Origin of the sequence: Iningainema tapete BLCC-T55 (assembly GCF_014698965.1) — a bacterium.
Classification (GTDB): Bacteria; Cyanobacteriota; Cyanobacteriia; order Cyanobacteriales; family Nostocaceae; genus Iningainema; species Iningainema tapete.
Window position 1 is genome coordinate 115,344 of record NZ_JACXAE010000036.1, and the last position, 57,671, is coordinate 173,014.

Annotated in this window: 55 protein-coding genes and 2 pseudogenes (2 of these 57 cut by a window edge); 25 read left to right on the forward strand and 32 right to left on the reverse strand. The window is 40.7% G+C overall.

Annotated features, from left to right (window positions below; genetic code table 11):
• The 3 genes from ICL16_RS09255 to ICL16_RS09265 all read left to right on the forward strand — a co-directional run.
• Nucleotides 1–360, forward strand: the 3' portion of a protein-coding gene (locus ICL16_RS09255) for a PIN domain-containing protein (RefSeq protein ID WP_190826595.1). It extends 30 nt beyond the left edge of the window; the window shows 360 of its 390 coding nt (coding positions 31–390); its start codon lies off the left edge, out of view; the stop codon is at nt 358–360.
• A 228-nt stretch (nt 361–588) separates the two neighbouring features.
• A complete protein-coding gene (locus tag ICL16_RS09260) occupies nt 589–957 on the forward strand; it encodes a hypothetical protein (RefSeq protein ID WP_238360682.1) in 369 nt (122 codons plus the stop codon).
• A gap of 37 nt (nt 958–994) precedes the next feature.
• Nucleotides 995–4,261 carry a helicase-related protein gene (locus ICL16_RS09265; RefSeq protein WP_190826598.1) on the forward strand — a complete coding sequence of 1,089 codons (3,267 nt, stop codon included), beginning with the start codon at nt 995–997 and terminating at the stop codon, nt 4,259–4,261.
• A gap of 105 nt (nt 4,262–4,366) precedes the next feature.
• Here ICL16_RS09265 and ICL16_RS09270 read toward each other — a convergent pair whose 3' ends face one another.
• Nucleotides 4,367–5,152: a YdcF family protein gene (locus tag ICL16_RS09270; protein ID WP_190826600.1), complete on the reverse strand. Its 786-nt coding sequence runs from the start codon at nt 5,150–5,152 to the stop codon at nt 4,367–4,369.
• 174 nt (nt 5,153–5,326) lie between these two features.
• On the opposite strand from ICL16_RS09270, the gene ICL16_RS09275 reads away from it, so the two are divergent.
• Nucleotides 5,327–5,953 carry a hypothetical protein gene (locus ICL16_RS09275; protein ID WP_190826602.1) on the forward strand — a complete coding sequence of 209 codons (627 nt, stop codon included), beginning with the start codon at nt 5,327–5,329 and terminating at the stop codon, nt 5,951–5,953.
• A 55-nt stretch (nt 5,954–6,008) separates the two neighbouring features.
• Here the strand turns inward: ICL16_RS09275 and ICL16_RS09280 are convergent, their stop codons facing one another.
• The 7 genes from ICL16_RS09280 to ICL16_RS09310 form a co-directional block, all read right to left on the reverse strand.
• A complete protein-coding gene (locus ICL16_RS09280) occupies nt 6,009–8,285 on the reverse strand; it encodes a glycoside hydrolase family 65 protein (protein WP_190826604.1) in 2,277 nt (758 codons plus the stop codon).
• A gap of 507 nt (nt 8,286–8,792) precedes the next feature.
• Nucleotides 8,793–10,175 carry an oxygen-independent coproporphyrinogen III oxidase gene (gene hemN / locus ICL16_RS09285; protein ID WP_190826606.1) on the reverse strand — a complete coding sequence of 461 codons (1,383 nt, stop codon included), beginning with the start codon at nt 10,173–10,175 and terminating at the stop codon, nt 8,793–8,795.
• Between the two features lie 347 nt (nt 10,176–10,522).
• Complete coding sequence (gene pstB / locus ICL16_RS09290) at nt 10,523–11,302, reverse strand: phosphate ABC transporter ATP-binding protein PstB (protein WP_202895463.1); 780 nt, start codon at nt 11,300–11,302, stop codon at nt 10,523–10,525.
• Between the two features lie 55 nt (nt 11,303–11,357).
• Complete coding sequence (gene pstA, locus ICL16_RS09295; protein WP_190826608.1) at nt 11,358–12,233, reverse strand: phosphate ABC transporter permease PstA; 876 nt, start codon at nt 12,231–12,233, stop codon at nt 11,358–11,360.
• Between the two features lie 64 nt (nt 12,234–12,297).
• Complete coding sequence (pstC, locus tag ICL16_RS09300) at nt 12,298–13,290, reverse strand: phosphate ABC transporter permease subunit PstC (protein WP_420485263.1); 993 nt, start codon at nt 13,288–13,290, stop codon at nt 12,298–12,300.
• An 85-nt stretch (nt 13,291–13,375) separates the two neighbouring features.
• Entirely contained in the window at nt 13,376–14,416 is a 1,041-nt protein-coding gene (gene pstS / locus ICL16_RS09305) for a phosphate ABC transporter substrate-binding protein PstS (RefSeq protein ID WP_190826612.1), read from the reverse strand.
• 298 nt (nt 14,417–14,714) lie between these two features.
• Nucleotides 14,715–15,404 carry a MotA/TolQ/ExbB proton channel family protein gene (locus tag ICL16_RS09310; protein ID WP_190826614.1) on the reverse strand — a complete coding sequence of 230 codons (690 nt, stop codon included), beginning with the start codon at nt 15,402–15,404 and terminating at the stop codon, nt 14,715–14,717.
• Between the two features lie 133 nt (nt 15,405–15,537).
• Between ICL16_RS09310 and ICL16_RS09315 the strand changes: the two genes are divergently transcribed.
• Nucleotides 15,538–17,046: a UbiD family decarboxylase gene (locus ICL16_RS09315; protein ID WP_190826616.1), complete on the forward strand. Its 1,509-nt coding sequence runs from the start codon at nt 15,538–15,540 to the stop codon at nt 17,044–17,046.
• A 120-nt stretch (nt 17,047–17,166) separates the two neighbouring features.
• A complete protein-coding gene (locus tag ICL16_RS09320) occupies nt 17,167–17,952 on the forward strand; it encodes a DUF4058 family protein (protein ID WP_190826618.1) in 786 nt (261 codons plus the stop codon).
• On the opposite strand, the gene ICL16_RS09325 is transcribed toward ICL16_RS09320, so the two are convergent.
• The 3 genes from ICL16_RS09325 to ICL16_RS09335 form a co-directional block, all read right to left on the reverse strand.
• Complete coding sequence (locus tag ICL16_RS09325; RefSeq protein ID WP_190826620.1) at nt 17,868–18,212, reverse strand: tetratricopeptide repeat protein; 345 nt, start codon at nt 18,210–18,212, stop codon at nt 17,868–17,870. The two genes, ICL16_RS09320 and ICL16_RS09325, sit on opposite strands and share 85 nt — an antisense overlap.
• A gap of 470 nt (nt 18,213–18,682) precedes the next feature.
• Nucleotides 18,683–19,060, reverse strand: a complete 378-nt coding sequence (locus tag ICL16_RS09330; protein WP_238360683.1) for a hypothetical protein — start codon at nt 19,058–19,060, stop codon at nt 18,683–18,685.
• A gap of 10 nt (nt 19,061–19,070) precedes the next feature.
• Nucleotides 19,071–19,757, reverse strand: coding sequence for a hypothetical protein (locus tag ICL16_RS09335; RefSeq protein WP_190826622.1), 687 nt, complete (start codon nt 19,755–19,757; stop codon nt 19,071–19,073).
• A 279-nt stretch (nt 19,758–20,036) separates the two neighbouring features.
• On the opposite strand from ICL16_RS09335, the gene ICL16_RS09340 reads away from it, so the two are divergent.
• The 3 genes and pseudogenes from ICL16_RS09340 to ICL16_RS09355 all read left to right on the forward strand — a co-directional run bounded on the left by ICL16_RS09340 (nt 20,037) and on the right by ICL16_RS09355 (nt 21,665).
• Nucleotides 20,037–20,282, forward strand: coding sequence for a hypothetical protein (locus ICL16_RS09340; RefSeq protein WP_190826624.1), 246 nt, complete (start codon nt 20,037–20,039; stop codon nt 20,280–20,282).
• Nucleotides 20,282–20,542 (forward strand): type II toxin-antitoxin system RelE family toxin, encoded by a 261-nt coding sequence (locus ICL16_RS09345; protein WP_190826626.1) that lies wholly within the window; start codon nt 20,282–20,284, stop codon nt 20,540–20,542. Before ICL16_RS09340 ends, ICL16_RS09345 begins: the two co-directional genes overlap by 1 nt.
• 130 nt (nt 20,543–20,672) lie before the next feature.
• Nucleotides 20,673–21,665: pseudogene (locus tag ICL16_RS09355) on the forward strand (DUF1186 domain-containing protein).
• 106 nt (nt 21,666–21,771) lie between these two features.
• Here the strand turns inward: ICL16_RS09355 and ICL16_RS09360 are convergent.
• Nucleotides 21,772–26,571 carry a tetratricopeptide repeat protein gene (locus tag ICL16_RS09360; protein ID WP_190826630.1) on the reverse strand — a complete coding sequence of 1,600 codons (4,800 nt, stop codon included), beginning with the start codon at nt 26,569–26,571 and terminating at the stop codon, nt 21,772–21,774.
• 282 nt (nt 26,572–26,853) lie between these two features.
• Between ICL16_RS09360 and ICL16_RS09365 the strand changes: the two genes are divergently transcribed.
• From ICL16_RS09365 to ICL16_RS09375, 3 genes are all read left to right on the forward strand, one after another.
• On the forward strand, nt 26,854–27,123 hold the full coding sequence (locus ICL16_RS09365) for a DUF2281 domain-containing protein (protein ID WP_190826632.1): 270 nt from the start codon (nt 26,854–26,856) through the stop codon (nt 27,121–27,123).
• A complete protein-coding gene (locus ICL16_RS09370; RefSeq protein ID WP_337906958.1) occupies nt 27,120–27,494 on the forward strand; it encodes a nucleic acid-binding protein in 375 nt (124 codons plus the stop codon). Before ICL16_RS09365 ends, ICL16_RS09370 begins: the two co-directional genes overlap by 4 nt.
• 328 nt (nt 27,495–27,822) lie before the next feature.
• Nucleotides 27,823–28,173 (forward strand): ATPase, encoded by a 351-nt coding sequence (locus ICL16_RS09375; protein ID WP_190826634.1) that lies wholly within the window; start codon nt 27,823–27,825, stop codon nt 28,171–28,173.
• 22 nt (nt 28,174–28,195) lie between these two features.
• Here ICL16_RS09375 and ICL16_RS46710 read toward each other — a convergent pair whose 3' ends face one another.
• Both ICL16_RS46710 and ICL16_RS09380 read right to left on the reverse strand, forming a co-directional pair.
• Entirely contained in the window at nt 28,196–28,318 is a 123-nt protein-coding gene (locus ICL16_RS46710; RefSeq protein WP_273038624.1) for a hypothetical protein, read from the reverse strand.
• A gap of 53 nt (nt 28,319–28,371) precedes the next feature.
• Nucleotides 28,372–28,878 (reverse strand): MarR family winged helix-turn-helix transcriptional regulator, encoded by a 507-nt coding sequence (locus ICL16_RS09380; RefSeq protein WP_190826636.1) that lies wholly within the window; start codon nt 28,876–28,878, stop codon nt 28,372–28,374.
• A 267-nt stretch (nt 28,879–29,145) separates the two neighbouring features.
• On the opposite strand from ICL16_RS09380, the gene ICL16_RS09385 reads away from it, so the two are divergent.
• On the forward strand, nt 29,146–29,547 hold the full coding sequence (locus ICL16_RS09385; protein ID WP_202895464.1) for a VOC family protein: 402 nt from the start codon (nt 29,146–29,148) through the stop codon (nt 29,545–29,547).
• A 79-nt stretch (nt 29,548–29,626) separates the two neighbouring features.
• Nucleotides 29,627–30,460: an alpha/beta fold hydrolase gene (locus ICL16_RS09390; RefSeq protein ID WP_190826640.1), complete on the forward strand. Its 834-nt coding sequence runs from the start codon at nt 29,627–29,629 to the stop codon at nt 30,458–30,460.
• Nucleotides 30,461–30,483: 23 nt separating this feature from the next.
• On the opposite strand, the gene ICL16_RS09395 is transcribed toward ICL16_RS09390, so the two are convergent.
• From ICL16_RS09395 to ICL16_RS09405, 3 genes are all read right to left on the reverse strand, one after another.
• Nucleotides 30,484–30,870, reverse strand: a complete 387-nt coding sequence (locus tag ICL16_RS09395; RefSeq protein ID WP_190826642.1) for a macro domain-containing protein — start codon at nt 30,868–30,870, stop codon at nt 30,484–30,486.
• Between the two features lie 21 nt (nt 30,871–30,891).
• Nucleotides 30,892–31,620: a gamma-glutamyl-gamma-aminobutyrate hydrolase family protein gene (locus ICL16_RS09400; RefSeq protein WP_190826644.1), complete on the reverse strand. Its 729-nt coding sequence runs from the start codon at nt 31,618–31,620 to the stop codon at nt 30,892–30,894.
• Nucleotides 31,621–31,884: 264 nt separating this feature from the next.
• Entirely contained in the window at nt 31,885–33,528 is a 1,644-nt protein-coding gene (locus ICL16_RS09405) for a sensor histidine kinase (protein ID WP_190826718.1), read from the reverse strand.
• Between the two features lie 528 nt (nt 33,529–34,056).
• On the opposite strand from ICL16_RS09405, the pseudogene ICL16_RS09410 reads away from it, so the two are divergent.
• Nucleotides 34,057–34,433: pseudogene (locus tag ICL16_RS09410) on the forward strand (AAA family ATPase); the annotation flags it as partial.
• Nucleotides 34,434–34,511: 78 nt separating this feature from the next.
• Here the strand turns inward: ICL16_RS09410 and ICL16_RS09415 are convergent.
• A complete protein-coding gene (locus ICL16_RS09415; protein WP_190826646.1) occupies nt 34,512–35,009 on the reverse strand; it encodes a MarR family winged helix-turn-helix transcriptional regulator in 498 nt (165 codons plus the stop codon).
• A gap of 228 nt (nt 35,010–35,237) precedes the next feature.
• Between ICL16_RS09415 and ICL16_RS09420 the strand changes: the two genes are divergently transcribed.
• The 5 genes from ICL16_RS09420 (at nt 35,238) to ICL16_RS09440 (ending at nt 38,955) form a co-directional block, all read left to right on the forward strand.
• Entirely contained in the window at nt 35,238–35,678 is a 441-nt protein-coding gene (locus ICL16_RS09420; protein WP_190826648.1) for a VOC family protein, read from the forward strand.
• 49 nt (nt 35,679–35,727) lie between these two features.
• On the forward strand, nt 35,728–36,072 hold the full coding sequence (locus ICL16_RS09425) for a hypothetical protein (RefSeq protein WP_190826650.1): 345 nt from the start codon (nt 35,728–35,730) through the stop codon (nt 36,070–36,072).
• A 43-nt stretch (nt 36,073–36,115) separates the two neighbouring features.
• A complete protein-coding gene (locus tag ICL16_RS09430; RefSeq protein WP_190826652.1) occupies nt 36,116–37,264 on the forward strand; it encodes an AAA family ATPase in 1,149 nt (382 codons plus the stop codon).
• Nucleotides 37,261–37,869, forward strand: coding sequence for a DUF4276 family protein (locus ICL16_RS09435; protein WP_190826654.1), 609 nt, complete (start codon nt 37,261–37,263; stop codon nt 37,867–37,869). Before ICL16_RS09430 ends, ICL16_RS09435 begins: the two co-directional genes overlap by 4 nt.
• A 351-nt stretch (nt 37,870–38,220) precedes the next feature.
• Nucleotides 38,221–38,955, forward strand: a complete 735-nt coding sequence (locus ICL16_RS09440; protein ID WP_190826657.1) for a class I SAM-dependent methyltransferase — start codon at nt 38,221–38,223, stop codon at nt 38,953–38,955.
• 68 nt (nt 38,956–39,023) lie between these two features.
• On the opposite strand, the gene ICL16_RS09445 is transcribed toward ICL16_RS09440, so the two are convergent.
• Nucleotides 39,024–39,599: a Uma2 family endonuclease gene (locus ICL16_RS09445; RefSeq protein WP_190826659.1), complete on the reverse strand. Its 576-nt coding sequence runs from the start codon at nt 39,597–39,599 to the stop codon at nt 39,024–39,026.
• A 149-nt stretch (nt 39,600–39,748) separates the two neighbouring features.
• On the opposite strand from ICL16_RS09445, the gene ICL16_RS09450 reads away from it, so the two are divergent.
• A complete protein-coding gene (locus ICL16_RS09450; protein ID WP_238360684.1) occupies nt 39,749–39,970 on the forward strand; it encodes a hypothetical protein in 222 nt (73 codons plus the stop codon).
• Nucleotides 39,971–40,103: 133 nt separating this feature from the next.
• Nucleotides 40,104–40,298 (forward strand): hypothetical protein, encoded by a 195-nt coding sequence (locus ICL16_RS09455; protein WP_190826660.1) that lies wholly within the window; start codon nt 40,104–40,106, stop codon nt 40,296–40,298.
• A gap of 136 nt (nt 40,299–40,434) precedes the next feature.
• Here the strand turns inward: ICL16_RS09455 and ICL16_RS09460 are convergent, their stop codons facing one another.
• From ICL16_RS09460 to ICL16_RS09490, 7 genes are all read right to left on the reverse strand, one after another.
• Nucleotides 40,435–40,653, reverse strand: coding sequence for a hypothetical protein (locus ICL16_RS09460; protein WP_190826663.1), 219 nt, complete (start codon nt 40,651–40,653; stop codon nt 40,435–40,437).
• Between the two features lie 170 nt (nt 40,654–40,823).
• Complete coding sequence (locus tag ICL16_RS09465; RefSeq protein ID WP_190826665.1) at nt 40,824–43,322, reverse strand: AAA-like domain-containing protein; 2,499 nt, start codon at nt 43,320–43,322, stop codon at nt 40,824–40,826.
• Nucleotides 43,323–43,325: 3 nt separating this feature from the next.
• Nucleotides 43,326–44,330, reverse strand: coding sequence for an AAA-like domain-containing protein (locus ICL16_RS09470; RefSeq protein WP_190826667.1), 1,005 nt, complete (start codon nt 44,328–44,330; stop codon nt 43,326–43,328).
• On the reverse strand, nt 44,249–44,953 hold the full coding sequence (locus tag ICL16_RS09475) for a CHAT domain-containing protein (protein ID WP_190826669.1): 705 nt from the start codon (nt 44,951–44,953) through the stop codon (nt 44,249–44,251). Before ICL16_RS09475 ends, ICL16_RS09470 begins: the two co-directional genes overlap by 82 nt.
• A gap of 99 nt (nt 44,954–45,052) precedes the next feature.
• A complete protein-coding gene (locus ICL16_RS09480) occupies nt 45,053–47,011 on the reverse strand; it encodes an Hsp70 family protein (RefSeq protein WP_190826671.1) in 1,959 nt (652 codons plus the stop codon).
• A 12-nt stretch (nt 47,012–47,023) separates the two neighbouring features.
• Complete coding sequence (locus ICL16_RS09485; RefSeq protein ID WP_190826673.1) at nt 47,024–48,025, reverse strand: hypothetical protein; 1,002 nt, start codon at nt 48,023–48,025, stop codon at nt 47,024–47,026.
• 124 nt (nt 48,026–48,149) lie between these two features.
• On the reverse strand, nt 48,150–48,752 hold the full coding sequence (locus ICL16_RS09490) for a hypothetical protein (RefSeq protein ID WP_190826675.1): 603 nt from the start codon (nt 48,750–48,752) through the stop codon (nt 48,150–48,152).
• Between the two features lie 281 nt (nt 48,753–49,033).
• On the opposite strand from ICL16_RS09490, the gene ICL16_RS47180 reads away from it, so the two are divergent.
• The gene (locus ICL16_RS47180; protein ID WP_190826677.1) at nt 49,034–49,834 is read left to right on the forward strand and encodes a GNAT family N-acetyltransferase; all 801 of its coding nucleotides are present in this window, start codon (nt 49,034–49,036) and stop codon (nt 49,832–49,834) included.
• Nucleotides 49,835–50,056: 222 nt separating this feature from the next.
• Here ICL16_RS47180 and ICL16_RS46715 read toward each other — a convergent pair whose 3' ends face one another.
• The 6 genes from ICL16_RS46715 to ICL16_RS09520 all read right to left on the reverse strand — a co-directional run bounded on the left by ICL16_RS46715 (nt 50,057) and on the right by ICL16_RS09520 (nt 55,001).
• The gene (locus ICL16_RS46715) at nt 50,057–50,179 is read right to left on the reverse strand and encodes a hypothetical protein (RefSeq protein WP_273038625.1); all 123 of its coding nucleotides are present in this window, start codon (nt 50,177–50,179) and stop codon (nt 50,057–50,059) included.
• Nucleotides 50,176–50,472 (reverse strand): hypothetical protein, encoded by a 297-nt coding sequence (locus ICL16_RS09500; RefSeq protein WP_202895465.1) that lies wholly within the window; start codon nt 50,470–50,472, stop codon nt 50,176–50,178. The genes ICL16_RS46715 and ICL16_RS09500 overlap by 4 nt, the downstream gene beginning before the upstream one ends.
• Before the next feature lie 143 nt (nt 50,473–50,615).
• On the reverse strand, nt 50,616–51,011 hold the full coding sequence (locus ICL16_RS09505; protein ID WP_190826679.1) for a hypothetical protein: 396 nt from the start codon (nt 51,009–51,011) through the stop codon (nt 50,616–50,618).
• Nucleotides 51,008–51,388 carry a hypothetical protein gene (locus ICL16_RS09510; RefSeq protein ID WP_190826681.1) on the reverse strand — a complete coding sequence of 127 codons (381 nt, stop codon included), beginning with the start codon at nt 51,386–51,388 and terminating at the stop codon, nt 51,008–51,010. The genes ICL16_RS09505 and ICL16_RS09510 overlap by 4 nt, the downstream gene beginning before the upstream one ends.
• 9 nt (nt 51,389–51,397) lie before the next feature.
• Nucleotides 51,398–53,251 (reverse strand): tetratricopeptide repeat protein, encoded by a 1,854-nt coding sequence (locus tag ICL16_RS09515; RefSeq protein ID WP_202895466.1) that lies wholly within the window; start codon nt 53,249–53,251, stop codon nt 51,398–51,400.
• A gap of 94 nt (nt 53,252–53,345) precedes the next feature.
• Complete coding sequence (locus ICL16_RS09520; protein WP_190826683.1) at nt 53,346–55,001, reverse strand: ATP-binding protein; 1,656 nt, start codon at nt 54,999–55,001, stop codon at nt 53,346–53,348.
• Between the two features lie 310 nt (nt 55,002–55,311).
• On the opposite strand from ICL16_RS09520, the gene ICL16_RS09525 reads away from it, so the two are divergent.
• Nucleotides 55,312–56,910, forward strand: coding sequence for a DEAD/DEAH box helicase family protein (locus ICL16_RS09525; protein WP_190826685.1), 1,599 nt, complete (start codon nt 55,312–55,314; stop codon nt 56,908–56,910).
• Nucleotides 56,840–57,671, forward strand: the 5' portion of a protein-coding gene (locus tag ICL16_RS09530) for a DUF790 family protein (RefSeq protein WP_190826688.1). Its footprint extends 383 nt past the window's final position; 832 of the gene's 1,215 nt are visible here — the first part of the coding sequence; its start codon is at nt 56,840–56,842; its stop codon lies off the right edge, out of view. Before ICL16_RS09525 ends, ICL16_RS09530 begins: the two co-directional genes overlap by 71 nt.

The window sequence follows — 57,671 nt, forward strand, 5'->3', positions numbered from 1 at the left end:
GCCTTGAACAACCGAAACCCTCAAGCACTCGCAGAATTTTATCTAAAATCAAGCGAGTGCTATATCTCAACAATTGTACTAGCAGAACTTTATAAGGGGGCATATTGTTCTCAAAAAATTGAACAGAATATCAAAAGGATAAACGAATTTACTAGCAGAATAATTGTTTTTGACTTCGATAAAAATGCTGCTATAGAGTTTGGTAAAATTCAAGCCGAACTAAGACGAATGGGCAAACCAACAGGTGAAATTGATGCATTTATTGCTGCTGTTGCTCGTTCTCGTCAAGATATTCTTGTCACCAACAATATCCGAGACTTTGAAAATATCCCCAATTTACAATTAGAAAATTGGCTATAACTTTGAAAAAACTGCGTGATTACCTTTAGAAAATTACTCCCTTTGCGTTGTAAGATTACCTAATTTGTAGTATTGCTTACCGTGGAGAAACCCAACTCTATGCTGGGTTTTGTTCCTCAACCCAGCCTACTGTAAGTACATTTGAGGAATTACAGCGTTTTAGTTAAAATTAAATATGGTGGTGAAAAGTGTTGTATTTATAGTAAAATATACAAAAGTTAAAAGCTTATGACAGCAAGTAATGTTAGACAGCAAATATTGGAGCATCTTGAGATATTACCCTCAGAGCAGGTGAAAACCCTCCTTTTAACCTGGCTGACTTCTACATCCGAAGACTTAGAAGATTTTGAGCGGTTATTGATAAATCCATCTGTCCAAACGACAGAAGAATCATTTGAGTTCGGTGAGGTAGACACAGCGCTAAATTTTCAACCTCTTACTGAAGTTGAAATGGTGGAGCAGAGCAAATCTGCACTTGAAGCCTACCGTTGCAAAGGTTCTGGAGTGCCGCAGGGTAATGTTATACCATTTCTTTATGAAGATGCGCCCCCAAAGCCTGCTAAGCTACGGCTTTGTTTGTGTAGTCCCAGGCTTTAGCCTGTGGATGAATAAAGAAGACAGAAAACAATATGATATGCCTAAAATATTACGCGAACATCCCTGGAAAATTAGCTATTCTAGTAACACGCACAACACCATTGCCGACTTCTACATTCCAGCATTAGAATGTGCCGTTCAATATGACCGTAAAGCAGGCTTTTTTAGCAGTGCTATTCTTAGTAAAGTAGCCCGTGGTTTGGGTGCAATGCTGCATTCAGGAGGGCGGATGCGACTAATTATGGGCTGTCAATTTAGCCCACAAGATTTACAAGCGATTCAACAGGGATATGAGCTACGTGATGCACTGTTAAGTCGTCTTGATGCTGAATTAAAACCACCAGAGAACTTTGCCCAACTCAAACACTTTGAAATTCTGAGTTGGTTAATTCAAAATAACTATTTAGATATTAAAATTGCTATTCCTATTAAAGAAAATGGTATTCCAGAAAGTAGCGACAAACAACTAGACCCACAACATATTTTTCATGAAAAAGTAGGAATTTTCACTGATAGCAATAACGACAGATTAGCCTTTAATGGTTCCAATAATGAATCTATAGGTGGTTGGGAACTAAATGTAGAATCTTTTCACGTTTACTGTTCTTGGGAAGGCGGACGAGAACTTGATAGAGTTGAAGAAGAAATTTCTAGATTTGAGCAACTTTGGTACGATATAGCACCTAACGTGCGGGTTTTTGAAGTTCCCGAAGCAGTACAAAAAAAATTGTTACGTTACGCACCCATTAACAAACCTGCCTGGAACCCTCAAATAGAATTTGATACTCAACCAATTGATAATGTTGACGGTTCACAGTTAACTGTTCACAGTCAACAGTCATTACTCAACAGTCATCACTCAACAGTCATCACTCAACAGTCATCACTCAACAGTCATCACTCAACAGTCATCACTCAACAGTCAGCAGTCATCAGTGAACAAGAACGCTTTGCCTTTTTGCAACTCGCCAATATTAGTGAACATCCCGGTTGCTTGGACTTTTGTTTAAAATCAATTGCCATCAAACCCTGGCCCCATCAAATTAAAATTCTCCGTCGCGTTGCTGAAACATTCCCGCAAAGTTTTCTTATTGCTGACGAAGTTGGTTTAGGAAAGACTATTGAAACAGGTTTAATTCTGCGTTATTTACTTTTAGCTAAAAAAGTCAAGCGCGTACTCATTCTCGCACCAGCAAGCGTCCAACCTCAATGGCTTGAAGAACTGCGGGAAAAATTCAACCTGTTTTTTTGGAGTTACACGCAAAATTCTTTCACTGTTCACTGTTCGCTGTTAAGTGAAAAATACCGTCAACAATCAACAATCAACAATCAACAATCAACAAATCCTTGGAATACCTGTGATTTAATCCTCGCATCTTCCCATTTGGTACGGAGAACCGAGAGAATGCACCAATTGCTGGAAGCAGAGCCTTGGGATTTAGTGATATTGGACGAAGCACATCACGCACGCCGTAAAAGTCCACAAGATAGGAAGGAAACACCCAACCGCTTGTTAGAGTTAATGGGACAGTTGAAGGAAAAAACTAAATCCCTGATTCTCTTGTCTGCAACTCCCATGCAAATCGATGCGATCGAAGTTTTTGATTTATTGCACCTGTTGGGATTACAAGGACATTGGAGTTATGGCGACAATTTCTGCAATTATTTCGCCTCGCTGCAAGGAAACGTAAAACGCGAGACACTTGACTTTTGGCAAATTATGTGCAGCGATTACTTTGGACGTGGCGGACAACCTTGCTCTAGATTACAGCAGTATTTGCAAAAAGACCGTATTCTCGCCTACAAGTTACAAGACATTTGGCAGCGAGGAAAGAAAATCAGCAACCACAAGCAGTTACTAGCCGATCGCGCATTTATCGATACCTCCCGCCAGTACTTAACAGCGAACACTCCTCTAAAAGACTTGATGTTTCGCCACACCCGCGACACCCTCAAACAGTACTTTCGCATTGGACTGCTGGAACGAGATATTCCCAATCGGGTAGTGCAGGATAATGCTATTACTTTGGAACCGCACAGGGAAGTACCACTTTATCAAGCAGTCAGCGACTACGTGCGTCATTTTTACCGACTAGCGCAAAAAGACCAACGTTCCTGCTTAGGGTTTTTGATGACGCTGTATCGCAAGCGCTTAACAAGTTCATTTTACGCGATCAAATCATCTTTGCAACGCCGTTTGGATTTCTTATTAACCCAACAGGAAAGCGTTTTAAGTAACGATGATTTAGCAGATTTGGATGATGCAGATGATGCTGTCATCACTGGGCTGGAATCCTTTTTTGAACCCGTAGATCCGCAAGAGATCCAATATCTTGAAGATTTGTTGCGACAGTTTGACAATACAGGGGAAGATACCAAACTTTCTCAGTTTATTAAGATTTTGCGCCAAGAATTGATTGAACGCGAAAGTGCGATCGCCTTCACCCAGTACACCGATACAATGGACTATCTGCGCTCAACATTACAACTATTGTACGGTAGCCAAGTTGCTTGTTACTCAGGTCGTGGTGGTGAACTTTACCAGAATGGAGAGTGGTGCATAGTTCCCAAAGAAGAAATTAAGCGGCGATTTCGTCAAGATGAAATTAAAATTCTCCTGTGTACCGAATCTGCATCAGAAGGTTTAAACTTGCAAAATTGTGGCGTGTTAATTAATTACGATATGCCTTGGAACCCCATGCGAGTCGAACAGCGCATCGGCAGAATCGACAGGATTGGACAAAGGTATTCTACCGTGCGGATTCACAATTTTTATTACGACGGCACCGTTGAAGCAAAAGTTTATCGAAAATTACGCTTACGCATTAATGCCTTTGCCACAGTTGTTGGTAATCTACAGCCAATTTTAGCCTCTGTCCCCACCTTCATCGAACAGGCAGCGATGAGTGCCGACCCAGAAGAGGAAGACGTTTTAATGTCTGAATTTGACTCGGTAATTGATGCGCCACCATTGCGTCTAGCGATAGAAGAAATAATTTCAATGGATTTGGACGCAGATTTAGCAGAAATTCAAAAACTGATTCATCCTACACCCTTCACACCAGAAGATATCGAGCGATTATTTACTACCTCAGCTATTTTAAAAACTTGTGGTGTGAAGTTTGATAAAAGAAGCGATAGCTTCACTGCAGTCCAGAGCGCAGATCGCGTTTGGGAGCTTGCACACAAAGGTCAGAAATGCAGCATTACTTTTTACCCAGACGTGTTTGACGAAATGCCGTCGCTGCGACTAATGACTTTCGGTGACCCCTTGTTTGAGGAATTGTTGCATATTGCGGGATAAAAAAACATTTCTTGTGGGATGAGCATCTTGCCCGTCCCTTACAATTAAGGGTAGGCAGTATGCCTGCTCCACAAGAATTATCCTCAGAGTAAGCAACGCCAAATTCTATTTTGGTGATGTAGCCGAATGTTCGATTTTAGCGATGGGTGGCTTTTTTAGTCTGGCTATATCTTGGGAGAAAAATTTTCCTCCTACACCATAGCTAAATAAGCCCATATACTCGTAAAATACCAACATCGCTTTCTTTGTCTGAGTTAAATTATTTGGTACTGGGCTTGTATGAGGAATAGCTTCAAAACCTAAACTACGAAAAGTGAGAAGCGATCGCATCATATGAGGAGGATCTGTTACCAACAGAATTTGTTTAACTCCTCTTGGTTGTAGTACTGAGGCGGTAAACAAGGCGTTTTCTTCGGTAGTTCGCGAACAGTGTTCTTCTTCTAATGCTTGATGAGGAATGCCTTGAGCTTTAAGTTGCTCAACTATTTCTGAACCATCTCCTGAACCACTAGCAAAAATTAGGGGTGCGCGGTGAGATTGCCAAAGTTCTGCCGCAACTTTAACTCTGGAATTGCGAAATTCTCCTCCGCGCCCCAACACGACAATTGCATCTACAGTTTTACCTGAATCCTTGGGGATAAATGCTACCAATCCTTGTTTTGCTACAGCCACCGTTAATGGAAAAGCTGCACTAAAGTAAATCACCAATAACACAATTCCCAAACTACTCCACCAACGCCTCCACCGTAGACGTGGAAACATCCAAGGTATGAAGACTAATGCCAACAGTGGTAATATAATTAACGGCGGTGTTGTCAGCCATTGAGAAAGTGTTGACTTCAAAACCAGCCACTGACTTACAGGGCGATCGCACAAAGCTGGATCTAGCATTCAAGTTATCTCGTTTGACTGTTTTCTCTGCCATGTTAACCAAACAGAAGTGCAGATGCAGTCTCATATAATAACTAAACCGTGTGATTTTCCTTCTATATTATTAATCAACATTCTAAAAGTTGTACAATCCCCGTGTCAGACTTTGATTACTGACTACGAGGAGTGACAAAAATGAATATTATACAGGGTAAAAAATTTACTCGCGTCTTGACTGTGGTGGCGATCGCGATTATTGCCATTACCACTTTCGCTTTTAGTCTACCAGCCTACGCGCAAAACTCGCTCTGCCGAGCAACCAAAGTAGACACTCCCATCTTTCAAGTTGCCTCGACAACTTCTAACGCTATTCGGATTATCCCCAAAGATGCGCGGGTTACACTAGCTTACATCCCAGCACCCGGAAGCCAATTTGCTGAACTTCAATCTCCAAGTGGCTTTATTCAAACCGCTGTACTTAAACAGTGCGGTACACCTGGTGATGGCGGTGGTGGGAATCCTTGGGATAAACCGACAATTGGTACAGATTGTCGGCAAGTAGTACGTCCCCAGAATGGAGTTAATATTCGTCGCTTACCGATTACAAACGCAGAGATTGTTACCAAAGTTTTTCCTGGCGACAGAGTTTTCATCACTTTAACGACGGGTGATGCGGTTAAAACGTACAGAGGGGAAAATTATATATGGGTAGAAGTTGATTTACGTCAAACTTTAGGCAACCAATTTACTGGTACTGGTTGGATGTTTAATACTGATTTGGTAAATTCTCCAAATACGAGCAATTTGGCTTATTGTAACTAAGATCCCCCCAACCCCCCCTTAATAAGGGGGGGCAAGAAGGGGGAGCGTCAATGATTCAGCTAATTTGTGACACTACTTGCTCGACTATCGCTTCAACGGATGATTGTTCAATTATCTCGTTGTTTTGGACTGCATTGGGACCTAAGTCGAAATCATACCATTGATTACGCCATTGCATTCTGAACTTGAGACGCTGCCAACTTTGAGGTAAATTAGGACAAGCAACTGGACCAAATTGAGTCATGCGGATGCCTGCAAATCCAAACACCACAGCTTGCCAAACTCCACCAGCACTGGCTGCGTGAATTCCTTCAGCCGCATTACGCCGTACATCTTCTAAATCTACCAAAGCCGATCGCATAAAGTGCGTGTAAGCTTCTGTTGGAAGATTCATATCGCAAGCCATAATGGCATTAATTGCTGGACCTAAAGAAGAACCGTAAGTATGGTCGGTGCGGGGGTTATAATAATCCCAGTTAGCTTGGAGAGTTTTTTGGTTGTAGCGATCGCGCAATAAGTACATCAGCATCAACACATCTGGCTGCTTGAGAATTTGTCTTGCACTAGTTTCCTCAATTCCCAGTAAACCTTGCATTGATTTGGTACGAGGTTCATAATCAGCTAAGTTGACATCTATTAATTTGAAGAAGCCCTCGAACTGTTCAATTAAGCCAGTTTCTTGGTCTTGATTCAAATATAAGCGATCGCTAATCAAAGCCCAACGTTTTAACCTTTCAGTTTCCAAGTTGAGCATTTCAATCAACTGGGAAGCTTTTTGGGGATAAGCTTGCTTGAGCCAATCTAAAAGAGCCAAAGCTGACTGCAAGTGCCATTGCACCATCATATTAGTGAAGGCATTGTTGTCTACGCGATCATGATTTTCATCTGGTCCAATAACATCACGAATATCATAACAGCTACGCTCAAGGTTCCACTCCACTCGGCTTTCCCAAAAAACAGCTGTATCTAGGATAATTTCCGCCCCATAATCGCGCATCCAGTCATCATCACCAGTGCAACGCCAGTACTGCCAAACAGCATAAGCGACATCGGTGTTGATATGTACTTCAATATCACCGCACCAAATCCGAACTAACTCACCGTCTTTTGCACCAGGTACCCAACGAGGTGTTACCTCATCTCCTGTAGTGGCGCTTTCCCAAGCATACATAGCTCCAGAATATCCCGCTTCCTGTGCTTTGCGTCTCGCTCCTGGCAAAGTGTGGTAGCGATAAGTAAGTAAATTACGCGCTACATCTGGCTGAGTCAGAATTAAGAATGGAAGTATAAAAATTTCTGTGTCCCAAAATATATGTCCCCGATAAGCAAAACCAGAGAGGGTTTTGGGAGGTATACTTACTCGGTCATCATGACGCGGTGCTACAGCAAGTAATTGAAAGAGATTGTAGCGAACACTTAGCTGAGCTTGAGGGTCGCCTTCAATAATAATATCACTGTCTTGCCAGACTTTTTCCCATGTGGCGATATGAGCTGCTAACAAAGTTGTATAGCAAGGTGCAGCAACTAAACGAATTAGTGCCAGTTCACATGGACTTTGTGTGTCCCGTGAAGTGAATACGGTGACAATCTTTTCAAAAGTTACTGTTTTTCCTGGTGTGGCATGGAAGTTTGACTGGAGTTTTGGACTGTCAACTTGGTGTACTTTTACTGGTGCAACATTTTCACCCGTTACTTCCAGTTTCACCGCCATCCCCAGTTGGATAGCTGAGTGGAGTGTTTGGTTTTGCAACCAGATAAAGTTGTCTACACCCCCGTAGTTGAGAGTTTTCCAGTGTTTTACACCTTGGGTATCTTGTTCGGCATTCAAACCGACTTCAACAGCAACATCGCCTTCAAAGTCTATTGAAGTGATTTGACAACGTATTGCCAAAATGTGTTTATCTGCTAAACTGGTAAAACGCTCAAAGTGAAACTCCAATGTGTGACCTGTTGGAGAACGCCAGCGTACATCCCGGCTAACTATGCCCAAACGTAGGTCTAGCCGTCGTTCATACTTGAGAATCTCACCGCTATCTAGGCGGAAACGTTCTCCATCTACCTTAATTACGAAGGGTAACCAGTTAGGACAATTTACCAATTCAGTATTGGCGATCGCTACATCGTCGTAAACACCATTAATTAGTGTTGCATCTGTATCGTTAAGGTATCCTTCCTCGAAAGCTCCCCGTGTTCCTAGATAACCATTTCCAAGGGTGAAAACGGTTTCTTTGTAGTGCAGTTGATTTGGATTGAACTCTAGTTCACAGACGTTCCATCCATCAGAGTAATTCAGTCGCTGGTTTGGTTGAGTATCAGTGGACAAGTCTAGCATGACTTAATAAAACCTATATTGTGGGTCTTGCTGTATACCTATGAAACAAATTAGGAGCAAGCAGGAGTATTTCACCTCCTTACACCGCTATCTAGACTTGGATGCAGCCTAAACAGTGAAGAATGACGTTTAATTGATATTTGGCGTTCCCTTAGACATCCTGCTATAGAGATATTTTATTATCTTTTTATCGTTAATTAACTATGGACGCAAAAATCTACAAACACTTACATTTATAATAAGTATGTATAAGCATATACAATAAAATTAATAGTTTGTTACAAAATAAATATAGATAAAAATAGCATAGCATAACTTCATTAAGTAAAATATTATCTTAAGTGTTTCTTTAGAAAATTTCAGTATTCCTCGTTCCCAGCCTCTGGCTGGGAATGCATTGAGCGAGGCTCCGCCTCAAATTTGGAGCGCAAGGAGGCAGAGCCTCTCGTAGGCATTCCCATGCTGAGCATGGGAACGAGAAACTGGCTCCTGTCTCATGTCTCCTGCTCAAATCGCACGAGAGAATTTTTGCGCTCGCGTTTGGATATGAGTATCAAAGATGACAGCAATATTGCGAACTAGTAATCTACCAATTTCTGTAATACTGATATGGTTGGTTGATAATTGAACTAGTCCATCTTGCTCTATTCGTTTCAATTCCTCTAGTTCTTTGGAGAAGTATTGATCAAAACTGATGTGATACTTCTGTTCTATGTCTTGCTTGCGTAGTTTGGCATGAGACATAATGCTCATAATCACATCTCGTCTGAGCATATCTTCCCAACTAAGTTTAATACCTTTACTTGTAGGTAAAACACCTGCGTCAATTGCCCGGTAATAATCTTTCAGTTGTTTGTGGTTTTGAGCATAGGCATCTTCTAGCATACTTATAGATGAGATTCCAAAACCAAAGAGTTCCGTTTGCGCTTGGGTAGTATAACCTTGGAAGTTGCGCTTTAAAGTACAATTGTTTTGGGCGATCGCTAGTTCATCATTAGGTTTGGCAAAGTGATCCATGCCAATGAATCGATACTGACTACTTGTTAGCTCCTCAATAGTCATTTGTAGTATTTCTAACTTTTCGGGTGGTGTAGGTAGTGCAACAGCTGGGATATTTTTCTGCACAGGCTTCACCCACGGTACATAGGCAAAGTTAAAGACAGCGATTCTGTCAGGATCTAATTCAATGGTTTTTTTTACCGTTTCGCGAAATGTGTCGATTGTCTGAAATGGTAAACCATAAATTAGGTCTACATTCACACTATCAAATCCGGCTTCTTTGATCCAGCTCATCACATCAAACAGCATTTCTTTTGGTTGGATGCGATTCACAGCTGCTTGCACTTGGGTATTGAAATCTTGAATCCCAAAGCTAATCCGATTAAATCCGATTTCTCTGAGAAAGAAAATGTAGTTTTTATCTATATAGCGAGGATTAATCTCAATGGAGATTTCTGCTTTTGGATTAATAGTGAAGTGGCGATTTATGTTCTTCCATAACAATTCTACTTGTTCTAAGTTTAAATAATTTGGGGTTCCGCCACCCCAGTGAATTTGATCCACTTTTCGCTCTCTATCAATTAGAGATGCTGTGTTATTAATATCGCGGATTAAGTACTCTAAATAAGGTTTAGCGATCTCCTTATTATTCGATATAATCACGTTACAGCCGCAAAAATAGCAAGCACTCTGACAAAATGGTATATGGAAATACAAAGATAGCGGAGATTTTCTTTGGTTAGAAGTGGCGATCGCACTAATAAAATCAGAGTTGGTGAATTCTGGACTTAATTCTGTTGCGGGGGGGTAGCTAGTGTATCTTGGTGTAGGAGTATCGTACTTTTTGATTGTATTGAAGTCAAATTTGACATGAGGCGATTGAAAAACCATCGATACAGATCCAAGGCATGTTGATTTCTACCCAAATTATTGACTATTAATTATTATATAGCTATTAAATTAATCCTAATTTTTAAGTGTAGGGGTGAACCGCTGTTCACCCCTACTTGTCTATTTCTATCAAATCATATATGATGAGTGTGTATTTTTATTTTCAAAAATAAAATTTTACACTTTTAAACCCACTCCTCATTCAGATTTTCCCACACCAAATTTGCTCATGTTTAGCTCTTTTTTAGTAAGCGCTATAGCCACTCCAAACTAACTGAGAATATTTTTCTCAGTTTTTACACACTTGCTTAACTTAAAACAAAAATAACAGACGTGATTTGTATCTGTTAACCGAAACGCCCAGAAACGTAGTCGCGGGTGCGAGAATCAAGAGCATTGCCAAAAATTTGAGTTGTTTCGCCAAATTCAACCATTTGACCGATGCGGCTTTCATCAGTACTGAAAAAAGCCGTGAAATCAGAAACACGAGCGGCTTGCTGCATGTTGTGGGTGACAATGGCGATTGTCAATTCATCGCGCAAACTATGAATCAGTTCTTCAACTTTCATCGTAGCGATGGGGTCAAGCGCTGAACAAGGCTCGTCCATGAGTAAAACTTTTGGTCTTACTGCCAAAGCACGGGCAATACACAGTCGCTGTTGTTGCCCACCAGAGAAACCTAAAGCCGATCTGTTCAGGTTATTTTTCACCTCATCCCAAATAGCAGCGCCTCTGAGAGCAGATTCGACAATTTCATCTAATTCTGCTTTGGGACGCCATCCGGCTATTTTAATACCGTAGGCGATATTATCATAAACACTCATGGGAAAAAGGTTTGGCTTTTGAAACACCATCCCAATTTGACGGCGTAGACGATTGAGGTTAACACGGGGGCTATAAATATTCTGACCAAAAAATTCTACACTGCCTTCAACTTTGACTTCTGTTTCTAATTCGCTAATGCGATTGAGAGATTTAATGAAGGTAGATTTACCACAACCCGATGGACCAATAATTGCGGTTACTTGCTTCTGGTAAATGTCCATTGACACCCCTTCGAGCGCTTTAGAGGTGCCGTAGTAAAAGTTGAGACTTTTGACTTGGATAGCTGGGGATAACTTACTCATAATATGTGAAAGTTACGACAACAATAATTAACTACAAGTGATTGTGATTTAGTTATCATTTTCGCTTGCTGGTGACCAAGCGAGAGAGAACACTAATTAACATTACCATCGAGACTAACACTAGAGAAGCAGTCCAAACTAATTGAGTTTTTTCTGGAGCAGGATCGTTGTATAAATTAAAAATCAGTACGGATAAGGAAGCTGTAGGAGTTATTAGGCTTCTTGACCAATCTAAACTGAACAAAGCAGTAAAAATTAGGGGTGCTGTCTCGCCAGCAGCACGAGCCACAGCTAGTAGAACTCCAGTAGTAATTGCAGGTAATGCTGCACCAATAATAACACCGAAAGTCGTTTGAAAGCGAGTACCTCCTAAAGCAGCAGATCCTAAACGTAAAGATCTGGGAACAAGTTTCAATGCTTCTTCCGTCGTTAATACCACTATAGGCAACATGAGCATAGCTAAGGCAAAACCACCTGCGAGCGCACTAAATTGTTTGGTAAGCACAACTATGACACCATACGCAAAAATACCTACAATGATTGACGGAATCCCTGTCAGAATAGTAGTGATGAAGCGAACAGCACGACCAATAGAAGTTCCTTGACCAATTTCTGACAAAAATATACCTGTCATTATTCCGATTGGTATACTAATTGCTCCAGCAATTGCAATCATTGTTAGCGTGCCAACGATCGCATTACCAAACCCATTATCTATAACTGACGTGACAAACATTGATGGTCTAAGGCTACCAATTCCCCGTGAGATTATCTCCCATAAAAGAGAAATTAAGGGAATTAGGGCAAGAGTTGTGAAAATAAATGCAATTGCATTCATTGCATAGGTAAAGAATTGTCTTTTCGGAGGTAGAGAACTACATAATTCGTCTGCCAGAGATTGATCTATTGGAGTTGCTTGATTATCATTCATCTCAAAGTAAGCCTTTTGGGAGTGCAAATTTATTTCTCAAGTATGATGTAATACTAGACTCGTGTTATCTATTCTTTCTCGCCACAAATTGCACAATAAACACTGCGGCAATATTTACCAACAGAGTCAAAGCAAACAAAATTAAACCTAAATACGTTAAAGCGCCAAGGTGTAATTGATCTTGAGCTTCAGCAAATTCATTGGCTAATACAGAGGGAATTGAATAAGCAGGTTCCAGCAAAGAAGGGTTGATTTGAGCAGAGTTACCAATCACCATAGTTACAGCCATTGTCTCACCTAAAGCTCTTCCTAATGCCAGCATTGCCGCAGCAACAACTCCGGAGAATGCTGTAGGGAGTATGACTCGAAAAATAGTTTCCCATCGAGTAGAACCTAAAGCCATAGAGCCAGTACGTAACTCTTTCGGAACTACTAGCAACACATCACGACTAATTGCTGCCATTGTGGGTAAGATCATAATCGCCAGAATTGTACCTGCAGTTAATAAATTAAATCCAGCAGGACTTGGTGTATTGAACAAGGGTATCCAACCGAAAGCAGTAGATAGCAAATTTTGTACAGGCGTAAAGAACGGAATAAAGATATAAATACCCCATAACCCGATGATTACGCTAGGAATGGCGGCAATTAGCTCGACAATAAACGCTATGGTTCTACGAGTTGAGGGTGGCAGAAAGTCTTCACTTGTAACTAAAGCTACCGCAAGACCAATGGGTACGGCTAATAGAATCGCGATCGCACTACTTACCAAAGTGCCATATATGTATGGTAATGCCCCAAAAACTAAATTTCCTGTATCCCATTCTTGGCTAAATAAGAACCCCAGTCCAAATTTCTGCAACGCCGGGGTAGCTTCGCGCAGGATAATCCAACTTATCCAAAACAGCACAGTAACTGTGAAAGCGGCAAATATATAAGTTAGCCAGGTGAATGCTTTGTCTAGCTTCAAGTTCAGATCGCGGCTAACTGTAATGTCAAGATTTTCATCAACCAAATTTGGTTGGTTTGTATATGTTGGTTCAGGCATATTTGTCACAAATCAAGCAATTCAACTATTTACATGACTATAGGGTGGGCTTTTCAACCCACCCTGAGAATAGCTTAAAGCGCTCTAATTCAGATTATTTAAGAGCGGTATTTACATCTTGTATCACTTTACTAGCAACAGGTGCAGGAATACGAGTGTAGTTGAGGTCATCATTAAACTGTTGACCATCTGTTAGCACCCAATTAATCCAGTTTCTAACAGCAGTTCTTTTGTTGGCGTCAGGATAATTTCTGTAAATCATCATCCAGGTTAAACCAACGATGGGATAACCTTGGTCTGGATCGCCAACAAAAACGCGGTAGTTAGCTGGGAATTGCACAGTAGACAAGGCTTGGTTAGCAGTTTGTAGAGATGGAGCTACATACTGTTTTTGCTTGTTTTCTATCTGAGCTGAGTTTAGTTTGTTTGCTACAGCGAAACTATACTCAACGTAACCAATGGAGCCAGAGGTACGAGCTACTCCACCTGCTACACCTGGGTTTCCTTTCGCCCTTGTAACGTTAGAAAGACCAACCCATTTTGGCGCTGTGTTTGCACCAACTCTACCTTTAAAATAAGGACTGATGGTACTCAGGTGGTTGGTGAAAATAAAAGTTGTACCGCTACTATCAGCACGAACTACAGGTCTAATCGGTACATTTGGTAAATTTACACCAGGATTAACTTTTTTAATTCTATCGTCGTTCCAGTTAGAAATTTGACCAGAGAAAATTGCTGGCAATACCTCGCGGGATAGTCTAAGATTGTTAACTCCGGGAACATTATAAACAACGGAAACAGCACCACCCGCAGTAGGTACTAGAATTACTCCTCTGCTAACTTTAGCTATTTCATCATCTTTCATTGCGGCATCACTACCACCAAAGTCAACTGTTCCAGCAATTACTTGACGAATACCAGCACCACTACCTACACCTTGATAGTTAATTGAAAGACCTGGATACTTTTTCCTAACTTCTCTAGCATATCTTTCGTACAGTGGAGCAGGAAAAGTTGCTCCCGCTCCATTCAGTTGTGCTTGTTGCGCGATCGCCGTCAAAAATGGTCCTAATGTTACCGCAGCTGTCACGACTGTTGTTACAGCTACTCGATTTAAAAATTTAGTTGAAACCATGTCTCCTCGTAAATTCAGCAACTAGTTTTTGTTAATTAACATTCCAGAAGTAAACTACAATAGTAATGGTTAATATTTGTTTAAGCATGTGTTAATTTGAAATTAAAACTTTATTAAAAATTTATTTAACATTGTTGTTAATTTATTGATTCAACTAAATGTTAAATAGAACACAAAAAGGTGATTCAATATTATCTATTTAATGTCAAGTTGCTTAAGGTCAAATATAAAATAATTCAGAAGCTCGATTTCTTACTTTTAGTTGAAAATGATATTATGAGTCGGGAGCCGCTAATAGTTATTTCTCTGACTCAACTACAACGTTTGGCTTTTGTTCAACTTCTTCTGTTGTTGGTATAGAAGGTTGATGCCAGTCTTGAAGGTAAATAAGTTCCAGTTTGTTACCAACTTGAGAAAAAAAGTCAATCTGCCGTGAGCGCAAAATCACAAAAATGCGGAGAAATATGAAAGCAATAATGGCTACAGTCATTGCAGTTATAGCGCTAATTAAAGCTTGACCAATACCAGCTGTAAGTGAAGAGATGTCAGCACGGCTCACATTGCCATCTTTGAGGTTGGAGAAAGTTGTCATCAAACCGGACGCAGTACCTAATATACCAAGTAATGGCGCGATCGCCATCACACTTTCGAGTAGGCGATCTCCTCTACGCATTTCCACAAACTCCTGATCGCTAGCAGCGGCGATCGCTAAGTGAAATATTTCTGCAGTCGGATTTTTTGCTCTGAGCGGCGCTACCATCACACGTCCCACGGCTACATCTTGCCATAGTTCAGCAACCTCTAGAGCTTTTTGTTGACTATCCTTTGCTGCTGTGAGTACTTCTTGTGCTACCTGTTTTTGTTGAGTTTTGAGCTTAAACCAAAACCAAGTACGTTCTACAGCACATGCAAGAGTTGCCACAAATAAACCCAACAGAGGCCACATGACAAGACCACCTGCAATAAAAGTATCAAATATTACATTCATACTTAATTTGCTCAGCGCTTACTTATAAAAAATAATGCATATTTTTGCTAGGATAACCGAATCGATTCTAGTTGAATGTTAAGAAAGTTAACAACTATAGTTAAATATAAGTAAAAAGTCACGCTACAAAACAATGGCAAGAGATTTACGGGGATTCATTAAACTTTTAGAAGAAAGGGGACAGTTAAAGCGGATTTCAGCTTTGGTTGATCCTGAATTAGAGATAGCGGAAATTGCCAATCGGATGTTACAACAAGGTGGTCCAGGACTGCTATTTGAAAATGTCAAAGGAGCATCTTTTCCAGTAGCAGTGAATTTGTTGGGAACAGTGGAAAGGATTTGCTGGGCAATGAATATGCAGCATCCACTAGAATTGGAAACACTGGGGAAAAAGTTGGCGATGTTGCAACAACCAAAACCACCCAAGAAGATTGGACAAGCGGTGGAGTTTGGTAAAGTGTTATTTGATGTGTTGAAGGCGAAACCAGGACGGGACTTTTTCCCAGCTTGTCAGCAAGTGATCATCCAAGGTGACGATTTAGATTTAAATAAGTTACCTTTGATACGTCCATATGTCGGTGATGCAGGCAAGATTATCACGCTGGGATTGGTAATTACAAAGGATTGTCAGACGGGGACGCCGAATGTAGGAGTGTATCGCTTGCAACTGCAATCTAAAAATACGATGACTGTACACTGGTTGTCGGTACGGGGTGGGGCTAGGCATTTACGCAAAGCAGCAGAACGAGGGCAGAAGTTAGAGGTGGCGATCGCCTTGGGTGTAGATCCCCTAATTATTATGGCAGCAGCCACGCCAATTCCGGTAGATTTATCAGAATGGCTGTTTGCTGGACTTTACGGTGGTTCTGGTGTAAACTTAGCCAAGTGTAAAACTGTAGATTTAGAAGTACCAGCCGATTCAGAGTTTGTGCTGGAAGGGACAATTACACCAGGGGAAGTATTGCCAGATGGACCTTTTGGGGATCATATGGGATATTACGGTGGGGTGGAAGATTCTCCTTTAATTCGCTTCCATTGTCTGACGCACCGGAAAGAGCCAGTATATTTGACTACCTTTAGCGGACGGCCACCAAAAGAAGAAGCAATGATGGCGATCGCTTTAAATCGCATATATACCCCAATTCTACGCCAACAAGTTTCTGAAATTGTGGATTTCTTTTTGCCAATGGAAGCTTTGAGTTACAAAGCGGCGATTATATCTATAGATAAAGCATATCCAGGACAAGCGCGGCGGGCAGCTTTAGCTTTTTGGAGTGCGCTACCGCAGTTTACTTATACTAAGTTTGTGATTGTGGTAGATAAAGACATCAATATTAGAGATCCGCGTCAAGTGGTGTGGGCGATTAGTTCTAAAGTTGATCCAACACGAGATGTGTTTATTTTGCCGAATACTCCATTTGATAGTTTGGATTTTGCGTCAGAGAAGATTGGTTTGGGGGGAAGGATGGGTATTGATGCGACAACGAAGATTCCCCCGGAAACCGAACATGAGTGGGGTGCAGCTTTGGAGTCAGATCCTCAGGTGGCGGCGATGGTTGACAGGCGTTGGAGTGAGTATGGTTTGGCTGATTTGCAGTTGGGGGAAGTGGATGTGAATTTGTTTGGGTATGATGTGAGGTAGGCATTGAACCGCCAATAAAAAGAGCAGGGGGGCAGGGGAGTAGGGAAGCAGAGGAGAAAAACTAATTGTTAGCTCCCCCACTCCCTCACTCCCCCACTAATTTTCATTCGAGGTACTTTTATGCCTTCACCATTTCCCGGAATGAACCCCTATTTAGAAAATCCTGCATTATGGAAAGAAGTACATAATTTGTTAATAGTGGCGATTTTTGATGCGCTAAATCCCAAACTCCGTCCTAAATATCGAGTTGCTATTGAACAAAGAGTATATCAAACGGCAGGGGATAATTCTTTGTTAGTGGGTATTCCGGATGTGGCGGTGCAACGTTCCCAAACTGCATTGAATCCTAAAACGGCAAATATCGCTATTGCTACACCTCCAGTTCAAGCTATGACAGTAACAATTCCTATGCCAGAGACGATTAGGGAGAGTTATTTGTCCGTGCGAGAGGTGACGACGCGGGAGGTGGTGACGGTAATTGAGGTTCTTTCTCCTAAGAATAAACGTGCAGGTGAAGGGCGCAGGGCATATGAGAAAAAACGTCGGCGAGTACTGGGAAGTTTCACGAATTTAGTTGAGATTGACTTGCTACGGGACGGTAAACAAATGCGGATTTTAAGTAATGATACTAAGAGTGATTATCGGATTTTGGTGAGTCGAGGAGAATACCGTCCTAAAGCTGATTTATATGCGTTTAATTTACAAGATGTAATTCCTGAGTTTCCGTTACCTTTGCGCGAGGAAGATGTGGAACCAATAGTTAATTTACAAACACTATTAACTGAACTATATGACCGAGCAAGTTATGATTTAGTCATAGATTACAGCATTGAACCAGTACCACCACTACCACAAGTAGATGCAGTTTGGGCTGATAAAATTTTGCAAGAAAAAGGCCTAAGATAAGGAAGAACTATTTTAATGGGTTGCTCAAAATCACCGATTGACTGCTGATATTGTTGAAGTTGAACACGGGCAAATCCTCTACCAAAGTAAGAAAATGCGAAATTGGGTTCGAGGCGGATAGCTTGTTCAAAATCACTAATTGCTGGCTGATATTTTTCTAAATAAATGTAAGCTAATCCCCGGAAGAAGTAAGCTTCATAATTATTTTTGTCTATTTTTAAGACAGAGTTACAACTTTGAATGCACAACCGAGTAATCATTCATTTGGTAAATGATATCCCAATACTGCTCGGTTAGCAGTGCGCTCACCCGCGAAGATCCCCCCTCTCCCCCCTATCCCCAGAGGGGGGAGAGGGGGGATCAAATCTTAACCGAGAAGTATTGAATGATATCCCGATTAAATTGATTATCTACAAGTTTGGTGCTTCCCGGAATAGTGATTGTAATGTTGTCTACTTCTGTTCCTGCGTATCTTAATCCTTTAAATAACAATTAGAAATCAATACCTAAGCAAGTTTTGCCAATTGACTTAAGGCATACCTTACAAACCCGGCAGTCGTCTGGGCGTGGGATTTCGCCTCATGGGCGCGGCCTCATCTTTGCGCGAAATTTCATACCTTTAATCAGCAACGCCTTCTATCGGCGTTGCATAATTGCGGGATGATTTTATTTTCTCTATAAATCGAAAAACTCAATTCTTGGCGTTCTTGGCGTCTTGGCGGTTCGTTTTTCATCCCCATGTTCTGCAACGCCCAAGAAATGTTGCATAGGCTTTTGTGCGTTCGCTTCTGGTTGAAAAACTCCCACCATGCACTGAGTAGGCTGTAATGTCCATGCTTGCCAACCAGTCTGTCAGTCGCTGGAAATAGTTCCAGTCTTGCGGTTGCGCTAAATTGAAGGGATAGTGGCGTAAGCCCCAAACGAAAGCATGGTGTGCGCGATAGACCATTCCTTTTTGCTTAAAATCCTGAATAGCCTGCACTGCATCTGTATCAGGTCGGGGACCAATCGCCAGTTCAACATGTCGAATGCCTGCCGACCAAAACACCGTCAATGCTTCACGAATTGACACTCCACCGTAAGCAGACAAACTAAGATACATCTCCATTAGTATTCTCCTACATTGATGTATATTCAAAGCTTGCAGTTCTTGGCGTGAGGGCAAGTAGAGTTTTGGCATACCCTACTAACACACTTATTTCAGCTGTCAACTGGTCTATTTCTGCTTCTGGATGCTTTATCTTTTTCAACAAGCCACCTACATCGCCTGCAATGTAAAAATCGATTTGTTCTTTCAGAGAATCTTCTCTGTGCTCATTCAGGTTGTAGGTGCGTTTGTAAGGCACTTCAATCCGACACTCAGTATCGCCTAACCTTAGCGACAGAGAATAGCTGTACAGGATATGAGTACGTTCGTCATCATAGGCGTCAGGGTCTTCCTGGGTCTGGTAGTTGCTTAAACCTATCGGTAAATCGAGTGTTGCTAATAACCAGGTCGTAGGATCGTCTGCGATCGTAACGTCTGGTTTGTTAGAGTACCAAGAGCGAGACATCTGCTTGAAATCCTGCACAAATGCCCTGAATTCTGGTGTTGGTAGCAAACACCTCGCATCGGTAGCCAGGGCATCAGTGATACTTTTCAGTTCTACCGCCTGTGCTTCAACCAGTGCCTGTTCTCTTGAGCGAAGTTCTTGCATTCTTGCCTGTACAATTTGTTGTAGCGCTGCAATCTCAGGGTCGAATCGACTCGCATGATTTTGCACCAATGCTTGGTAACCCGAAAGCAGGGAATCAGAATTTGTCATAGCATTTCTCCGTTAAGAAGTGCAAATTGTTAATAAATGTTGCAGTTTGCAGAAATTGCCAACCACCTTATAGTTATTTTGTACTATATCATTATTCAGTTTATTGGACAATCTACTTCTGTACACTAGATTTAGTGCAGTGTTGATGGAGAACGAGATCGTTATGACAAATTCATTAGATAATCGCTACCCTGCATATTAACTTATACATAAAAATAAATGATAAAATAAGTCTAATAGTCATTAAATGCTATATACTACAACACCAATTGGAGAAAAATGCCAGCAATTGTTAAACTACAACTCTCCTTATCAGCTTTAGCAGAAGTAATATCTTCCCTTAATTTAGAAGAAAAACGTCAACTTCAAGAAATAATTGAGCAACAGATTTTTGAAGCCGAAGAAGATTTGTACTCAGAGGATGTAGAAACACAAGCAGAAATTCAAGCAGTTCGTGCTGAGTATGCAGTTGGTGAGTATATGACTATGGATGAATATATTGCCAACCGATCTAATCAAGCATAATGACCTATACTGTTATTATTTCAAAATCTGTACAAAAGCAGATTGATGACTTGCCAAATGATGTTAAGGAGCGCGTTGTTGAGAAAATTCAAAATCTTGCAGATGAACCACGTCCCAATGGAGTTGTCAAGTTAAAAGCATCTGATAACGAGTATCGTATTCGAGTTGGTGATTATAGAATTCGCTACGAGATTGATGATGAAAGTCAACTCGTGCAACTTTTACAGTGCAAGCATCGGAAAGATGTTTATAGAAAGTAATTTGTAAATTCTTGTTATTTGCTATAGCAATTCAAACCGCATGTATACTACATTTACTTCAAGTTCATGAAGAGCAAGAATCACTGTCATTTATAAAGTTAGCCAAATATAAAAAATGGAATTGTCATAAATTTTATCTGAATTAGAAAACAATACCGGAAAATTTCCTCGTTTAGCTTTAGAGAAAGCCATTGAAGAACGGGAAGCCATTACTCCTGTGTTACTGGCAACCTTAGAAAAATACAAAAATAACCTGGAGGAGTTACTAGAGAAATCTGAATACTTTTTACATAAGTAATAGGACAGAAATATTTACACATAAGGATTGCTAATCGCTAACTGCTAATTGCCTATTAGCCATTAGCTATTAGCAATTTACACCACCTTCATGAATGAATTTAATTTTGTCCGACTACTTATTTATGCCCTGTATTTGCTAGGACAATTTCGAGAACCATTAGCTTATCCTCTGATTGTCGAGTTTGTTTCGGCTCCAGGAGAGATAGTACTTGATGTAACTGGAGATGTCGTCACTGAAGATTTAGGAAGAATCCTCGCTTCTGTTAGTGGCGCAAATATTGAACCAATCAAGCAACTAATAGAAAATCAACAAGCTAATGAATTTGTTAGATGCGCTGCCCTAAATTCATTAGTTGTATTAGTAGCTCAAGGAATTATTTCTAGAGAGCCGATTATTGAATATTTTGATAAACTTTTCTCAACTATTCTTGAAAAGAAACCAGATTATATTTGGACTAATTTAGTTATTAATAGTTCTTGGCTTTGTGCTAGAGAACTAAAGTCACACATTGAACGACTTTTTGAAGAGGATTTTATCGACACTTTTTTTATTAACCAAGAAGATGTGGAAGATTCTTTTCAACTAGGTTGGGAAGCGACCTTAACTGAACTGCGCCAGCATCCGCACTATTCTTTGATTGATGATACAATCTCAGAAATAGAATCTTGGGCTTGTTTTCGACAAGAGAGTAAGAAGACGAACAACATCTCTATTCAGAAACAAGAGTTTAAGCGCTCATTTAGTAAATCTAAAGAGCCATCTAAGAACAAGAAAAAAATGCAGAAAGAATCTCGTCGAAAAAATCGAACAAAGAAAAAATAAGATTTAGCCTCACGCAAAGACGCAAAGGCGCAGAGAACTTCTTAGCGTCTTAGCGTCTTAGCGTGAGATTTCATACCGTTAATCGGCAGCGCTTATATAATTCAAATTACAACCCATTACCAATTAAAATAAATGGTGCCCAATAGTAAGGGTGAGCAAAGTTAGCGCTTGTCGTGGTTTGTTTGTCTGCTTGAGCAGATATTGGTTCTGTATTAATACCCCCACGCTTAATATTATTTAAAGTTACCTGTTTGCCATAAAGTAAAGTTAATTGAGCTAAACGTAGAGCCTCTGATTTTGTGGGTTGGGCATCTTGGGCAAGGTTTTGGTAGAAATGTTGCATCAATTCACTGGTGCTGGAGTCACTTACTTGCCATAATGAAGCCATGACGGCTTTTGCTCCACTATTAAGGAAATAGTATGCAACACTGGCAATTTCTACACCGTCTTGAAGTGGTGCAGCAAGGGCTGTTTGGCAAGCTGACAATACGACTAGGTGAATGTTGCTTAACCCTGTTAAGGTTTTAATTTCCGGAATTGCCAGTTTGTCGCCAGTGCCTAATAGTAGATATGATGCATCTTTAGTACCGGGAACAAATTGACCGTGGGTAGCAAGATGCAGTACTTTGTATCCGGTAAGATTATCTCGTAGGGTACGATAATCAAAGGTATTGTTGAGGTACTCTTTTCCGGGATATATTCCTTGGTTGCTGGTGTTACTTCTGACAATTGCGTTTAATTCTTTGGGTACGTTTGTCAATGCCGGGAAACCACCCACCGCATTACTTACTCCCATCGCCAATACTGGGTTATTTTCGGTTCCTTTTGGGAGTTGATCGCGCACATCTGTCAAATCTGCTGACAAGACGTTGTAGAGAGTATAGTTTTCGATCAGGTATTGTTTTCCATCAAATAATGCACTCATGGGGATATAGCGTGTCACGCGATCAAGTGCAAAAACTAGATTTTTAACTTGATTTTTCTGAAGTTCCGCCTCTAGGGGTTTCATCAGCCAGTTGTAGAGTTTTTGGCTGACTGGTTGGAATTTAGCAATATCGGCAGAACCACAAGCGCGTTTTTCACACTCTTCCATTAAATCACGAAACTCTTTGACTGCTTTTCCTAATTCTGCGCGTTTGACTGGAACTTCAAATTTCTTGGCGGCATTTCCAGAGTACAACAATAACCAGAGTTTCTCATCTAGCACTAATGGGTAAATCATTACCGTACCAGGCTGTTTGACAATTTCCCTCACTGTTGCTAGTTTATTGGGGTCGAAGGTTGCTTTGTCATTGGCGATGCGGGAGTTGATTTCTTTGTCGATTTTCTCTAATTCAAGATTAAACTCCTTCACTACTTTAGAGAGTTGATCGTTAAGTTGAGTTTTTTGTTTACAGTTAGTCTTTTCACACTCGCTGATTTGTTTTGCTAATGCAACTATCGATTGATTGGGCGCGGCAATTTTGGCTTCAGACTCTGTGAGGGGAAGTTTTGGCTGATCTGTTGCCGCAGTGCTGGAACTTGCATATTCTTTAATTTCCTGTGTTTTTAAAAGTTCCAGAACCTCTGTGGCTTCTTGTTCTCGTCCTTGGGAAAGTAGTAAGTTGGCAAAGGCGCGATAAATATCCGCTCTTTTAACTTTATTGAAATCAACTGTTGTCTCGAGAAAAGATTTTTGTAACTCAGGGGGTAAACCTTGAATACCGCGTCTGACTTCCTCAGTTTTATTGATATACTGTTTATAGTAAGTAATAGCTGTATTCGGTTGATTTAAACTTTGATAAACGTTGGCTAACCCGGCATAAATACCAGCATCTGCAGCGGAAATTTGAGTGTTGGTTGTCACAGAAAGTGCTTGTTGATAGGCGGCGATCGCTTGTTGTTTCCGTCCAAACTTTTTATGCAAATCTCCTGTTAGATTAAGTGCGCTCTTTTCCCAGAGGACATTTTGAGTTTTTTGCGCAAATGTTAAAAAAGTTTGCGCTTCTTGCATTGCTTGAGCATCATTACCCAATTCACCATAACCGACACTGAGCATTCTATGGGCAAAAGCTTGCAGACGCGGAACTTTAATTTCTTGGAAAATGACTAACGCTTGCTGGGCTAATTGAACAGTTTTTTGTGGTTCTCCTTGAGCAAAATATGTATATGCTTGAGCCAATAAAGCGTTACCTTCACTTTGTCGATTCTTCAATTGCTGTGCTGTCGAAAGTGCTTGTTGGTAATTCGTTCTGCTTTTTGTATAGTCTCCTAAACTAGCATAAATATCACCTAAATTAAAAAAGGGTGATATCAATAATGGTGGGCTTTTTAAATCTTGAGCAATTTTCAAACTTTGCTGCGCCACTGCCAAAGCTTTTTGATAATCGTTGATAGAGGTGTAATAATAGCCCTGGTTATTTAATGCTATTGATTCTAAGCGCGGATTTTTTAGTTCTCGTGCTATCTTTAAACCTTGCTGAATTAAATCTTGTGCTTTAGGATAGTCACCAACAACTCTGTAAGCACTACCCAAATTAATCAGTAACTCTGCTTCTTGATCACGTCTGTTAATTTTCCGTGCTGATGTTAAGTGTGGTTCCGCAAATGCAATGACTTTTTGATATTCTCCCAACGCCTCATACATTGCACTCAACCCAATCGTAGCTGTTACCTCATTTTGGTAATTTTTAATTTTTCTAGATAGTTCCAAAGCTTTTTGCGCCGTTTCTATTCCTTGCTCGTATTTTCCCTGGTCTATGTATACTTGGGTAAGATAGAACAAAGATAGTATTTCATTAGGAGAATTAGGAGTTTTCTGTGCCAGGGTTAAAGCTTGCTTAGCTGTTGACTCTGCTTTAACGGTATCTCCTACTGAAAGATAGCTTTGACTGAGAGTCATTAAAGCACTAATTTCATCGTCGCCTAAATTTGCTTTTTGCACTACAGCTAAAAGTTGTTGTGCAACTGAGAGTGCTTTTTGATAATTTCCCTGTTTATCGTAAATATCTCTGAGAACATCCAAAGCATTTTTTTTTAGTTGCGGATTTTCTAAGCGCTTGGCAATTGTTAAAATTTGTTCGGCAGACTCTAGGGCTAAGGTATATTTCCCCTGTTTCTTGTAAACTACGCTCAAGTTCTCCAATGCCTCTGCTTCTAGTGCAGGTTCTTTAATTTGTCGCGCAATAGTTAAAGCTTTTTGAGAGTATTCAATCGCTTTAGTCAAATCTTTGAAAGTATTTTGGTATAAGAAAGCCAACCTCAGCAGCCCTTGTACTTCTAATTTTGGTTGACGAGAACTTTGCGCTTTTTGTAGTGCCTGTTGTGCAAAATTGAGTGCAAGATCGTATTTCCCCAGATGGTTGTAATTATGACTTAATCCTTCTAAAATACGAAACTCCCAGGCAACAGCATTTTTCTGTTGCTGTGGAGAGAGTTTGTTAATTTCTAAGAGTCGTAATGCGGCTAAAGCTTGTTGATATGTCTGCTCTACTTTTTGATGTTCTCCTCTGGTATCATAGGTGCTACCTAAATAAGCTAAACCAATTGCCTCACTTAATTTATCTTTTTGCGCTCGCGCAATTTCTACCTCTCGCAACACAAGTTCAATAACTTTGTCCAAATCCCCTTGCTGAGAGTATAAAGTCTCGAGATTAGTCAAAATAAATGTTTCAATATCAACGTCTTTAATTTCTCTGGCAATGCCAAGTGACTGTTGCAAAACTTCAATCGCTTTTTGCGGCTGATTTAACTTAATGTAACCAGAACCCAGATAATTTAAAGCATCAGCTTCGGATTTCCTGTTTTTCAGAACTCTTGCCAGGGTTAAAGCTTCTTGCGACAATTCAATCACACGAGAAAACTCTGTTTTCGCTTGAGCGTTTAGTCCTCTTACCACATAACTATATCCCTGTAAACCGTAAATATTTGCCAACCATATCAGCGACTCGAGTTGTTGAGGGCGAAGCTGATTTTCTTTGGCAAAGACTAAAGCTTGCTGTCCAAATTCTAAAGCACGTTCTTTTTTATCTTGTGCTGAGTAAATGTACGATATTAGCTGGAGAATTTGATGTTCTCGCGGGCGAATACCGGATTCTCTTGTGATGGGCAATGCTTGTTGTAATACTTGCACCGCCAAGTCACCTTTATTTTGTTTGGAGTAAATTATCCCTATTTGTACCAGCGTTCCACCTTCACCTGCACGGTTTTTTACCTCACGGTGCAATGACAAAGCCTTCTGCGCCGATTCTAAAGCGCGGGAGTAGTCTTTCAAACCGGAGTAAGCTGCTGCTATCCTACTTAAAGTAAAAGCTGCTTGGAATTTATCCCCTACTTGTTCTTGAATTGCCAATGCTTGCCGTAGAAGTTCTAAACCTTTGGTGTATTGCTTGAAGCCACGATTGTAAACGTACCCTATCCTACTTAAGGTTTTGGCTTCACCTGTTCTATCTTTTACCTCCCGGCGAATAGCCAATGCTTGTTGCAAAGTTGCCAATGCTTTGTCATATTCCTCTTTATTAGCGTAAGTCAAGCCTAGATTATCTAGAGTTTCGCCCTCTAAGGCTTTGTCTTTTACTTCGCGGTGAATCACCAAGGCTTGCTGCAACACTTGTAGTGCTTTGTCGTATTCTTGTAGTCCAATGTAAACCTCACCAATGTTGTTGAGGGTTTTTCCCATTCCGGCTTTGTCGTTTTGTTGTCGCTTGATTTCCAATACCTGATTATAGGTTTGCAGTGCTTGGGGGTAAAGTCCTGTACGGTATTGCTGCACGCCAAGTTGAAAAAGCTTGTCAGCTTCTGTGTTGGGGTTGGTAACTGTCTGTGCATCAGCGTGGGGGAAGCCCGCCCTGAAAGAATAGTTCAGTAGGGGAATAGTCACTGATAGTATGAGGGTAGCAAGAGTTAAGCTTTTGAGGCGGTTGAACATAGGTATATTCCTTAGCCGGATTTTAAAGATTGTGCTTACACCTCTATATAGTTCTGACTATCCCAGAGATTATGCCAAAATTTAGTCCGAATTCAGTATTCTTGCTAGATTACCAAACTACATTTGCTCAATTTTACTAGGCGATCGCCACATCGAATGACCAGATTTGTCTACAATCAGTTTGTCAAGGAATTTCTCTTGGAATTACTCAAGCCCTTTGGAGAAGTGAAAGTGTGTTAGCTTAGAAAAAAATTTTGCGCTCGCTCAACCGCAGGAGAGAGTATGAGTCTTGAACAATTGCTTTTGGAAAAATGGAGATCGCTCCCCCAAGACTTGCAACAGGAAGCCATTGATTTTGTGGAGTTCTTGAAATTAAAGACAACTTCTACCACTCAGCGTGAAGCCGAACCGAAGTTAAAGCCTCCTTTGGGCGAACGGTTGGGGAAGAGCGGTGAAGAAATTGTTGCCTCTGGTGTGTCGTTGCTGGATTGGGAAGGAGTGGAACGTGAAAAAGCTGAGCGTAGAGGTGGATATCGGGAAGACGCTGAATGACTCGCACATTTATCGATTCAGGCGTACTGATTGCTGCAGCACGGGGCGAGGGAGCCATTGCTGAAAGGGCGATGGCAATTCTTCAAGATCCAAACCGAGAGTTTGCGTCCAGCATCTTTCTGAAACTAGAGGTGCTACCGAAAGCAATTTACAACAATCGAACCAACGAAGTTAGGTTCTATGAGGAATATTTTGATGCCGTCTCGTACTGGGCAACGTCCATTGATCGCATTATCCAAAACGCATATCGAGAGGTTAGTGAATCAGGATTGGGAGCAATGGATGCGCAACGCGATCGCTGCAGCCGTTTCAATCAGTGCAGTGGAATTTATTACGAACGAGAAGCCCGAAAAGTCAATTCACCGCACTAAAAGCATACAAGTTATCTCTATTTGGTCAGATCACTATGACAATGAGCATCACGATTGAGGAAGCTAGTACCAGTATGCCAATAAATATAGAAATTGATATCGATGGAGAAGTGATGTATCAAACTGTTGTAACTTATGGATGACAACAGTTTTTGTTTTAGCGATGAAAGTAAACAGGTAAGTGGCTTCCTTTGCCAAGTCGCCGTCAGTATTTCACAATAGATGAATTAGCAACAAATCAATAACCATGAGTAGCAAAAACTTTTATCTAGATAATAACCAAAGTTTTGCTGTATAAACGACGCTTTCAGGCAATACCTACCTTAAAATGATGAGGGAAGCAAAACAAAAAGGATGGGAGGTAAACCTCATCTATATAGGTATTGATAATGTAGAAGTTAATATTGACCGTGTAGCTCAAAGAGTAGTAGAAGGTGGACATAACGTTCCAATCGAAGATATCAGGCGTAGGTACGAACGGAGTCTGCAAAACCTACCAACAGCATTGCAATTAGCAGATAACATCTCCATCTATGACAATTCAAGCTCAGTCGGTCATCAAAATCTACTTACAATTGAAAATGGAAGAATCAACCAACAAGTGCCAGAACTTCCGCAATGGTTAACAAAAGCATTACCTTCGGAAATTATAGCAACGCATCAAAGTCAAGATACTTAACTACAAGCAGTTTAAGTCTACCTCAAAAGAAATCACGAAGCGATCGCATAACTCTGTGTGCCATTTTTACATTCCATTGCCAATCAAAATAAACGATGCTCAATGCCCTACCAGCTTCTGAGTCAATCGTACTAACCAACACCATTAATCGCTCGTGGGATCATGACGCTCAACTGGGTAGATAATCAAAAGTAGTAGTTAAAGTTGTTTGCAATCCTCTAGCCCAGTCAGTAGCTTGAGTAGCAGCAAATAAAGTTGCTCCTGTTCCTGCTCATTTAAACCAGAAAGCAACTGGCGCTCATGCTCCACATGTTGCGGAATCAGTTCATCAATGAGGTCATATCCCTTCTGAGTCAATCGCACTAACCAACACCGTCGATCGCTCGTGGCATCATACCGCTCAACTAAACCCCGTGCTTCCAAGCGATCAACGCGATTGGTGATGGAAGCTGGTGTCACCAGAACAAATTGAGCTAATTGAGAAAGAGTCATCCCCTCCGGTGGCGAAGAACGGCGCAGGGTTGCGAGGACTCCAAACGTTGCCGTGTTTAAGTCATACCGGGCAAAGAGCTTTTCAGTTGCCTTGGAGAGTTCTAAGGCGGAACGAAGCACTGCCAGCACTCGCACCATCGGGCGTAGATCTATTTCTGGTCGCGTCACTTTCCAGTCGAGCGCTACTTGTCTAATCGTATCTGCTTTGTTCATCTTTAACGAGTGAGTTAACTACGACTGAGTGACCAAGAACTGTTCAACCGCCCAAAAACAACACTCTAGCAACTTAAGAGCGTGAGTAGAGCGACGAGTTCAACCATTGATATTTTAGCTCTAAATATTAACTTATTTGTAATTTAGACATTAAATAGTTTAACGTCTAAAGATTTAAAGCTATAATTTGAGCAACAACAGTAGTTATTCTTGAAGAGGTTATATTCCATGACCCAGAAGCAAACCGTCAATGGGATTGTTGAATCCGTGTTATATGTCGAGGATTTGGCACACTCAGTCGAGTTCTATCAAGACTTATTCGGATTTGAAAAAGAGATTTTGGATGAGATGATCTGTGTACTCCGGATACCCAATCAACAAGCCCTCATCCTGTTCCCCAAAAGCATCGCTCAGGAGCCTGGTCGGGCAACGTCTCCCGTCGGTACGGTATTCGGAGTGATTCCTCCTCATGGTGGGAGTGGTCGCTTGCACGTAGCATTCTCAATTGAGGCGTCTAACCTTGAGTTTTGGGAACAACGACTGGCTTCAAAAGGTATCCCAATCAACAGCAAAGTTCATTGGAAACGGGGTGGTTGGAGCCTGTATTTCCGCGACCCGGATGAACACCTCCTTGAATTGATCACTCCGGGTCTGTGGACATTCTATTGATGCTGACATGGGAAACCCAACTAAGGAACGCGAGTGTTAAGTTTACCGAGTGGATTAACCTACAGTATTGGATGTATGTATGGATAGGCTAACTGGAAAATCAAAACTTGCCTTCGACGACATAGGAACAGGCGAACCTGCCTTACTCTTGTTTCCAGGATGGTGCGCGGACCGGGGGATCTTGGCTGCACTTGCGTTCGTCGAAAGCAAAAAGCGAAGAGTTATCAATGTCGATTTACTGGGACATAACGAATCACAGCTTCCAGAAGGAGACTTTGGCAGTGAAGATATGATCCGTGAAACTATTAAGCTTGTAAATTCACTTGACATAAATGAATTCGTCACAGTCTCAGTAGCACACGCTGGATGGATAGCGATTGAACTAAGACGTAGGTTGGTTCATCGCGTTCCAAAGATGGTCTTTCTGGAGTGGATCATTATTGAGCCGCCTGTGATCTTCTTTGAAACCTTAGATCAGATACAAAAACCCGATCAATGGCAAAGTGCGCGTGACGCACTATTCATCGGTTGGTCGTTAGGTGATCCTAACCTCGCCAAACCCTTCGATGAGTTTATGACAAATTACGATTTCGACATGTGGTCGCGTGCGGGTCGAGAAATAGGCAGATCGTACAGAGAATTTGGCAGTGCTTTGCGCTTTCTTGAGACGCTTGCTCCAGCTCCAACAGTGCTCAATATTTACTCGCCAACGCAAATGAAGAATCTTTATTCCCAACCGGATGACACCAAGTATCTTGAAGCACAACAAGTTTTTGCAAACAAACACCACTGGTATCATATTTATAGATCGAGTGCCAAGAGCCATCTGCCTTCGGTCGAAGTTACGCAGGAAGTCGCGGACGCAATTGAAAGTTTCCTTTCCGATTCTACAGGGGAAGGTAAGAAGGGGTAGATAATCTAGCAGAGGTTCAAGTGTTACACCGACAAAATCCTCTGATAAATTTCATAGTTCTCTTGATCGTAGCAGCAAAAAATCACTCTTTGGGGGCGACCATTCTTTTGTAGTTGTTCGGAGCATGTTTTCACTGCAACCTCTGCTGCATTCGCCTTGGGATATCTATAAATGCCAGTACTAATGCAAGGGAATGCCAAAGTATCAAACTCTTGATCTGCGGCGATTTGCATACACTTGCGGTAACACTGTTGCAGGAGTTTAGGTTCTCCGTACTCATCAACAAGCTCTGCTCCCGCTGCCCTGTGTATCGCTCCATCTACTCCACTACCTCCAAGCAGACTAGTATTCGCAGCATTCACGATTGCATCAACTTCTAGCTTTGTGATATCGCCCAGTATAATTTCCATAAAATAAAGGAAAAACAATCATTAAGCGCAAATTGAAGCTGATTTAGCACGGGCTGCCTCAACTAAAGCTTGGAAAATACGTTGCTGTATAATGTCATCAGCGGCAAGTTCGGGATGCCATTGGAGTGCGAAAGCCCAAGGATGATATTTGTGTTCGAGCGCTTCAATTACCCCATCTTTTGCCTGTGCAGCAATGCGCCAAAGGGGGGGTACAGTACGCACAGCTTGATGATGTAATGAAACAACTGTGACATCAGTTGCGCCTAAAATGGAGGCAAGACGACTGTGCGGCTCAATTTGAACTTGATGTTGAACAGATTCGCTAGGTTCTCCTGTATGCTTAACTCCGGAGCCAAATTCATCAGGAATGTGAGTTACCAAACTGCCACCAGTGGCTACATTCATTACCGCAATACCACGACAGATGCCTAAAATAGGGGTATCTGTACTCAGGGCAAGTTTTGCCAGTTTTAGCTCAAAAGCATCACGCTGAGGGTTTACACCAGAAATAGTCGGATGCATCTTTGCATTATAAGTTACTGGATCTAGATCCCCACCACCAGTGAAGATTAAACCATCCACAATTTGCAAAATTGCCTCACATTCTTCTGGTTCATCAGGAGGTAGTAGAATAGGTAGACCACCATGACGCCTAATTATCTCTACATATGTACCTGTGATATGATAGTGACCTTCTTCATTTTGGGTAAATGTAGTAATGCCGATTGTGGGTCGAGTAAATTTATTCATCTTTCCTAGTATAGACAGTGAAATTGCATATGAGTACAAAAAATCCCATTTCAGTATGCTTTGGGATTGGTATCCGAATGATTGACAATCGGCTTAATTTACGTTTCTTTTAGTTTGATGAATAAATATGACAACAAAATGTCAGAAGCTGAAATCTTCTTTTGAAACACATGGAGAAACCCTGATCCAGCAATGCTTTTAGAAAATTCCGCATTCACGTGTTTCTTTCATATGTTGCTAGTGGCGATCGCTGCTAGTCGGAGGTCAATATTGGTGAGATAATTCTGGATTCTTGGATCGCTCAAGGAGATTGTTTTGTTTGATAGGAATTTCAATTAAAAATTCTGTACCTTGATTAGGTGCAGAGATACACTTAATTTTCCCTCTATGCTTATCTACTATAATTTGGTAACTAATAGATAATCCTAAGCCAGTACCTTTGCCAACTGGTTTAGTAGTAAAGAAAGGGTCAAATATTTTATCTTTTACTTCTTCTGTTATTCCTAAACCACTATCTTTTATACTAATAATCACATATTTTTCACTTTTAACTTCAGTATGAATAGTAATAGAATTAATATAGTTTTTATTTCCTGATTTTAGATATTCTATCTCTTGTTGCCGTAAAGCATCAATAGCATTACTAAAGATATTCATAAATACTTGGTTTAATCTGCCTGCATAACATTCGACCAAAGGCAAATGACCATAATCTTTGAAAATTGTAATTTCTTGCTGGTCATTCTTCCCTTTAAGATGATGTTGCAAAATTAATAAAGTACTATTAATTCCTTCATGGATATCAACAGGTTTCATTTCTGCTTCGTCAAGACGTGAAAAGTTCCGTAAAGTTAGCACAATTTCACGGATACGCTCAGCACCAACTTCCATTGAAGCTAAAATTTTTTGTATATCCTCTACAACAAAGTTAAGATCTATTTCATCAATAAAATTAGCTATTTTTGGATGATAAAAACCTTCTTGCTGATATAAATTTATTAAATTTAATAATTGGTAAATATATTCTTTAGTATGTATTAAATTGCCATAAATAAAATTAACTGGATTGTTAATTTCATGAGCAACACCAGCAACTAGCTGTCCTAATGAAGACATCTTTTCACTTTGAATAAGTTGGACTTGAGTTTGTTGTAAATCATGTAGTGTTTGTTGCAATTGGATATTCTTTTGATTTAATTTTTCTGTTCTTGTAGCAACTTGTATTTCTAAATTAGAATTAGCTTCTTCTAAAGCAGCTTGAGACATTTTTTTAGCTGTTAGATATTGTTGTAATAAGACTAATACTAAAAACCATGCGGGAATCAGGATGAATAAACTCATGATAGATGCTAAAAATGCCCAAAGCATACTTTGTCTGTATTCAGTAACTTTATGTTCCAAAGCTAGTGAAATATTATGATTCCTTTTGGCAACACCATCAGCATAAATGCGTTTTTGAATTTCATAATCGGGGCTGGATAATAAAATTTGTGCTGCATCCTTTTGATTATTATTAACTAAATTAAAAGATTGGTATTCCATAGAAACCAGCTTTTGATTAGCTGTATCAATTTTTTTTGTATCCTTGTTTTTATATGCTGTGGGAGCTAATTTAATAGATTCTTTAATGGCAGCATCAAGTTGAGGTTCAAATTCACGATAGCGTTGCTCCCAAATAAAATTTCCTGTCGCAGCATTCATGCGAGCTGACATGGTTAAAACTTCATCAAAATAAGTAATTTTATCACTCAGTATCTGTAGATGAAATTCATTTTTAGTAATACTATTAAAATTACAGTATGCTTGCCAGTTCAGCCAGATTTGAGGTATAAACAACAGTAGTGTTAATGCCACTGTTACAGCTACTACTTGAGATGGAAACAATTTTAGTCTATAAGGTAGGCGCATTTTCATAGTGCGATTTTAGATACTTTGGAATTGAACATAAATTAAATTTTCAATTGTAATCTAATACTGGATTTATTTATAACCTGCGGAGGCAGGTTTAGTTCCAATAGCCCCAGGCTTATAGTCAGTGGGCGGTATTACTCATTTTCTGAAATGCTTTGTAAATTAGACTCATCTTGTTTAGATGCTAACTGGCTACAAATTTTTTGAATACCTTTTTGCAAGTATAAGGTATTATCTATAGAAATTTTATTTTTTGTAAGTTGAAATTGCATAAATTTATTACAAGATATTTGAACTTATTCTCAGTTAATTCCTAATTGCCTGGATTATAGACATTTACTATAGTAAACCGTTATATCCATGCATTAATACTTATTATTACATCAAAACAATTTAAACGATTTACGTAAAATTTCTGATTTTTTCTTAAAAAAATTACATAACTGCTCACAGCAAGAAATAAGGATTGTTGAGAAGAGTATGAATAGCAAGCCCACGTAAGTAATTTGGATAAGACATAGTATTATTGTAGAAGATACACTAAAGGCTGCTTTTCCTGATTTTGAGCGCTTAGGGTTTCCTCCAGTAGCAGCAGGAACTTTGGCAATGACTTGGAAGGACAAAAATTTCTCGCGTCCCCTTTATATGCATCAACTATCTGAGGGTACTTTGCGGTTTTTATGGTTAGTAACACTTCTGCAAAGTCCAGATTTAACTAAGGTAACTTTAATAGATGAACCAGAAGTAAGTTTGCACCTAGAATTATTGCAACTACTTGCTGATATCATGCGAGAAGCTTCCATAATTATCAGCTAATTGTGGCAACTCATTCAGATAGATTAATCAGATTTTTACAACCAAAGGAAGTGCTAGTTTGTGATGCTGAAGATGGACTAACCACTAAACACAGATAAATTTGTACTTGAGCAGACTAGGAAACGCTATAGAAGTTTTTATTCCCCCTTACCTGAAAACCAGTTTTAGTCCTCTTCTAGCCCTGTCAGTAGCTTAAGTAGCAGCAAATAAAGTTGCTCCTGTTCCTGCTCATTTAGACCAGAAAGCAACTGGCGCTCATTCTCCACATGTTGCGGAATCAGTTCATCGATGAGGTCATATCCCTTCTGAGTCAGACGTACTAACCAACATCGTCGATCGCTCATGGCATCATACCGCTCAACTAAACCCCGTGCTTCCAAACGATCAACGCGATTGGTGATGGAAGCTGGTGTAACCAGAACAAATTGAGCTAATTGAGAAAGAGTCATCCCCTGCGGCGGCGAAGAACGGCGTAGGGTTGCGAGGACTCCAAACGTTGCCGTGTTTAAGTCATACCGGGCAAAGAGCTTTTCAGTTGCCTTGGAGAGTTCTAAGGCGGAACGAAGCACTGCCAGCACTCGCACCATCGGGCGTGGATCGATTTCTGGTCGCGTCACTTTCCAGTCGAGCGCTACTTGTCTAATCGTATCTGCTTTGTTCATCTTTAACGAGTGAGTTACCTACGACTGAGTGACCAAGAACTGTTCAACCGCCTAAAAACAACACTCTAGCAACTTAAGAGCGTGAGTAGAGCGACGAGTTCAACCATTGATATTTTAGCGCTAAATATTAACTTATTTGTAATTTAGACACTAAATAGTTTAACGCCTAAAGATTTAAAGCTATAATTTGAGAAACAACAGTAGCTATTCTTGAAGAGGCTATATTCCATGACCCAGAAGCAAACCGTCAATAGGATTGTTGAATCCGTGTTATATGTCGAGGACTTGGCACACTCAGTCGAGTTCTATCAAGACTTATTCGGATTTGAGAAAGAGATTATGGATGAGATGATCTGTGTACTCCGGATACCCAATCAACAAGCCCTCATCCTGTTCCCCAAAAGCATCGCGCAGGAACCTGGTCGGGCAACGTCTCCCGTCGGTACGGTATTCGGGGTGATTCCTCCTCATGGTGGGAGTGGTCGCTTGCACGTAGCATTCTCAATTGCGGCGTCTGACCTTGAGTTGTGGGAACAACGACTGGCTTCAAAAGGTATCCCAATCAACAGCAAGGTTCATTGGAAACGGGGTGGTTGGAGCCTGTATTTCCGAGATCCGGATGAACACCTCCTTGAATTGATCACTCCGGGTCTGTGGACATTCTATTGATGGTGACACGCGAAACCCAAAGAAGGAAAGCGGGTGTTGGGTTTACCAAGTGGATCAACCTACAGTATTCATCAATGTCGATTTACTGGGACATAACGAATCACAGCGTCCAGAAGGAGAATTTGGCAGTGCTTTGCGCTTTCTTGAGACGCTTGCTCCAGCTCCAACAGTGCTCAATATTTACTCGCCAACGCAAATAAAGAATCTTTATTCCCAACCTGATGACACCAAGTATTTTGAAGCACAACAAGTTTTTGCAAACAAACACCACTGGTATCACATTTATAGATCGAGTGCCAAGAGCCATTTGCCTTCTGTCGAAGTCACCCAGGAAGTAGCGGACGCAATTGAAAGCTTTCTTTCCGGTTCTTCTGAGGAAGGTAAGAATGGGTAGATAATCAAAAGTAGTAGTTACAGCTGTTTGCAAGCAGTACATTATGAGTCTGTTTCAACGTATTGGTATTGAAGGATATCGCCGCTTATATAATGTGGAAATAGAAATGCGACGATTAACTGTGATGATTGGTGCTAATAGTGTAGGCAAAACTTCCCTTTTGGAAATTTTTTTACTACTAGCAGCATCAGCGAAAGGGCAGTTAGAGTCAAAGATTTCAGAACTGAGTGGTCTGAGTGAAATCATGACACGCGATACAGCAAATAGTATAGCGTTTTCATTATCAATGAGCGTTCCTGACGGGGAAGCGTTGAATTACTACCTCAAACTTGTTCCCAAAGGACAGTTTTACGAAATTGCTTTGGAAACCCTGACGCAGCAGCGCGACATCAACGCTTCTCAATCTTTCAAGTATATTGACTCTCGTGGTTTTGATGTAAAATATTCAACTCCACAGCAATACGGACTAATCCGTCCTAACTGGGAACACAATCCCTATGAAACTTCCCTGTCTCAAGTACCAAAGATGTACCGGGAACCAGAGAATTTTCGCAAACAATTGGGTTCATGTACATTTTACGGAGCATTGAATGTTGCACCTAAAAGTCCAGTTCGCTTACCTCAATCAATGCGTCCAGCAACATTACCTGGTGCTAATGGAGAAGATTTGGTGTCCTGCCTATATTATCTCAGAGAAACCGATCCAGAGCGATTTGAAATTATAGAAGATACTTTGAGGGCTGCTTTTCCAGATTTTGAACGGTTAGGGTTTCCTCCAGTAGCAGCAGGAACTTTGGCAATGACTTGGAAGGACAAAAATTTCTCGCATCCTCTTTATATGCATCAACTATCTGAGGGTACTTTGCGGTTTTTGTGGTTAGTAACACTTTTGCATAGTCCAGATTTAACTACGGTGACTTTAATAGATGAACCAGAAGTAAGTTTGCACCCTGAATTATTGCAACTACTTGCCGATGTAATGCGAGAAGCTTCTAAAAATACTCAGTTAATTGTGGCTACTCATTCAGATAGATTAATCCGATTTTTACAACCACAAGAAGTGCTAGTTTGTGATGCTGAAGATGGACTAACCACTATGACTTGGGCTGACTCTTTGGATTTAGAAAAATGGCTAGAAGATTATAGCTTAGATCAGCTTTGGGCAATGAACTTAATTGGTGGTCGTTCATGAAAATTGCTGTTCTGGTTGAGGGCGCTACGGAAAAAGCTTTTAAGCCAATTTTAGAAGATTTTCTCAAGCAGCGCTTGCAACAACAGATGCCTAAACTTAAGTTTATACCTTATGATGGTCGCATTCCCAAAGCAGAAAAACTCAAGCGTATTGTTGAAAATTTGCTCAGTGGGAGAGATGCTTATGATGCTGTAATCGCACTAACAGATGTCTATACGGGAACAAATGATTTTGCAGATGCTGCCGATGCCAAAGCTAAAATGACAGATTGGGTAGGGAACAATTTTAAGTTTTATCCCCATGCAGCGCAGCATGATTTTGAAGCTTGGCTGTTACCTTATTGGTCAACAATTCAAAGATTAGCTAAGCATAATAAGTCAGCACCTGGAGGTTTACCTGAGCAAGTCAATCACAATAATCCACCATCATATCGTATTCGAGAAATCTTTGAAATAGGTAAATGTAAACGCAGTTACAGTAAAGTTCGTGATGCAGCAACTATCTTGAGAGGAAATAATTTGATGGATGCAGTAAACTTGTGTCCTGAATTAAAGGCATTTTTGAATACAATTCTGTCTCTTTGTGAGGTAGATTTGCTCCTATAGCTAGGCATTTTATGTGCTAATGTTCATTACTGTAATTTTTATGAGGGTACTTTGCGATTTTTGTTGGCATGGGTGAGTTTTTGTGGCAGGAGGCTTTAAACTCAAGGGGCGATCGCAGACCTTAGTCAAGCTATACGGTTAGATCCCAACTATAGTAGAGCATACTCCGAAAGAGCTATGATTGGAATAGCGATCGCACATAATAATTCGTAAATTGGGGAGAACACTTGCGGCTATAAACGAAGTTAAGCAGTGGCACATCTTCTCCCTATGTTTTTAAACCACTATTAAATACAAATGTTGGTTTGTCAGCGTGAAAGGCTACATTAAAGGAAAAACAATAATTGCAATATGAAAGAGTGGTACAAAGAAGACCTTGCGTATATCCATGATGTCGGTTTTAGTGATTACGCTCTCAAATCTGCTCCTGGGATACTGTCCATCCTGAATCTCAACGAAATACGAGATGGTTTAGTAGTAGACTTGGGTTGTGGAAGCGGATTATCGGCGCAAGAACTAACGAGAGCTTCATATCGTGTTCTCGGAATCGATATCTCTGAGCCATTAATTGAAATTGCCCGCACAAGAGTACCAGAGGCTGAGTTTCGAGTCGGTTCGTTTTTCAAAGCCGACATTCCGCCGTGTCGTGCCGTCATATCTATTGGTGAATGTTTGAACTACCTGTTCGATCCAGACTACGATCGCCAAACCCTGGTTCAGCTTTTCTACCGCATATACAACATGTTAACTTTTGGAGGTGTGTTCATCTTCGACATTGCAGAACCGGGACAGATTACACCGGGCAGCACAACTAAGAGTTTTATGGAAGGAGAGAATTGGTTAGTACTTGTTGAAAAGGAGGAAAATCAAGAGCAGGGGATATTGACTCGCCGAATTATCACTTTTCGCAAAATAGGAGAACATTACAGACGGGATGATGAAGTACACCAGCAGCAGTTGTACAAAGCAACGGATATTGCACAAGAACTTCATCAAGTTGGTTTCCAAGTTCAGATCGTGCGTAGTTATGGTTCGTACAATCTACCGAAAGCTCATGCAGCATTCATTGCGCGTAAACCAGTATGAGGTTGTCATTTAGTGAGGGCTGGATGCCTTCATTCAATATAGTCGAGGATGAGTGGGAGGAATGTTCTTTACCAAACAGAGGTTAAGTTTAAAACAAATCCCGGTAGTACATCTTCTCCTGATAAAGTATTTGGATGATCTAATACTTCGACATCTTGACCTTGCCTGTATATCTCGACTTTGCGGTTTTTGCGGTCAATTAGCCACCCCAAACGGGCTTGATTTTCCATGTATTCTCTCATCTTTGCCCGTAAGGTTTCCATGCTATCAGAGGGAGAACGCAGTTCCACAACGAAGTCTGGGCAGATAGGAGCAAAACCTTCTTTTTCTTTCTCTGTGAGTGCTTGCCATCGTTCTAATTTAACCCAAGAAGCATCAGGGGAGCGATCGGCTCCATTTGGTAAGTGAAATCCCGTAGAAGAGTTAAACGCCACGCCCAGCTTAGTTTGACGGTTCCACAACCACAGTTGTCCTTCGATATCTAAGTTACGGTAGCCCGTATCGCTTCCAGTAGGGGGCATGACGATTAATTCTCCTGTAGCAGTTCTCTCTAGCCTTAAGTCACGGTTAACAGTGGCAAGTTCGATGAACTGCTCGTGACTGACTTTGAATGTTGTGGGAATTGTGATGGTAGGGTTAAGCATACGGTCTACTTGTGTAGAGCTGGTTCTCAGATCTAGTATGACTTAATAGTTTGACAACAAGTTGGTCTGTTCTCGTACATGGACTTACAATTTGAGTGGGATGACCACAAAGCAAGCCACAATCTTAAAAAGCAAAGAGCGCAAAGACTATGAAGAATACACAGGCTTCTGACTCCTACAACAACGGAGAAGATGACTTGCTTCCAGAATACAATTTTGATTATCGTAAAGCCCGTCCTAACTATTTTGCTACTCAAAAAGATAAACCTTCTGTAATAGTTACTTTAGATCCAGATGTCGAAGATTGTATTCACCACGTCAGAAGCAGTAAACAATGCGCTTCGTACCATACTATCGGCAATTCCGAATAATGCATTGGAATAGCGATCGCACATGATAGTTCATAAATTAGGAAGAACACTTGCGGCTATAAACGTTGAGCAGTAGCACATATTCTCCCTATGTTTTCAAACAGCTATTAAATAAAAAGGAAGGATTGTCAGCGTGAAAGGCTACATTAAAGGAAAAACAATCATTTTAGAAGATAAATTACCGGATGATTTAAATGAGGGAGAACAAGTAGAAGTGATTGTCATCCCATTGAAAAAGAAGTACAATTTCCCTACGTTTCAATTGGGTGTCAAAGACGAATACTTAACAAGAGAAAAAATTTATGAGCGCGAGCAGGATATTTTTTGACAAATTTTATGGTTGCATTCAGTCAGAGCAATAGCTATCTCCCGTTTTCTTTTTGTTTCTTGATTATCAGGGATATTCAATAAAATATACAGCTATATATTTGAATCTAAAAAATATAATTTAGAGTTCATTACTATTAACGCTCGTGCGCTTCTTCTCGTGTCATAGGAGTAAATTCTCTAACTTCTATCGGCTGATTAATTAACCGTGATATTATCTTTGTTTCTGTAATTTTTTTCTTTTTAAGAACAGTGACTTGAACCATATTTCCATTACTAAATTCTTGCTTGTATTGTTCCGGTATTTTTATTCTGCCTTCTTCGATGCTGGTGGTAAAGGTAATTGTTGACATCATCAACCTTCTCTTTCATGCATGTGTAAGCGTAACGTAATGGCTTCAATTATAACAACCGTTTTTCGATAATTGACGGATAGTGCCAGGTATCGAAAATCGCCAAATGCTTATGAATTCGTAGAAAGTGCTTTTGTAAAAATATTGTTACAACCAACTGGAACGCTTATATGTTACAGTTGGCAACGAGTCGCACGGTCAGAGATCAAAACTACTAACATCCATCCATCCCCAAAGGTAGGTATAGGTAGGTGTCCCTCCACCGCTCCCATCGAAAAATTCAGTTCGCTATAGCGCCGCCACCCGGACTCGCCTCGCACTTCTTTTGCCTCTAGAGAATCTCGTTCTTCATTATACCACCCCACGATGGTCGCAAAACGTTGGTATTCTTGCTCAGAAATATTCTTCAAATCGCGAATTCCCAATTCTTGGGTAAGAATCTTTTTTTGCACGCTGAAACCAAAACGCCCTTGACTATTTTCTACCCAATACTGGTCAATTCTTCTCAAGTCTGAGCAAGAGAACTTATTGATAGATTCTTTATCAAAGTATTCCTCGTTTTCTCGCCTCGCAATGTATAACATTAGAGATGCTGTTTTTTCATGAGCTTGCTTCAACTGTTTATTTTTTAGTAAGTTTGCTAACTCGTTATAAAAGTGTTCTTTTAAAGAATCTTCTACTTCGTGCTTGAGCGACGAGTTCTCGTTATTGTTATTAGAAAGTAAATCGATAAACTCTCTATGAAGAGCCTCTACAACTTCTTTTGATAAAATTTTTTTATCTATGGGTATATTTTCATTAAAGGGAGGGCTAATGATGGAAGTTTTCTTTTTCAAGTCTTTTAAAGAATTAAAAGCTTTTTTGTATGAATTGATTGCCTCAGTATTTTCCTGCTTCTCCTTTTGGAAATTACTTTGAGTTTTATAGGTTAAAATCTGAATCTGTAGGCTTTCATCAGAATTCTCATTTTTTAATTTTACGTTTTTCAAGGAATTCTCAACTTCTTGTTTCCAATTTGGCTCTTTAAGTTTTAAATAAGCATAAGCCATTCCTGTATGTAGAATGTCTTGTTTTAAATTGTCATCTTGAATGTTAACAGATTGACCTGCTTGTGAAAGTAATTCTTTAGCTTCGTCATAAAAACCTTTATCTTTAAGTTTTCCTGCTAATTCAGCGAGTTTCCCAACGTTTTGAAGATATTGCTGAGTTGTGATAAGTTGCTTGCCGGAACGATATGCTAGAACTCCTAAAGTTCCTGCTATTGACAAAGTCACAGCTAAAACAATCCCACCGATACGCATTCGTTGTTGTGCTTTCTTATTTGCCTCACTTAGTACCAAATTCCTTTTCTCTACTGCTTCTCTATCCTTCCTCTCACGTTCCAATTGAGCTTCTTTTTCTAATATCGCGATCGCTTCTTCTTTCTCCTTAGCTTGACTAGCTGCCAAAAACTCCCTATCCTGATAATTTAAGCTTTTATCACACGCCCATGAGAGCGCATCCTGTAACGCCTTTCCTCGCAACAATCGGGATTCGTCCTTACTACCAGAAGCAACCCAAAACCGCAAATTCTCAGAATATGGACGTAAATTCCTCAACTGAGTTTCAATCCAATTCTGGTCAAATATTTCCCTATAAATATGATTGTAAACTCTTAACTTATTTTGCTGTCTTACAACTAACCCTGAAAGTTGTAATTCGCTTTGTTCTAGAGTGTCATCTGCTGGAACTTCAGCTTTCTCCTCCCGACGGATATGTTGATATAATTCTAGTAAATACCCTGCCCGTTGCTCGTCTCTGAGAATTCTGTCACGAATCGTTCTTAAATGCTCTGGTTCATCAAGAGATTCCCAATTTTCTATAATGCGCGATCGCACAACCTGCTCAACAGAACGGAGATTTTCTTGCTCAGATTCCTCAACCATAAACTGACACAATTTCTGAGTCAGAAAAGGTTGTCCCCCAGTCCATTCTAAAATGTCCTGCATCACAGCATGAGGGTGAGAATATTTCCCACGCAACCCCTTTTCTAATGGCTCGACTTCTTCTAATTGAAACCCCTTGAGACTGATAGCTTTCCCAATATTAAAAGGAGTCCGTTTTTTATCTGCAATCAAATTGCTTGGTGATGCCACTCCCAACAAACAAAATGTGAGGCGATTGTATTCAGGATTATCAACACGCAGATTGTAACAAGAACGGATAAATGCAAAGAAGTCATCAGTGGGAAAGTTGAGACTGAGAACACTATCAATTTCATCTATAAAAATAACAATATTTTCTTGAATTTCTGCAAGCAGTATCTTTTCTATAAAATTCCCAAATCGCCACAAAGATGAATTAAGAAGGTTCTTCTCCCACCAAGATGGAAAATCGATATCCAAGTCAAAGCTATCAATGAGCTTAACAATTAAATCCGCGTACCAATTTTCCTGTGTCGCACTTTGGATACTGACAGAAGATAAATCAATAGATGCACACACCACGCCTGCATCTGTTAGTCGGCTCATTGTTCTCACACGCAAACTAGACTTTCCACTTTGTCTAGAGTTCAGCACATAACAAAACTTAAGATCTGTAAGTAATTCATACAACTCATCGTCGGCTGAGCGCTTCACGTAAGTGCTGGCATTTTCGGGTAAGCTTCCAGAAAAGATATATTCATCAAACATAACTTACTCCAAACGTGCCGAGAAGTACTGACGGTATAAATCGCAGCTAGGAATGCAATCATTACGATTAATTTTAACTAACCCTAGACTGTGCAATTTGAATGTAATTTTAGGATTAAACTGCACGGGTTCATTCGTCATTACCACTTGCTTATATGCCGCCTCTAGCTCCGAATCATCTTGCAAGCATTCTAATTGTTCTCGTAAGTGGTAGCTAAAGATTCCCTCTTCTGTTGGTGCAAGGGTTAGTAGTTCCTCTAAGGATATTTCTTGACTTTTGAGATTAGCTAGAGCTTCCTGCACTAAATAAGGATGCCCTCCAACCATCTCCATTAGCTGGCTTACCCCATCTTCTCCTAACTGTTTGTCTATTCCATAAAGCCGAGCCATTTCTTTTACCTGTTGCTGTTCAAAGTAGGGTAATTCAATAGCTAACCCAACATTAAATGGTGAGCGATTGGTATCCAATGTGGGATAAACTTCTGTAGAATTAACCACCACTAACCGCAATTTCTGCCAAATTTTACCCATTCTGTCTCCTTGTTTGGCAGTTTCATACCAACTCCGCAAGAGCAAGCAGAATTCGGAGAAAATATTTTCGTATTTAAATAACCGCTCGAAATTATCTAGAGCCAAGACTAAGGGACTATCAATATTTGATAATAAATATTTTTGAAAATAACGGGTACAGCTTGTATTAACTCCCATACTATCTTGCCAGTAGTCGGATAATTTGGGTTCAAATTCTAAAATATCTGAAACATCAACGCACAACCATTGTAAAAAAGTTTTTAAATCTGCTAATACAGAATTATCGGCAAGTTTCAAATCTAATTTAGCTATTCTATAACCCTGCTGTCTAGAATAATCCAGCAACTTCTCTAACAGTAACGTTTTTCCCATTTTCTGCGGTGCTTTAATCCGAATTAACGCACCAGAACGTAAAATTGCCTTGTAGCATTTCTCCTCAATGGGAGGTCGCTCAACATATATTGTAGTTGGTTCCACTGTAGAATTGTCAGATGGTAGGGGCATAGAAGCTGACCAACTTTTCGTGTCAAAACTGGTATCGACCCGCTTGCTAGATCTTCCATTTGAATGGCAACCAAACCTTCCTCATAAGCTCTTGTCACCACATCATCAAGGTTATTTAAATTGTCGTATCCTAACCCATCATAAAACCCTACAGCAAAGGCAATGGCTGCTTTATCGCCAATGGGTTGGTTCATGCCAATAGCATAATTAATGTGTTGGCTAATCTCACGAGCGGGTTTTTCTGAATAACAGGCATTGAGGACTACACAGTTGACATATTCTGCGTGTAACTTAAACAATGCCGCCAGTCCCTGTGGTGGTACGGGTTTATGGTTGCCCCCATCATCTTCTAAAACTAAACAACCGTCTGGTGTACCGTGACCGCAAAAATGGACAATGAAGGGACATTCTTGTGCGATCGCCCTACGAATATCCTGTGGACGTACAGCGGTTCTGATTCTCATCTCGAATTGTTCTCGCCGGATTGCCCTTCGGATCGCGTCCTCAATTTCCCGAATTTCCTTATCCAAACGCAGCCCGTCTGGAATCGCTGTCAAAATTAAGATTTTGCGCTGTTGATCTGTGTTACCATTCATTCTTAATCTGGATTTGTGGAAATGGAGGTTGACTCAATCAAGCTACAACTCCTCTATGTTCTCATAGATGCCAGTTAAATCAACTTATGCAGCTAAACCTCACGCAATCAACAACCGAGCTTTATCAGCTTGTTCTTGCACGGTTTCCTTGAGCCACTCACTAATAGCTTTTCCCAGCTTAATAGCGATTGTGGGATCTTTGGTTAAAGTCTCTTGAATTTTTTGCTGCAACTGTGGTTTCTGCTGATACGCTAGTTCGTCAATTTTCTCATTTGGCACAAATTTGCGTATCCAGCCAGGTATATCTATATCCTTCACCAACGATTCACCTACAAAGTAAGCTACGATCCCCAGAATAGGTGCAATTATTCCCGCAAAAATTAGGATATGAAATAATCCTGCTAAAACAACGCCTACAATTAAAGCCACAAGGTGTCCCACAAATATAGAAAGTCCGGTAAAATCACTCAAGGATATTTCTGTGGGAACCTTACCCGTGCGATCGCTCAACTCAATAGTTTTACTCCCAATTGTACCCAGTGGTAAACCATACTTACTACAGATAGAATCTGTTTTTTCCCTCACCTCATTCTGAACTTTTGACAACCACTCAACCAAACACCCAGTCATTTTCTCATTAGCATCACTTCCCGTTAACCAAGCTTTGGCGAGTTGCTCGATTTCCGACTCCAGATTGGAAAGCGTGATAATCTTCCGATTTCGCCAAGATTGCACACTAGGCTTAATTACCTCATCTACCAAACCATTTGCCAGTGCCTCTGCTAATTTCTCCAAAAACTCAGGTATGTGATTCCCAACAATACCTGTCAATTCTCTGTCTAGGAATTGACTAATTTCTTCCATAAACCAGCCCGTGCGAATATACACCCGTCCCCAACGTGCCAATCCTCTAGCAATAGAAAGTTCAGGTTCTCCATCTCTTTTGCAAGGTAAATTCGGAAATACCTCTTGGCATATTTCCGGCACAAAACCCATTTTAGAAGCACTACCTGTAAGGAGGATAGCACTAGGTTGAATACCTTGCTGCTCTAACTTTTGTTTTGTCACCTGCAATTGATCGTCAAAAGCATCACGCCAACTTTTGTTACCTAGTTCTGGCAGAGACTGGTTAATGATGGCATTCATAATTTTGCCATTAACTAGGGGCAAAAACTTAAATTTTCTTTGAATATCTTCACTTCCAACATTTACAAGATTATCCTCGTAAGTATCTTGATAGTTAAAATACTCTTCTTTAGCTTTACGACAGCGGAGTTCACAGCGATTTTTGTATAACGGGCTTTGCGCAAAAATCTTCTCTAGCTGCTCAATTTCTTCTAATTGCAAAATTTCTTCATCTTTAAGCAATTCTCCCAGTCGTAAAATCTCTTCATGTCCCTCTCGATATTGTCGATAACATTCAAGAGTTTTCTTGAGAATTGCTTTATCAATTAAGGATGCACCCAAGTCATAGCCAAAATCTATTGGGGTATCAGACATACCTTTGACGAGGGTGTAATCTGTGGTGGACGAACCAATATCAATTACCAGTACAGAATTTTGTAATTCTTCTATGGTGAATATGCCACTTTCTTTAGCGTGCATCAAAGCAGCGCGAGATTCTTTGACTACGCGAAGATTTGGCAAGCAATCTTCAGAAAGAATTTGTTTGTAAGTCTCAATTTCTTCTTGCCACCATCCTGATGGACAACCGATGAAAAAGTAATTGTTATCTTCTAACTGGATTTGGTTTGTCTCTATTAAATGTTTGTAGATGGTATTAACAAAATCTTTGAGATTTTTTTTGTATACTGTATCATCAAATTTTCTTGTTTTAAAGGCTATTTCAAAGATAGCAGCATCGGGCATCTGATACGCCATTTCCCCGATGATAGTTCCTCTTTGCGGATGATGGGCGATGGCGGTAGTTTGGCTTTTTCTGTTATTGATTAGCAGGCTTTGAGGTGTATCTTGGTTGTTTGCTCGTACCCAGGTAAGAGCGGTTTCTCCGTGTCCTAAATCGAATCCGATGATTTTAATATCTTGGTAATTATACATTTTTGTTGATTGTTAATTTTTATCAGATGATGCAGGCTCAATTACGCTACCTGGTAAAAGTACTTGATTATCTTTAACAAAGGCGTGCTTTAGGGTGATGTAATCTGTTATTTGTGGATCGAGGCTCGGTTCAAAGTAGAACATTGTCCAAGGTTCAATTCCTAAGTCTTCCTGACTAGGTTGATAAACTCGTGCTTCAATTCCGTAGCGTCTCAAAATTGTCTCTGCCTGTTCGATGCGTCTACGTACAGCAGTTGGGAGTTGAGTTTGTTCGTCTAGGGCATCTGCCATCAAGTCTTGTAGGTACTCTAACAAGTCGAGATTATTTTCTAAACCGGGTTTGAGTGTCTCTTCTCTTGCCCCATAGCCAGCAACTGTAATGTCGATTGATTGAAAAGCTTGAAAGAGATAGTCAAGTAATTTATCAATATCTATACTTATTTTAACTTGGTTTTTAGGTAGTTCTGGCTCTTGGGCAACATCTGTTTTCACGGGTGATGGCTGGGTGATTTTTCCAATCACTCCTCCCGTGATTGCTCCTATTAACCCCCATGAATATCCCCCTGCCAACGTTCCTGCTATACCACCAGCAAGTAGGCTACTAATTATATCGCGGCTTTGCTGCACTTTTTGTAAGAAAGCCTGTGTGCGATCGCCAATCGTTGTTAAAGCTTGCAGATTTTTATCTGCTTGAATAATTTTTGTAACTGGTAATATATTATAGCTATCACTCCTCTCACCCTCGCCCACAGAAAGCAAGTTGGCAGTTGCAGTGAAATCTTGCAGTTTGATTAATAGCAAACTGCTAATGTACTGACTGAGTGACTTTAACATTGTTGTGGCAAGGCGTGCTTGTGGTGGAGTTAATCCGCCGATGTAATCACCATTGAAGTCGGCAAGCGCCTTGATCTCATCTTGGATAATCTTGACTGCTTGCTCAGTTGTCTGAGCAGCTTCTAGTTGAGATTTTAGCTTGTCTTTTATCTCTTGGTAATGAGATACAAGTGTTTTCATAACGAAAAATTTAAGGCATCCCATTCCTATGGTATCGTTGCCCCATACCTGGTTAATACTTCTAATGAGTGAGGTTTACCGCTATTGTGAACGGAAACAACCGCACAAAGGGTTGTGGGCAGCATCAACCTTCTTTTACCATCCAAACCAAAAAACCCAAAATTTGCTCGACTGGAGGTAAAGGATAATCATTCAAATCTATTGTTACAATTTGTGACTCTAGCTTGAGAAATCGCCATTGTGTGCCACTAGTGACGCAGCCGTAAACAACAAAAATTGGTTGACCACAAGCTTCATTAAAGCGTTGCATAGCAACCATCTCAGCAATACACTGTCCCAGTCCCAACTTTAAATCCGCTTTTTTTGCTTCTACCACAACTATAGTAGGAGCTTCTACAGTTAATTGTTCTCTTGATCGGCTAACTAAAAAATCGCAGACTCCATTGAGTCCTGCATCTATATCTATATCAAACTGTTCCCCAGAAAAAACGCTGATTTCTTTGTTGAGAATGCGTCGCATCTCTAAAAGTACAGGATTGATTATTACCTCGGAACGAGCTTTTTCTGTACCTACTGCTATTGCCCAAGGTAAATCTTCTAATATTGTTTCTAGCCTGGGACTAAGGGTTATTGGTGCAATTGTATCTGGAAAAAATTTTACCCCCTCTACGATAGTGAGTTTCAAATCCCGCTTCGCTTTGTCGATAGTAAATTGGCTGTAGGGCATAACGCTTATAAAGCCGAAGTTGAGAATTTTCGGCTTTGACATCATTGGATTATTGACATAAGGCTATAATAGCAGCCGAGTAGGATTAGTTAATGTTGAGGATTAGCATTCACTGAAAGAACGGAGATAAGTATGCCTGAACACACTGCACGCACTATTCTCGTAATTGGAGCAACAGGTACGATGGTGGAAACGCTGCATCAAGCTTGGCGGATAAATTAAGAGCAATTTAATGCTTTCTTAGCAGTATAATAAGGTGCGTTTCTCAAGGAGAATTCGTAGTGAAGACAGTTTTTCTACACGCCAAAGACGATATAGAGGCGTTTCTCCGTCGCAATACCTATCTTCATCTTTACTATCTTGGGGACTTGGATGACTTCTTTTGGCAATACACAACGTGGTATGCCCTGGAAGAAAACCAAAAAATTAAACAGCTAGTTTTGCTTTACTGTGCAACATCTTTACCTGTACTTCTGGGCTTTAGTGAGGAACCCACAGATTTGATGAAATTGCTACAGTCAATCATCCATCTTCTGCCAAAACAGTTTTATGCTCATTTAAGTGGCGATGTGGCGACTGTCTTTGCCAATGACTACCAGATACAATCGCACGGTTTACACTACAAAATGGCTTTGACTGACACTTCGCCCTTGCAGACTATTGATACGTCCAATGTTGTACCGCTGTCAGTCTCAGATGTGAATGACCTAAATGAATTATACCGTGTTAGCTACCCAGGCAACTGGTTTGAGCCACGTATGTTGAATACTGGTTATTACTACGGCATCCGAGATGGTGCTACCATTATCAGTGTGGCAGGTGTTCATGTTTACTCTGCGCATTACAAAGTTGCAGCTTTGGGTAACATTACAACACATCCGCTGTTTCGCGGAAAGGGGCTGGCAAAGCTTGTCTGTGCAAAACTGTGCCAAGCTTTGTTGCAGACAGTCGATCACATTGGATTGAATGTGAAAGCAGATAACACAACTGCCATCAGCTGCTATAGAAAACTGGGCTTTGAAATTGTCGCTGCTTATGAAGAATATTCCCTATTGTTGAAGCGATCGGCATTATTATCTTAAAGGTTATAATAGCTTTTATAAGTGCATAAGCTGACGTGACTGATAACTACTACGGATTAGGATTGAGATCCTTTACCAAAATCATATGGTTTCCATTGAAACTGTGAAAAAAATCTTAATATTGTCAGCAAATCCTAAAGATACAAATAAGCTACGCCTAGATCAAGATGTTTTAAAAGTGTTAGGTAGTTGTAGTAAAGCTCACGCTTGCTTATACCGAATTTAATTGGGTACCGTCCCTGTATCCTCATCTATCCACTGTTTACGAAGTAATGCACGGTAAACAATGGCGCTACAAGGCAATGGTTCAAATTCTATGGTATTATCAAAAGACGGTTTTGTCATCTTTCATTAAACCACTGTAACCAATGAGCTAAATTTGACGCTGAAACGTCATCATCTACAGCATATTCATCATTTCTCTGGTGATAAATGTAAGCTTTCTTATCTGGACTAAAGGGACAAAAAAGGCTGACTCTACAATCCATCTCCCGTTTACTCCAATCTAAACTAATCCCTCCTTCATGATCTGTTGAAGCAGAGCCTCTAGGAAAGTTATTTCCCATCAATGAGTTTGCCTCTAAAACCAAGTTCATTACAGTCTTAAATGCGTAATCACGCTCGTTTGAGAATGGCATAATTATCCTCTTCTTCACACTCTAAAAGTTCTACAATACGTTTGAGCGTAACAGTTATTCCTTGAACATCTATCGAAGTAGTCATTGTATTTGCCTGAGGATAAAATTTAATATTAACCTGCAAACTTTGCTGATATACGCAACTAGGGTAGCCAAATAATACGAGACTGCTTTGCTAACAGTTCTGCAAATTTTTCAGCTAAAGCACGTTTATCTTCGCGATACGGTAAGCCTACAATATTTGCATGAGATGGAGAGTCGCGCACTACATCTAAACCTAATTCACGAATATCACCTACAACTAAACTAGCAACTCCATAACAATTTTTAAATCTTGCAGCACATTGCTCTGGAGAACAAACATTGGCAATATTTACAGAAAGTCCCTGTTCATTTTTTATTTTACGCAAAAAGAAGGCATCAGATATTACCATTCCAGTTTCTTCATCTATCCATTGTTGACGAAGTAATGCCCTGTAAACAATCGCATCTTCAGATAATTGTTCAAACCCTGCACTGTCAAAAGATTTTGTTGTCATTCTTTATTAAACCACTGCAGCCAATTAACTAAAGTTGAGACTGAAACAACATCCTCGACAGCATATTCATCACTGGTTGAGTGATAAATGTCAACAGGTTTTTCGGAGCTAGAGGGACAGAACAAGCGGACAGTGCGCTCTGGTTTTAAACTTGTCCAAGCTAGCCTAATTCCTCCCTCGTGATCTGTCGAAGCAGTGGCTTTGGGAAAGGTATCTCCCATTTGAGAATATGCCTCTGAAACTAAACTTAGCGCAGTTTTGAAAGCATAGTCAGTAGGCTTAAGAATGCCGTAATCATCCTCATCTTCTGCTTCTAACAGTTCTAAAATTCTTTTAAGAGTAATTGTAATTCCCTGAGCTTCTAACGCAATAGTCATTTGTTGCTCCTACAAACTTTGTTGATATTGTTCTAACAATTGGGGAATATAATCGTAACCATCTACTCCAATAACAGAGATGATTTTAGAGCGATTTTGCTGTAGTAAATCTTGAAAAGCTTCTGCGCCAATTTGTTGCTGTAAAATTGTTAATAATTCTGCTGGTGTGTTCCATTCATAGGAAGAAATTTGGTTTAACAAATACATTCCCAAACAGCCAGTGTAAATGGCTTTTTCCATGTTGAGTAAATCGTAATAAGCTTCAGCTAAATTGGATAAATTAAGACCTTGGAGATACAAATCGCCAGAAGTTTGTGCTGTATTAAAGCCAGATTCTAAATGTTTAATTGCTACTTCCGGTTGTTCAATTACTAGGTAAGCAATGCCCAGAGAACTAAAACACAATGCTTTACTTTGCACATCGCCTAATCGTTCTGATAATGTTAAACCTTGTTGCAAATAGTTAATAGCTGCTTCATAAACTTCTGGCTCTACTTGTTCTTCTTCTTGTTGAGCCTGCATGACTTCGCTGTAGCCTAAATTTACCAGAGCATTTGCTTCTCCTGTTCTGTCTCCAGTTTGGCGACTAAGTATTAATGCGCGTTGACTATAGTTGATGGCTTCGGTGTATACTCGATCTTGGACATAAGTGCGGCTGAGGTGGTTGAAGTTGGCAATTTCACATGCGCCATCGCCAGCACTCCGCGCTATCTCTAATGCTTCTCGATGAAAGTCAATAGAGCGCTGATATTGTCCCATTGCTCGCTGAGAATAGCCTAATAGTGTCAAAATTCTGGCTTTTTCTTGAGTCCCCTCAGCTTGCCGTAGTGGTTCATCTAAATATGACAACGCATCCCGCAAATAGCTACCGGAAAACGAGGCAAAAATCCCCCCATATAAAGGGAAATACGGACGCTGAGCAAAGTTGCGGAGAATTTGTAACATGATTTGTGAAGATGCCTTACTGTAGAGCGTGTCTCCAAAACCATTTGCTAGTTGACTCCAAATGACTGCAAACGTTAAGAAAGTTGAAATCGACAAATTTGAACCCGCTTTAACGTTGTAAGGTTGTTGGTCAAACCAGTTCACTAAAGAACGTTGCAAGTACTGTAAAATCAGCGCCATTTCTACCCAGTCACCTATAGTAACACTGGTGTTTTGTTGGGCAAATTCAATTGCAGATTCTTCCCTGGCTAAGGTGCGCAACAGTGCTTGGGAAAAGGTACTGTTTACTTGTTTTGCCCAAGTTGCCCAAGGACCATTTTCTCCTGGTACACCACCAAATCCTAAAGATTCACGACGTTCGTACATCCAGCTTACCAGATGGTCTTGCAATTGTTGCCAAGTTGTTAAACTACGAGCAATAGCAGATGCTATTTGCTGGAGATCAGAATTTGCTTGAGCAAATGATTGTAAAGATTTTGATAATTGCTGTAACTGTTGTAAAGAAAGCGGTTGCTTGCGGTTAGCGTCGGTAACACTTAATAATGTAGCGATGCGTTCCGATGGTGAAGCTGTGGTAATTTCTTTGACTGCTGTAGCGATCGCCGAGTTAGCTTGATTTTGCTGCTCAGCGCGTTGCCATTGACTTTGAATCGTCTTCATTGCCCTCAAACTACGGGTTGCTTTTGCCTGTTTGAGTTCATCTTTTTCCGTGTCTACTTGTTGCTGGGTAGCATTTAAATGCTCACTCAAAACCAGTTCAAAAACTTCTCCCGTGTCAGTCGTTACACCTTTTAGCAACATTTGATACACTTGTTCAGCGGAACTAATTTTGCCTTTCAAAGTGCTTTGGACGATTTCGTTAATTAAGGCGAGGTACTTTTCGCGTAATGGCAGAGAGTCAGACACGGGAACAACCATAATACATTACGTTTATTTTAATTGCAGTTGCTTTAAATCAACTTGTATCTGCGGGAGTTGGATACCTTTTTAATTACGAATTATGAATTACGAATTATTTAGTGAGGGGCAGATTGACAATGAATGTCGCCCCCTTTCCAATTCCAGGGCTAGAAACACAGACTGTGCCACCATGCAATTCTACCAAGTGACGCACAATCGCTAATCCTAATCCTAGTCCACCATGTGGGCGCGTAGTTGAGCTATCAGCTTGACGGAAGCGATCGAAAACATGAGGCAAAAACTCAGGAGAAATACCCTCTCCCGTATCACTTACTGTTATTTGGGCAAGTGGGGTGTGGGGTGTTTCTTGCCGACACCCTTGTATTGACAATCGCACCTCTATCGTTCCACACGAAGGTGTAAACTTGACAGCGTTGGATAGCAAGTTCCACATAACTTGTTGTAAACGGTTAGCATCACCCAAGATGAAGAATTTTGGTGCAAGGTGATCGCTTACAATAGATTCGCAATCACTCAATACCCCTAAATCAAAAATCGAAAATCGAAAATCGATTGATTTAGCTAGAGCAGCGGGACGCACCGTATCAATTGCTGCCTTTATAATTGGTACAAGTTCAATTTTAAGGAAATTGAGGCGAAGTTGACCTCTAATAATTTGCGATACATCCAAAACATCGTCTACCAATCTTCTCAGGGACTTGGTGTTGCGATCGATTGTTTCCAATGCACGCTCAGTAGTAGCCTCATCAAACTTGCGAGTTGTAAGTAGCTGTGTCCAGCCTACCATTGAATTGAGAGGAGTGCGGAGTTCGTGAGAGAGTGTGGCTAAAAACTCATCCTTCAAACGGTTTGCCGCTTCTGCTTCTTTTCGAGCCGCTTGTTCGGAGTTAAGTAGTTGTTCCCTTTCTTGCTCTGCAAGCTTGCGAGAGGTAATATCACTAATCAAGGCTATGTATCCGGACACTTGTTCCCCTTTGAATTGAGGAACGTAAGTGGCATTAAAATAGCGAATGCTACCATCTTTGTGGGGCATTTGGCTTTCGTAGCTTACTGGTTTTCCGGACAACACCTCTTCTACATACGGACGAATGGATTCATAAACAGCAATACCAAGAACTTCTCTAATATGCTTGCCATAAATTTCTGCTGCGGAAATTCCAAACCATTCTTCGTATGCTTTGTTATTAAAGCGATAGCGTTGTTGGGCATCGAGATGAGCAATTAGCACGGGTAAAGCATTTGTAATCAGGCGTAGTTCATCTTCTCGTTGGCGCAGCGCTGAGAGAGTTAGTTTGTGTTCTGTGATGTCGCGTTGAGTTCCCCACACTCTTTGCAGGAAGCCATTTTCCACAATTCCCACCAGATTGTTTAAGAAGTACTTAGAATTACCGTGCTTATCTACCTCATGGGATTCAGCATCAACTAGTCGGTAGCCAGAACGAATAAAACTACGTAAGTATTCTATATTCTGCGGATCTTCTGGAGGGTTAAAGTGTCCTAACCTTGCCCCGATAATTTCTTCGGCACAAGCATAGCCATACATTTTTGCCATTGCATCATTACATTCCGCTAGGTAGGCATACTGGTAAAAATACTGAAGTTGCTCATTTTCTGAACAGTTGGGCGAAATAGGTACTTCCAGTTCAAAGCACCAAATACCTTCTGAACTCTGCTCAACAAAAGCGCGGTAGCGTTCTTCACTTTTACGTAGCGCATTTTCTGCTTGTTTGCGATCGCTCAAATCCACGACAACCTCGTTCGATGCCTGCTTTTTGCATACTCATTTTTAATCACTATTATGCCTTGTCAAATTTCACTCCATACAGTTTTTTGCTGCACATCTGTCTGAAGTAGTAAAGTTGGAAAATATGAGAATAATTAACCACAGATGAACACAGATGAACACAGATGTTTGCTTTTATTTGTGTCAGTGGGATTAATTGTGTAGGTTTTGCGTTATTAATAATTATGTACACTTGAAAATATGTAAATTGGTATGGGAATTCAGGTATCAAAATATTGTACAGACGCTCCGACGGAGCGTCTCTACATGTAAAATGGCTCGTACCCCGGTATTAAATTTTGATCGTGGCACGTTAATTCTACATCCACCACCACGCGGCAGAGGATGGATGGATTATGCTACATGGGACGATCGCATAGAAAAGTTTCGTATTCCAGCAATCCATTATCGTGCTGTGGTGGAAGTATTACAAGCGGAGCAGACACATTTTATTGATGAAGCAAAGGCGTTTTATCCGGTAGAATTGATTCCCAGTCTGGTAATGGAACCTTACCCCCATCAAAGTGAAGCGTTGGCAGCTTGGAAACAAGGGGGAAGACAAGGGGTTGTTGTATTACCCACGGCTGCGGGGAAGACTTATTTGGCACAACTGGCAATGCAAGCAACGCCACGTACTACGCTGATAGTAGTGCCGACTCTGGATTTAATGCACCAGTGGTATGCACACCTGGTGGCAGCTTTTCCTGATGCGGAGGTGGGTTTGCTGGGTGGTGGCTCACGGGATAAAACGAATATCCTTGTGGCAACTTATGATAGTGCAGCAATTCATGCGGAAAAGTTAGGGGATCGGTATGCTTTGTTAATTTTTGATGAATGTCACCATTTACCGACGGATTTTAATCGGGTAATTGCTGAGTATGCGATCGCACCCTATCGTTTGGGACTTTCGGCTACACCAGAGCGTACTGATGGTAAACACGCTGATTTAAATTTCTTAATTGGTAGAGAAGTATATCGCAAAACGGCGGAGGAATTGGCAGGAAAGGCTTTAGCAGAACATGAAATTGTGCAAATTAAGGTGAACCTCTCCCAACAGGAAAGGGAACGTTACAACCAGTTAATTCAACTTCGTAATGACTTTTTAAAGGAAGCCAAGATTTCTTTGGGAAGTATCCAAGGTTGGCAAAGATTTGTGCAAATGAGTGCGAGAAGTCAAGCAGGGCGCAGAGCAATGTTAGCGCACCGCGAAGCTAAAGAGATTGCTTTGGGTACTGATGGTAAATTGCGCATTCTTGCTGATTTACTGGCGAAACATTACCCGGAAAGGGTTTTGATTTTTACTGCTGATAATGCCACAGTTTATCGTATCTCTAATGAGTTTTTGATTCCGGCGATTACTCATCAAACTGCGGTGAAGGAACGTCATGAGATATTAACTAAGTTTCGTGAGGGTGAGTATAAGAGTTTGGTTGCTTCTCATGTGTTGAATGAGGGTGTGGATGTGCCGGCGGCGAGTGTGGCAATTATTTTATCTGGTACTGGTTCGGCTAGGGAGTATATTCAACGTTTGGGTAGGGTGTTGCGGAAGGGTAAAGATAAGGATAAGCAGGCGATTTTGTATGAGGTTGTGGCGCTGGATACATCTGAGGAGGGTACTTCGGCGCGGAGAAGAGGAGCAGGGGAGCAGGGGAGCAGGGGAGCAGGGGAGCAAAAAAGAGGTAATTTGCAGGTTGTTTATGGTGGTAGAGACGCTCCGGCGGAGCGTCTCCACCCGAAGGCGGCACAGCAGCAAGAGATAAATTATTCAATCCAAAATCCAAAATCTAAAATCCAAAATCCTAATGTTACCAACAGAGTTGCTGAGTCTCCGGCAGAATGGGGAGGAGATTATTCCGAAGAGGTTGAAGATTGATGAGCCGAGTTTGGCGTTGGCTCTGGAGTTGATTTGTTGTTTTCAGGAGGCTGTGGGTGATACTCAGGGTGCGCTTGAGCGTCAGTTGTCGGAGTTGGAGGGGGATACTCCAGATTATCGAATGAAGCGGGGTTTGGCTTATATTTTGAAAAGCGGTTTTTGTACTTTTGAGGTGGTGAGTCCCCTAGAGCCGCAAATGTTACGGGAAAGGGTTTTTGCTTTGTCGGCGCAGTCTATTCCTAGTCGAGAATCTACTGAGGTGACTTTGAATAAGGTTGCGTTGGATTTGAGTCATGAGCTTGAGCGGGAAGTTTTACCTCAACAGGTTCGTGAGGGGTTATATGCTGATTTGTCGGAGAATAAGATTTTGATTGCTTTTGATGCTCCGACGGCGGAGGATTTGTTGCATCGATATAATTTGTCTCAGGTGCAGGGGGTTTTTTATAAGGCGAGTCAGTTGGTTATTAATGCTCATCGTAATGTTCCGGGACAATATAAGCTTTTGTTTCGCTATCTCAAGTTGTTTCAATTGATGGCTTATATTGAGGGGGATGCTGAACATGGGTTTACTATTACTATTGATGGTCCTACTAGTTTGTTTCATCCTAGTACGCGGTATGGTTTGGCAATAGCTAAGCTGATTCCGGCTTTACTTCATGTTACTAGGTGGAGTTTGTCGGCTATTTTGCAAAGTCGGGATACTTATTCTAATACTTGGAAGACTGGGCGTTTTACTCTTAATTCTGATTGTGGTTTGGTGT

Bases quoted from the DNA above. Each gene is read 5' to 3' on its own strand.
- ICL16_RS09260 (WP_238360682.1), top strand. From the start codon at position 589: ATGACAGCAAGTAATGTTAGACAGCAAATATTGGAGCATCTTGAGATA.
- ICL16_RS09265 (WP_190826598.1), top strand. From the start codon at position 995: ATGCCTAAAATATTACGCGAACATCCCTGGAAAATTAGCTATTCTAGT.
- ICL16_RS09270 (WP_190826600.1), bottom strand. From the start codon at position 5,152: ATGCTAGATCCAGCTTTGTGCGATCGCCCTGTAAGTCAGTGGCTGGTT.
- ICL16_RS09275 (WP_190826602.1), top strand. From the start codon at position 5,327: ATGAATATTATACAGGGTAAAAAATTTACTCGCGTCTTGACTGTGGTG.
- ICL16_RS09280 (WP_190826604.1), bottom strand. From the start codon at position 8,285: ATGCTAGACTTGTCCACTGATACTCAACCAAACCAGCGACTGAATTAC.
- hemN (WP_190826606.1), bottom strand. From the start codon at position 10,175: ATGGTTTTTCAATCGCCTCATGTCAAATTTGACTTCAATACAATCAAA.
- pstB (WP_202895463.1), bottom strand. From the start codon at position 11,302: ATGAGTAAGTTATCCCCAGCTATCCAAGTCAAAAGTCTCAACTTTTAC.
- pstA (WP_190826608.1), bottom strand. From the start codon at position 12,233: ATGAATGATAATCAAGCAACTCCAATAGATCAATCTCTGGCAGACGAA.
- pstS (WP_190826612.1), bottom strand. From the start codon at position 14,416: ATGGTTTCAACTAAATTTTTAAATCGAGTAGCTGTAACAACAGTCGTG.
- ICL16_RS09310 (WP_190826614.1), bottom strand. From the start codon at position 15,404: ATGAATGTAATATTTGATACTTTTATTGCAGGTGGTCTTGTCATGTGG.
- ICL16_RS09315 (WP_190826616.1), top strand. From the start codon at position 15,538: ATGGCAAGAGATTTACGGGGATTCATTAAACTTTTAGAAGAAAGGGGA.
- ICL16_RS09320 (WP_190826618.1), top strand. From the start codon at position 17,167: ATGCCTTCACCATTTCCCGGAATGAACCCCTATTTAGAAAATCCTGCA.
- ICL16_RS09325 (WP_190826620.1), bottom strand. From the start codon at position 18,212: ATGATTACTCGGTTGTGCATTCAAAGTTGTAACTCTGTCTTAAAAATA.
- ICL16_RS09330 (WP_238360683.1), bottom strand. From the start codon at position 19,060: ATGGAGATGTATCTTAGTTTGTCTGCTTACGGTGGAGTGTCAATTCGT.
- ICL16_RS09335 (WP_190826622.1), bottom strand. From the start codon at position 19,757: ATGACAAATTCTGATTCCCTGCTTTCGGGTTACCAAGCATTGGTGCAA.
- ICL16_RS09340 (WP_190826624.1), top strand. From the start codon at position 20,037: ATGCCAGCAATTGTTAAACTACAACTCTCCTTATCAGCTTTAGCAGAA.
- ICL16_RS09345 (WP_190826626.1), top strand. From the start codon at position 20,282: ATGACCTATACTGTTATTATTTCAAAATCTGTACAAAAGCAGATTGAT.
- ICL16_RS09360 (WP_190826630.1), bottom strand. From the start codon at position 26,571: ATGTTCAACCGCCTCAAAAGCTTAACTCTTGCTACCCTCATACTATCA.
- ICL16_RS09365 (WP_190826632.1), top strand. From the start codon at position 26,854: ATGAGTCTTGAACAATTGCTTTTGGAAAAATGGAGATCGCTCCCCCAA.
- ICL16_RS09370 (WP_337906958.1), top strand. From the start codon at position 27,120: ATGACTCGCACATTTATCGATTCAGGCGTACTGATTGCTGCAGCACGG.
- ICL16_RS09375 (WP_190826634.1), top strand. From the start codon at position 27,823: ATGATGAGGGAAGCAAAACAAAAAGGATGGGAGGTAAACCTCATCTAT.
- ICL16_RS46710 (WP_273038624.1), bottom strand. From the start codon at position 28,318: ATGGTGTTGGTTAGTACGATTGACTCAGAAGCTGGTAGGGCATTGAGC.
- ICL16_RS09380 (WP_190826636.1), bottom strand. From the start codon at position 28,878: ATGAACAAAGCAGATACGATTAGACAAGTAGCGCTCGACTGGAAAGTG.
- ICL16_RS09390 (WP_190826640.1), top strand. From the start codon at position 29,627: ATGGATAGGCTAACTGGAAAATCAAAACTTGCCTTCGACGACATAGGA.
- ICL16_RS09395 (WP_190826642.1), bottom strand. From the start codon at position 30,870: ATGGAAATTATACTGGGCGATATCACAAAGCTAGAAGTTGATGCAATC.
- ICL16_RS09400 (WP_190826644.1), bottom strand. From the start codon at position 31,620: ATGAATAAATTTACTCGACCCACAATCGGCATTACTACATTTACCCAA.
- ICL16_RS09405 (WP_190826718.1), bottom strand. From the start codon at position 33,528: ATGCGCCTACCTTATAGACTAAAATTGTTTCCATCTCAAGTAGTAGCT.
- ICL16_RS09415 (WP_190826646.1), bottom strand. From the start codon at position 35,009: ATGAACAAAGCAGATACGATTAGACAAGTAGCGCTCGACTGGAAAGTG.
- ICL16_RS09420 (WP_190826648.1), top strand. From the start codon at position 35,238: ATGACCCAGAAGCAAACCGTCAATAGGATTGTTGAATCCGTGTTATAT.
- ICL16_RS09430 (WP_190826652.1), top strand. From the start codon at position 36,116: ATGAGTCTGTTTCAACGTATTGGTATTGAAGGATATCGCCGCTTATAT.
- ICL16_RS09435 (WP_190826654.1), top strand. From the start codon at position 37,261: ATGAAAATTGCTGTTCTGGTTGAGGGCGCTACGGAAAAAGCTTTTAAG.
- ICL16_RS09440 (WP_190826657.1), top strand. From the start codon at position 38,221: ATGAAAGAGTGGTACAAAGAAGACCTTGCGTATATCCATGATGTCGGT.
- ICL16_RS09445 (WP_190826659.1), bottom strand. From the start codon at position 39,599: ATGCTTAACCCTACCATCACAATTCCCACAACATTCAAAGTCAGTCAC.
- ICL16_RS09450 (WP_238360684.1), top strand. From the start codon at position 39,749: ATGAAGAATACACAGGCTTCTGACTCCTACAACAACGGAGAAGATGAC.
- ICL16_RS09460 (WP_190826663.1), bottom strand. From the start codon at position 40,653: ATGATGTCAACAATTACCTTTACCACCAGCATCGAAGAAGGCAGAATA.
- ICL16_RS09465 (WP_190826665.1), bottom strand. From the start codon at position 43,322: ATGTTTGATGAATATATCTTTTCTGGAAGCTTACCCGAAAATGCCAGC.
- ICL16_RS09475 (WP_190826669.1), bottom strand. From the start codon at position 44,953: ATGAATGGTAACACAGATCAACAGCGCAAAATCTTAATTTTGACAGCG.
- ICL16_RS09480 (WP_190826671.1), bottom strand. From the start codon at position 47,011: ATGTATAATTACCAAGATATTAAAATCATCGGATTCGATTTAGGACAC.
- ICL16_RS09485 (WP_190826673.1), bottom strand. From the start codon at position 48,025: ATGAAAACACTTGTATCTCATTACCAAGAGATAAAAGACAAGCTAAAA.
- ICL16_RS09490 (WP_190826675.1), bottom strand. From the start codon at position 48,752: ATGCCCTACAGCCAATTTACTATCGACAAAGCGAAGCGGGATTTGAAA.
- ICL16_RS46715 (WP_273038625.1), bottom strand. From the start codon at position 50,179: ATGACAAAACCGTCTTTTGATAATACCATAGAATTTGAACCATTGCCT.
- ICL16_RS09500 (WP_202895465.1), bottom strand. From the start codon at position 50,472: ATGCCATTCTCAAACGAGCGTGATTACGCATTTAAGACTGTAATGAAC.
- ICL16_RS09505 (WP_190826679.1), bottom strand. From the start codon at position 51,011: ATGACAACAAAATCTTTTGACAGTGCAGGGTTTGAACAATTATCTGAA.
- ICL16_RS09510 (WP_190826681.1), bottom strand. From the start codon at position 51,388: ATGACTATTGCGTTAGAAGCTCAGGGAATTACAATTACTCTTAAAAGA.
- ICL16_RS09515 (WP_202895466.1), bottom strand. From the start codon at position 53,251: ATGGTTGTTCCCGTGTCTGACTCTCTGCCATTACGCGAAAAGTACCTC.
- ICL16_RS09525 (WP_190826685.1), top strand. From the start codon at position 55,312: ATGGCTCGTACCCCGGTATTAAATTTTGATCGTGGCACGTTAATTCTA.